Source organism: Paenibacillus polysaccharolyticus (assembly GCF_023714295.1).
Classification (GTDB): domain Bacteria; phylum Bacillota; class Bacilli; order Paenibacillales; family Paenibacillaceae; genus Paenibacillus; species Paenibacillus polysaccharolyticus_A.
Map to the genome: position 1 here is coordinate 346028 of NZ_JAMAUN010000004.1, position 44910 is coordinate 390937.

The 44910-nt window shown below is 46.0% G+C and carries 27 protein-coding genes and 2 pseudogenes (1 of these 29 running past the window's edge); 5 read left to right on the forward strand and 24 right to left on the reverse strand.

Going from position 1 to position 44910, the window contains the following annotated elements; translation table 11 throughout:
* From M3629_RS14225 to M3629_RS14290, 16 genes and pseudogenes are all read right to left on the reverse strand, one after another.
* Positions 1-366 carry the start of an ABC transporter ATP-binding protein gene (locus M3629_RS14225; protein WP_090914977.1) on the reverse strand. It extends 402 nt beyond the left edge of the window, so the window shows 366 of its 768 coding nt (coding positions 1-366); its start codon is at positions 364-366; its stop codon lies beyond the left edge, outside the window.
* Positions 367-381: 15 nt separating this feature from the next.
* Positions 382-2715: an ABC transporter permease gene (locus tag M3629_RS14230; RefSeq protein ID WP_251507386.1), complete on the reverse strand. Its 2334-nt coding sequence runs from the start codon at positions 2713-2715 to the stop codon at positions 382-384.
* 18 nt (positions 2716-2733) lie between these two features.
* On the reverse strand, positions 2734-3498 hold the full coding sequence (locus M3629_RS14235; RefSeq protein ID WP_251507388.1) for a thioesterase II family protein: 765 nt from the start codon (positions 3496-3498) through the stop codon (positions 2734-2736).
* A 25-nt stretch (positions 3499-3523) separates the two neighbouring features.
* A complete protein-coding gene (locus M3629_RS14240; RefSeq protein WP_251507390.1) occupies positions 3524-4408 on the reverse strand; it encodes a hypothetical protein in 885 nt (294 codons plus the stop codon).
* On the reverse strand, positions 4405-4668 hold the full coding sequence (locus M3629_RS14245; protein WP_251507392.1) for an acyl carrier protein: 264 nt from the start codon (positions 4666-4668) through the stop codon (positions 4405-4407). Before M3629_RS14245 ends, M3629_RS14240 begins: the two co-directional genes overlap by 4 nt.
* Positions 4669-4683: 15 nt before the next feature.
* Positions 4684-5733, reverse strand: coding sequence for an HAD-IIIC family phosphatase (locus tag M3629_RS14250; protein ID WP_251507394.1), 1050 nt, complete (start codon positions 5731-5733; stop codon positions 4684-4686).
* A gap of 18 nt (positions 5734-5751) precedes the next feature.
* Entirely contained in the window at positions 5752-6603 is an 852-nt protein-coding gene (locus M3629_RS14255; RefSeq protein ID WP_251507396.1) for a 3-hydroxyacyl-CoA dehydrogenase family protein, read from the reverse strand.
* A gap of 32 nt (positions 6604-6635) precedes the next feature.
* Positions 6636-7958: an aspartate aminotransferase family protein gene (locus M3629_RS14260; protein ID WP_186809609.1), complete on the reverse strand. Its 1323-nt coding sequence runs from the start codon at positions 7956-7958 to the stop codon at positions 6636-6638.
* Entirely contained in the window at positions 7955-8935 is a 981-nt protein-coding gene (locus M3629_RS14265) for an ACP S-malonyltransferase (protein WP_251507398.1), read from the reverse strand. Before M3629_RS14265 ends, M3629_RS14260 begins: the two co-directional genes overlap by 4 nt.
* Complete coding sequence (locus M3629_RS14270) at positions 8932-10089, reverse strand: acyl-CoA dehydrogenase family protein (protein ID WP_251507400.1); 1158 nt, start codon at positions 10087-10089, stop codon at positions 8932-8934. Before M3629_RS14270 ends, M3629_RS14265 begins: the two co-directional genes overlap by 4 nt.
* Positions 10086-10343, reverse strand: coding sequence for an acyl carrier protein (locus M3629_RS14275; protein ID WP_251507402.1), 258 nt, complete (start codon positions 10341-10343; stop codon positions 10086-10088). Before M3629_RS14275 ends, M3629_RS14270 begins: the two co-directional genes overlap by 4 nt.
* Complete coding sequence (locus M3629_RS14280; RefSeq protein WP_251507404.1) at positions 10340-14479, reverse strand: beta-ketoacyl synthase N-terminal-like domain-containing protein; 4140 nt, start codon at positions 14477-14479, stop codon at positions 10340-10342. Before M3629_RS14280 ends, M3629_RS14275 begins: the two co-directional genes overlap by 4 nt.
* Entirely contained in the window at positions 14469-28415 is a 13947-nt protein-coding gene (locus M3629_RS14285) for an amino acid adenylation domain-containing protein (protein ID WP_435368228.1), read from the reverse strand. Before M3629_RS14285 ends, M3629_RS14280 begins: the two co-directional genes overlap by 11 nt.
* Positions 28389-29906, reverse strand: a pseudogene (locus tag M3629_RS28845) (non-ribosomal peptide synthetase); the annotation flags it as partial. The gene M3629_RS14285 and the pseudogene M3629_RS28845, both read right to left, overlap by 27 nt.
* Positions 29892-31202, reverse strand: a pseudogene (locus tag M3629_RS28850) (condensation domain-containing protein); the annotation flags it as partial. The pseudogenes M3629_RS28850 and M3629_RS28845, both read right to left, overlap by 15 nt.
* 62 nt (positions 31203-31264) lie before the next feature.
* Positions 31265-31741 carry a DUF6790 family protein gene (locus M3629_RS14290; RefSeq protein WP_240036616.1) on the reverse strand — a complete coding sequence of 159 codons (477 nt, stop codon included), beginning with the start codon at positions 31739-31741 and terminating at the stop codon, positions 31265-31267.
* Between the two features lie 559 nt (positions 31742-32300).
* Here M3629_RS14290 and M3629_RS14295 point away from each other — a divergent pair.
* Positions 32301-33158, forward strand: a complete 858-nt coding sequence (locus M3629_RS14295) for an SDR family oxidoreductase (protein ID WP_251507406.1) — start codon at positions 32301-32303, stop codon at positions 33156-33158.
* Positions 33159-33307: 149 nt separating this feature from the next.
* Here M3629_RS14295 and M3629_RS14300 read toward each other — a convergent pair whose 3' ends face one another.
* The 7 genes from M3629_RS14300 to rnhA form a co-directional block, all read right to left on the reverse strand.
* The gene (locus M3629_RS14300) at positions 33308-33847 is read right to left on the reverse strand and encodes an RNA 2'-phosphotransferase (protein WP_251507408.1); all 540 of its coding nucleotides are present in this window, start codon (positions 33845-33847) and stop codon (positions 33308-33310) included.
* Between the two features lie 19 nt (positions 33848-33866).
* Positions 33867-34307 carry an Imm48 family immunity protein gene (gene imm48, locus M3629_RS14305; RefSeq protein WP_090915003.1) on the reverse strand — a complete coding sequence of 147 codons (441 nt, stop codon included), beginning with the start codon at positions 34305-34307 and terminating at the stop codon, positions 33867-33869.
* Between the two features lie 16 nt (positions 34308-34323).
* The gene (locus M3629_RS14310; RefSeq protein WP_251507410.1) at positions 34324-35229 is read right to left on the reverse strand and encodes a nucleotidyl transferase AbiEii/AbiGii toxin family protein; all 906 of its coding nucleotides are present in this window, start codon (positions 35227-35229) and stop codon (positions 34324-34326) included.
* Between the two features lie 44 nt (positions 35230-35273).
* The gene (locus M3629_RS14315) at positions 35274-35855 is read right to left on the reverse strand and encodes a hypothetical protein (protein WP_251507412.1); all 582 of its coding nucleotides are present in this window, start codon (positions 35853-35855) and stop codon (positions 35274-35276) included.
* A gap of 182 nt (positions 35856-36037) precedes the next feature.
* The gene (locus M3629_RS14320; protein ID WP_154887929.1) at positions 36038-37027 is read right to left on the reverse strand and encodes a serine/threonine protein kinase; all 990 of its coding nucleotides are present in this window, start codon (positions 37025-37027) and stop codon (positions 36038-36040) included.
* Between the two features lie 296 nt (positions 37028-37323).
* Positions 37324-38193 (reverse strand): alpha/beta fold hydrolase, encoded by an 870-nt coding sequence (locus M3629_RS14325; RefSeq protein ID WP_251507414.1) that lies wholly within the window; start codon positions 38191-38193, stop codon positions 37324-37326.
* Between the two features lie 210 nt (positions 38194-38403).
* On the reverse strand, positions 38404-39057 hold the full coding sequence (gene rnhA, locus M3629_RS14330; protein ID WP_090915011.1) for a ribonuclease H: 654 nt from the start codon (positions 39055-39057) through the stop codon (positions 38404-38406).
* A gap of 192 nt (positions 39058-39249) precedes the next feature.
* Between rnhA and M3629_RS14335 the strand changes: the two genes are divergently transcribed.
* The 3 genes from M3629_RS14335 (at position 39250) to M3629_RS14345 (ending at position 41334) form a co-directional block, all read left to right on the forward strand.
* Positions 39250-39876, forward strand: a complete 627-nt coding sequence (locus M3629_RS14335; protein WP_251507416.1) for a DUF421 domain-containing protein — start codon at positions 39250-39252, stop codon at positions 39874-39876.
* A 109-nt stretch (positions 39877-39985) separates the two neighbouring features.
* A complete protein-coding gene (locus tag M3629_RS14340; RefSeq protein ID WP_251507419.1) occupies positions 39986-40432 on the forward strand; it encodes a MarR family winged helix-turn-helix transcriptional regulator in 447 nt (148 codons plus the stop codon).
* A 53-nt stretch (positions 40433-40485) separates the two neighbouring features.
* Positions 40486-41334 (forward strand): alpha/beta hydrolase, encoded by an 849-nt coding sequence (locus M3629_RS14345; RefSeq protein ID WP_251507421.1) that lies wholly within the window; start codon positions 40486-40488, stop codon positions 41332-41334.
* Between the two features lie 161 nt (positions 41335-41495).
* On the opposite strand, the gene M3629_RS14350 is transcribed toward M3629_RS14345, so the two are convergent.
* Entirely contained in the window at positions 41496-42845 is a 1350-nt protein-coding gene (locus M3629_RS14350) for an amino acid permease (protein ID WP_251507423.1), read from the reverse strand.
* Positions 42846-43550: 705 nt separating this feature from the next.
* Between M3629_RS14350 and M3629_RS14355 the strand changes: the two genes are divergently transcribed.
* Positions 43551-44910 (forward strand): hypothetical protein (locus tag M3629_RS14355; RefSeq protein WP_251507424.1); only part of this gene is annotated, 1360 nt, incomplete at its 3' end.

Consider the following 44910-nt stretch of genomic DNA (forward strand, 5'->3'; position numbering starts at 1 on the left):
CGTGTCCCGGTTGCTGTTTTTGGCCAGATAAGCAGAAAGGATGATGTTGTCGAGCAGATTTAAATTTTTGAGCAGATGAATGTTCTGGAAAATAAAACCCATTTTGGTCAAGCGTAGACTCGCCAAATCTTTCTCCGGGAAAGCCGATATTTGTTTACCGTTGAAAAACACACTGCCTGCACTGATTTGATCCATGCCACTGATGTTATAGAGCAGGGTCGATTTACCCGAACCGGACGGGCCCATAATGGAGACAAACTCTCCTTTTTTGAGTTGCAGATTAATATCTTTCAGAATGCGCTGTTCTTCATTCTCGCCAATCGCTACGGATTTATTCACATCTCTAGCTTCTAGTATTGTTGTCATCTTTGTTATGCCTCCCTATTCCACTATCATTTTCGAAATGCTAGTTTCCCGAATCGACTGAATGCTGATCCAGGCTGTAATAATGATCGTTCCTGCCAGCAGCAATGGACAGAGTACATACGCCTGCACCGGATCAATTACAAATACAATCTTTGAAGCACCAAAAGAGGACATAATGCCACTCACCAGCATTGGACCCAGTGTATTGGATAAGATTGTGCCTGCGGCTACACCTACAATGAGGATGACCAGTGACATCACAACATACTTTAATTTGATCTTGGATAACGCAAAGCCGATGCTTCGCAATACAGCAATATCGTTGTTATCTTTGGCAACCATCATCTGTAGGAACAGTGAGGTAATCAAAATAGAAATGAATACTCCGATGGCCAGTGCAAGTGTTGTCACCAGCTTTAATTGCTGAATCGTACCACCAAGCGTTTGATTCAAGTATCCTTGAAGATCCGTTACACGCGCTGGCGAGAAATCTTTCTCGTATGTTGCAATTTTGGCAGCCATCACACCGCGGTCTTTCAGATCCAAGCTGACTACATACCAGAGCACACTATCTTTGTTGTATGGCAAAAGTGCCTTTGCTGTTTTTCCGCCATTCGTCACATCCTGATAAATGCCGCTGACCGTCATCACTTGGTCTTGACCGCCCACTTGCAAGGTCAGCTGATCCCCCGTTTTAAGTTTGAGATCATTGCTGTTTGCATCCGAGAGAGCAATCTCACGATCTGTTGCTGGGGCATTTCCACTTAGATAAGACAAAGGAAATACACTGAAATCTCCGCTCTCCACGCTCAGATTGTCGTAGCTACCTTCTGCATTACGAATCTTGAACTGGCTTGTTACGAGAGGTGAATATTTTTGAACATCCGCATCGTTTTCAATTTGATTCACCAGACGAGCATAACGCTGCTCTACATCATTCGTATGCTTAAGATCGATTCGAATATCACTTTGCCCTACACCCATATAAGATATGAAGCTTGGAGCCTGAAGTGTGTTCAAAAAGTTAAGCGGTACGATCATAATAAATGAACTGACGATGAATACGAATAATAACAAACGGAACATTTTGACACGTTGCATCACGTCTTTTAACCCAAGGAAAACAGGCACGGAAGACCAGCGATTACGTGACAGGTTTAAACGGTTGCGAACGATCTGTGTATCCCCCAAACTTCCAGTGCGAAGGGCTTCCACAGCAGAGATCGAACGAAAACGGCGAAGCACTGCACGGCAGAACAGAACAACCATGGTGAATATCAAACCTGCTGCGAGCAGGGGCACGGCGAAATGCAGTAATGTAGCCGGTGCTTTCCCCATATACAGCATAATATTAGATACAAATAGCTGGTTTACTCCGAGGGAAGCGATGTAACCCAAGATGGAAGCCAAACCTGCCATAAACACATATTTGACCAAATAGAGCCGCTTGATATCGTTCTCTGAGATACCAATGGCTTTCATGACACTGATCTCGCGGTAATCTTCCTCAATAGTGGCAAGCATGGTAAAACGAATACACAGCATCGCAATCAGAATCAGTACCAGGCTGACCAAAATAATAACGGCTGCAATAATTCCGTCTGTCATCCCATTGAGAATCTGGAACAAACCATAGGTCACCACCGGGCCAGCGTTAGGAAGCCCTGCATTTTGATAGGCTTGGGTGAACTCGCTTGTTTTGGAAGGATCATGCAGTCGGAACTCAATGAGATATTCCATCTCTCCGACCCCTTGCTTCAATTGCTCTATATCACTCGGGCTTACGATAAAACGCTTCGAGTGCACAACAGATGGATTCATCTGTGCATCACGCACAAAATCAACAATGGTGTATGAACGCTCAAAAGTCCCATTATTGATCCGAACCTGGTCACCGATATTTAATTTATTTTGCTGTAAATAATACACAGGTACAGCAATCTCGCCATCACGAACTTGGATAATCTCGCTATTCAGATTCAGTAAATAGTCGAATTGCTGATTTTGTGTAACAAAGTCAATATCCATGACGGTATTTTTCTCGGACTCTGCACCAAGATAAAGGTTGGCTCCATTGATGTTAACCATCTCGACAATCTGATGTTGCTCAACCATTGCATTTCCTTCAGCCCATGTGTTCACTTTGGCCTGATCCAGATCTCCAGAGTGCATTTGCACAAAATGAGGTGTCCTCGATTCAGAGAACAAATACTGAATGGAACTCGTCAGTTCCATGATCATTCGAGAACCGGAAGATACCAGCAAAGCAGCGAGCAGGACAAAAATAAACAGCGCAGCCGTAATTCCTTTTTTCCTCATTAAGTCGTTTCTCAGCATTCTCAGCAGCATAAACTAACATGGCTCCTCTCATCTATCTACTATGTTCAGTCGTTCTACTTCTGGAGTCATAAAGCTTGTCAGATAATGCGCCACTGTTGAAGGGTGGTGCATGATGAACATATGTGTCCCCTCTCGAATGGTCTGAAGCTTCATCGGTACATCAAAATATCGTTCCCATTTGAGTGCTGACTGAAGGGGAACGGCATAGTCCCGTTCTCCCCACAGAAACAGCACTGGCAGTGAAAGAGGCTGACATTCAAGTGTCGCTGCGGATTCCAGCATGCGAAAATCTGCCCGAATTACAGGCATGAAATACTGCAAAAGTTCTTTTTCGTGGATGAGCTCTTTCGGTAGACCGTCATAGGAAAAAAGGTGATCAATCAGATGCTCATCAGACATCTGGTCATAACGGTTCAATCCACATTCAGCAGGCGTATTGCAGGCAGATAACACAAGACGCAATGTCTTTGCTACATCTGGAAGCTCCTGTTGTAACCGCTGAGTAACATAATAAGCTGTAATTCCGCCCAAGCTGTGCCCAAACAAGGTTGCGCCAGATTTAATTATAGGCAACAGTTCGTTCGTATAAAGCTCTACAAGTTGTTGCATATGTTCCAGAGGCTCTTCCGAATTCATCCCGTGACCGGGAGGTGTGAATGCCCATATTTCCGTATCCGGGAGATGAGGTACTAAAGGATAAAAACTCCGAGAGTGTCCACCCAGATAAGGAAAACAGATCACCTGCCTGTTTCCCCTACCCTTCTGCAGTCGTTCAAGATAAGTCTGTGCCATCACTCCATCACCACCGTTAATTGCTTTATTTCGCGTCTAGAACATATGCAGGAAATGTCTGGAGCGTTGTGTCGACTTTCTTGCGCTTAAAGACGATATGAATGATAATTGCCGAGGTTACGAAAAAGAAAAATTGCATGATCTGTACTTGTGGATTGAAGTAATACAGATCAATCTGACTTCCTGTAGCGACAAGCCAGAAGGCCAGAAGATAAAACAACAGCGTACCCTTGGTAGCATTGAAGATGTAGCTCTGAAATACGATGAACGCCATAAGTTGCACCACGTAGTATATGTATGTGGTTGAGGTGCCAAATGATGAAATTAGATAACCTGGAAGCACCCATAGTCCAAACAGGAGTCCTGTAATCAGACCGCTTGTTACATTGTTTTTTAACTTGCCTTGCAGGAACGGAAGTAAGAATCCAATCCAGCCAAATAAACCGCCGATGAGCCCCGTCTCCTTGAACAAGTTCAAAATGCCAAGCCAGATCATTTCCGGTACACTATATGTCAGATCGGGGACCGGTATGCCGAATAGCAGGGAGCCAAAATGCATCGATGAAGCAAATACGATGGAAATACCGATAATTACAGGAATCCAGAACAGATCTTTTTTTCGCGGAACCAGCTTCAAGAACATGCCTTTCAACGCGTCTTTGCCACCCATTAAATAACATGTAATTAATCCGGCAATGGAAGGAGAGTACAGAGCAACGATAGCTAACGGATGCATCAGATGCAGTTCACCAGTGATTGGTACAATAAAATCAGGAAAGAACATGAACAAGCTGGCAATACCATAACAAGTACCGAAGGACATCGCCAGAAACAGGTACATATACTTATTGGAAGGACTGGCTGCCGGGCTAGACACTGGACGAACAGATGACTGATTGGCTGTAATCATTGGGCCACCTCCTTGGCAGCAAGCTTTCTCTCAATGAGATCATGCAAACGGTTAATGGTGCTGAAATTGGCCAAGTCCAGATCATCATTTCCGATCTCAATCTGGAATCTGCGCTCTACAAAATCCACTAAACGCATCGCAAAGAGTGAGTTGACAAATCTCATTTCAAAATAGTTGTCGTTGTCGCTAATTTGAGCGTCCTCATGTTCCATGGTAAGATTGTTTCCGATAAACTCTCGAATTTCCTGACGATAATCCACTGCTCTTCCCCCTTGTTATTGATGTTGTCTTTCAGGCACACAAACTTCAATATAGTCCGGAAACTCCACAACCTGCTTCAGATCATGCGAAAAGACGATCTTTCCGTCAGGGTCTGCAGACAGCTGTGTAAAACCAGCAAAACGATAGCTGATATTCATCATTCGGTTTCTGCCGGTCTCTCTGAAATCAGCAAGCATCTGCTTACCCTGTTGCCTCGCTTCACGCATGATATAAGTGAGCAATACACTTCCTGCCCCCCTTGACATGACGCGGCACGACATCAGCAGCATGTTCAGTCTCCATATATCCGGCTGCTTATGAATAAGCGCGAGCCCAATCTTTCCATATGTTCCGTACTTGTCTTCAAGTTCGCACACCAATAGCAAGTAATCCTGTGAAGTCATCAACTGGTGCAGTTCCTCATAACTGTAAGTGATCCCTGTAGCATTCAACTGATTGGTACGAACCGTGAGCTCTTCCGCTCGTTGAAGATCATCCTCTGTCGCTTCATAGATCGTAAACTTCATGCCAAGTGAAGCCAGAAACTTCTCCGAGGGACCTTCATACTGTTCTTCAGCCTGCTTTCGAAGTGTATCTGCCTGATACATCTGTCTTCTGCGGGAAGAGTCTGCTGTAATAAAGCGAGGCATCAGTCTCGGGTCATCCAGCATCGTCTCATAGTGATCTGCATGAAGAATCTGAACATCCGCATGTACACTTTTCACTTCCTCCAGTTCAAAAGGCTGGTCGTCCACAAACAAGATGGCATCCATTCTGATATTGATGTTCTGCTGAATACGCTGAATGGATATGGACTTCGCATCCCAATGAATCTCGGGGTATAAAAAATACTCGGCAATGCCCAATTCGGTAAGTTTGGCCCAAGCCAGCTCTGGGTCATTTTTACTGGCAATGGAGTGCAGTATTCCGCGGCGGTCTAATTGTTCAATCACCTCCTTTATTCGCGCTTTTAGCTGCACATCCCCGGATTCAAGCAAGACCCCGTTCCAAATCGTGTGATCCATATCCCATACGACACATTTGATATCCTTCAATCGCTCCATGGTCCTGCCTCCCTTTAGTTAATAGGCATAGAACCCTTGCCCCGTCTTGCGTCCCCAGTGTCCAGCATCCACCATTTTCTGTAATAGCGGACAACAGCGAAATTTGGGATCCTGATAACTGTCGTACAGCACTTTAAGCGAATGCACGACGGTATCCAGACCGATCAAATCTGCTGTTTCCAGCGGACCCATCTGATAACTAAATCCCTTTTTCATAATGGTATCGACCTGCTCAGCTGTAGCAATACCGTCCTGAACAATAAAAGCTGCTTCATTCATTAACAAATGCGAGAGTCGGTTCGATACAAAACCCGGCAGATCCTCGATGACGACCGGATTTTTGCCGAGAGACTCCAGAAACGCTATCATCTCTTGCTCTGTCTCAGGTGTTGTATGATGCCCTTTGATCACCTCCACCATCGATTTAACCGGAACCGGATTCATCAGATGTACACCTATGGCACGTCTTGGATCAGGTAAAAAGGAGGCCAGCTTGGTTACTGAAATACAGCTTGTGTTCAACGCGTACAGAGCATCTGGACGGGCCTTTTGACTCAAACGCGCATAAACTTCCTTTTTGGACTCTATATTTTCGGTCACATTTTCAATAATGACGTTAGCCTCTTCCACACCTTCGTCCTGTATTTGGAACGAAATTCGATCCATGATGATATCGAGCGGGACCTCACCGTATCCTTGTTTCAAGAAACAGGCTGAACGGTATTCACGACGTATGACATCAGGTGCCTGAAGGATCACGGACTCTGAATGATCTTGCAAAATGACCCGATACCCCGCTCTGGCAACATCCAGTGCTGTAGCACATCCCATAACGCCTGCGCCAATGATTGCAATGAGCTGATTATGCATACCTAACCTCTCTTCCTGTTGATCTGGCGGCATTAGACAAGTTCATCGTAGAGCTCTTTCATCTCCGCAATCGCCGCAGGGACACGCTCGCTGAACCAGGCCACATCTTTCATGTCCAGCATAATGTTCGGATACATGCGAGAGAGTGTCGATACAAGAATGCCGTGCTCCGCGAGCTTGCCATTCAACAAAATATCAAAGGACATCAATTCAAATGTATAATCGGCTGTACTGCTAAGTTCTTCGGTGCAACAATGATAGGAAGCGCATCCCGCTGGGCCTTGAACAACAAGGGGGAGACCCACCTTCGCCGCTTCCCTTGTGAGAATGTCATGAATCATCTCGGCGTGAAGATTCATACGATTCATGGCTTCTCCTCCATTGCGGCCCAACATTTCGAGCGTTGCTTTCACCGCGGCTGTGCCTAACGGATAACCGTTAAACGTTCCCGCATGAATTACTTTTTTGTCCACCAGCAGCTTCATAATATCGGCTCGTCCAACTAGAGCAGACACGGGAACACCGCCGCCAGCAATCGCTTTGCCCAGCGTAGTCAGGTCGGGCGTAACACCAAACATCTCCTGAGCCCCGCCAAGTCCCATGCGAAACCCTGTAATGATCTCATCAAAAATAAGTACAACCTGATGATGATCACATAGTTGTCTCACCCTTTGCAGATAACCTGGAGCTGGCATGACTCCGCCTCCGTTTACACAAACCGGCTCCATGATTACTGCTGCAATGTCATCACCATGTTCAACAAACAATTCTTCCAAACGGGCAGCATCGTTCCAAGGTAGCAGATAGGATTGGGATTCCATGACATCCCTTGCCCTTCCCTGTGTTCCCTTCATGTCACCAGGATAGTCCGAAGGTACGGGCAAACCTGTTCTGGGCGTTTTACCGCCCATAATGTTATCTGAATTGCCATGATAATGACCTTCAAAACGAACAAAGCGATTTTTGCCTGTCCAGGCGCGGGCAAGGCGCAGTGCATTTTGCACAATTTCTGTACCCGATAACCCAAACCGGATCATCTCAGCCGAAGGTACATATTGGTGGATTAACTCCAATGCCTCAGCGTCCAGATCACAATGGCTTACCGACAGAACACGATCAATCGTATCCTTCAGGCATTCGTTATATTCCTCGTTACCGTGCCCTACAATAAGTGCACCAAAGCGGGCATAGAGATCCAGATACTCACGGCCGTTCATATCGGTTACCCTGCTTCGGGATGCATGGGCAAAGTGTAGCGGTGTCTCCTCCCAGGGAAGATGGAAATTATAGTGCACACCGCCAGGAAGGTGTTGTTTCACTCGCTGGTTATACGCCATCATATTTGTAGTAATCATCGCGCTTCGCCTCCCCGGTATGTTTGAATCCCTGCCGCATACATTGCCAGGAGCTTCGACTGATCCTGCGAATCATCCAGCGAATAGGTAGTGATTGAAGTGTCGTACTCGGCAATCATATTTCTCACACTCTGGCCTGGGCCGACATCCATCCAAATGCTCGCACCCACCCGCCGAATTTGCGCTAAAGCCTGAATCCAGTGAATCGGCTGCAACAGCTGAGCTGTCAGTAACCTTGGGATATCCTCTGCTGCTTGTATGAACTCTCCATTCACTGTGGAACATATCGCAAATGCAGGCTCGGTAAAGGAAAGCTTAGATACCATCGCTTCCATCTCAGGCTGGATAAATTGCATCAGTTCGCTATGATATGGCGCATCTGCTTTCATAGGCATCATGCGGAAGGGAATGAATTCCCCTCCAGCTTGATCCACGAGATCATCCAGCAAACGCAAACCTCCCACCTCACCTGCAACAACGAATTGGTTAGGTGAGTTATACCCAGAGATAGTCACGTAATGAACCTCTCGAATATTGGCAACGATGTTTTCGAGTTCTGCTTGACTCATATCAACGACAATCCCTGCTCTGCCCTTCTGTTCCTGTATTGCACGATGCATCAATGCCCCCCGTGAAGCCGAAAAGCGGACTGCATCTGCAAACTTTAATGCACCAGCAGCCACCAAAGCAGAGATCTCACCTAGGCTGTGACCAATCGCATAATCTGGATTAATTCCAGTCCGGCGAACGAAGGAATCAAACAACGCATAACTTGCTGTAAGTACAGCGGGCTGAGCATATTCGGATTGTGTCAGTTGCTCCAGTGAGCCGGCCAGAATCAAATCTCTGAGATCAAACCCGATAACCTCACTCGCTTCGGCAAAAATCAACCGGACTTCCGTTTCTCTCTCTAAGAGATCACTGCACATCCCGATATATTGGCTACCTTGCCCTGGAAATAATGCGCAGATCGTCATAGCCCACCGCCACGCTTGTAATAGGTTTTCAGCCCATAGTGTGAGATCATCTCCTGCTGCATCTGGGAGGAGCCTTCAATAATCTCCAGGATTTTAGCCTCCTTGTACAGTCTGGATACCGGATACTCACTGCTAATTCCATTGGCTCCATGAACCTGGAGCGCATCATTTGCCACTTCTACTGCAATTTTGGATGTGAAATATTTAGCAATCGTTGTTTCCATGACAGCCTGCGGGTCCTTGGCTTCTCTAAGCTCGGCTGCCCGCAAACATAGCGCTCTTGCTGCATGGACTTTCGTTACTGCATCACCAATCATGCCGCGGATGAGCTGGAAATGACTGAGTTTCTGGTCAAATTGCTTTCGCTTGCGTGAATAGGTCACCATGGAGTCCAAAGCCTCCTGCGCTATAGCGAGTCCTGCCCAAGCGATGCTATATCTGCCCTGATCAAGCGCACCGCTTACGATGTACTCAAAGCCTTCATGCATACGCCCAATCAGATGGCTTTTGGGCACACGAACTTCATGAAGATCAATTTCAGCGATTCCTGTCTCGCCACCAACCATTACACCCTCGATGGCTTGCGTCTGCACACCGTCAAACTGACGTTCAACCCAGAATGCTGTACTCCTCCCTTCTTGGGAGGCAACAATAATGAACACATCCGCTACGTCTCCAAAGGTAATCCACTTTTTCTTTCCATTAAGTACATAACAGTCCGCTTCTTCCCGCCAAGTTGTCTTTACGTTTTTGGCATCCGACCCGATCTCGGGCTCTGTCAATCCAAACGCTCCGATCCATTCTCCACGGACCAACTTGGGCAGCCAGGACGACTTTTGATCTGGCGATCCGAAACGTACCAAGGTTTCGCTCACCAGTGAAGTATGTACCGTCAATAAGCTTCGAACCGCCGGAAGTGCTTTACCAAATACTTCCGTTAACAGTCCGTATGCTTTGGGACCAAGACCCATTCCCCCATACTCATGTGGAATAGATGCAGCTAAATACCCTCTTTCGGCCATAGCACGAATTAACGAGCGGGGGATAGACTGCTGCTCCTGAATTTGCCGGGCATAAGGACGAATCTCACGGGTAGCAAATAACTCGGCTTCATGGAGAATCTCTTGCTCCTGTTTCGAATCCAGTTCAATCATTCGACTGCCTCCCCTTGAAGAAGCGATTCATGAAGATATGATGCGAATTCTGCAATCGTCTTGTATTCAAACAACGCAACAGGACTAATATCCACCTGTAGTTGTTTACGTGTACGATTAATGATCTTGAGTGCCTGAACCGAAGACAAACCTATTTTCAGGAAATTCGTCTCTTCATCAATCTCATCAGGCTCCTGTTTCAGTGCGGCAGCGATTTCGCCTTTAATAAAGCCTTCAATCTCTTCTCTTGTCATATCAAGACCTCCGTCCCTTGATTCACCTCTACCCAATGAGCATGTGGCTCAAATGGATGAGTTGGTAAATGCACGATCTGACCCGTTCCATCGGGATGCAACTGTCCCCAATCCAGTGAAGTACCTCGCACGTAGAGCTGTCCCAGCAACAATGCTAATTGTTTTTCCATAGTAAGCGTTGTCGCCGCAGATAACTGGATATACTTCTCTTTGCCTGTGCTTCCCTCAGGTCTGACCCCTTCACCCGTAGCCAGCATCACAACAATATCTGCACCCACCATGGGGCAGCTTGTGTCCTGAATACTTCCGGATGTTATTTTATTTCTTAGCATCGTTGTCAGCTTATCCGTAGATGTAACGGAATCTGCCATATACTTCAACTTGAGCTGGGACAGTATTTGTTCTCCACCATCGATGCCACGAACCTCCTGGATGGAAGGTACGACTCTCATGAGGGATTCAAGCAGGTTGACCCAATACTCCTGATCAGCCAAATCCAACTTATTTCCTCCAACAACGATGTTGACGCGGGCGGATCTGCTTCTTGTTTTGAAGCCAAATTGCAAGCTTTCCTGACTCCACTCCCCGGTCTCTTTTACTGCGACAGCGGCACGATAACGGTAATGCTTTCGATACCTGTTCCGTGTGAAGCATACGTCCGTTAGTCGGAGATCCGGATGTTCTTCCATATAATGTTTGGTGTTATGAATCAGCTTCTGTAACGCCTGCTCTGACTTGGCTGAGAAGGTTAACAATTGATCCCGTTCCTTGTCCTGTCCCCAACCTGCGGGTGCATTCCACTCTTCCAGCACAATATGAGCATTCGTGCCCCCAAGACCAAATGAACTAATACCGGCTTTACGCGTTTTTCCTTGGGGTACCGTCCAATCTTTATGCTCATTAACGATATAAAAAGGAGACTGTTCCAGTCGAAGAGCTGGATTAGGGTTATTCATATGCAGACTTGGAGCAAGTTCCTTGTGCTGCATACTAAGCAAAACTTTGGCCAGACTGGCTCCACTGGAAGCTGCGAATAAATGTCCAATATTGGTTTTGACTGAGCCTAGGCCGATAGAGGTTCCTTCACCGTATCCTTTCTCTTGAAACAAACGGAGTAACGCATTCACCTCAATGGGATCGCCAATTCTTGTTCCTGATCCATGTGCCTCGATATACGAGATTTCTTTTGGATTCAGGTTGGCATCGTCATAGGCAGCACGCAGCACTTCATACTGTCCCTGAGGATTAGGTGCCATAATGCCCAACGAGTACCCATCGTTATTTACCGCTGTGCCACGGATCACGCCATAGATATGTTTATTCGTGCGAACTGCCTCTGTTAGCGGCTCCAGGTATACAACTACTGCACCCTCACCAATAACCGAACCATCAGCTCCCTGATCAAACACCTTGGTATGTTGCGTAGAAGAGCATATTCCCGCATTACGCGATAACTGGTGCACATGAGGTGTTGCCAAAATGCTTGCTCCGCCTACAACAGCGCCAGAGATACGTTTGTCCTGAATCGTCGCCACCGCTTGCGTCAAGGCTACGAGAAAGGAAGAACAAGCTGTATCGATGGCTAGCGCCGGGCCCGTGAAATTGTATAAGTGTGAGATGGATGCCGCTGCAATATTGGACATATTGCCAACCATCGCATGGGAGTGAACCTCAAATCCTTTGCTACGATTCATGTAGTCCACAACGAGATCAAAGTAGGAGCTGGGATTAATTCCAACATATACACCGACATCTCGTTTCTCCTCTTGATCCACAATCATGCCTGCATCCTCAAGTGCCTCATAAGCAACCTCCAGCAATTTACGGTGCTGAGGATCCATAAATGCAGCTTGTTCCGATGGAATCTCGAAAAATTCATGGTCAAAGGTGTCCGGGTGCTTTAGTTCGCCAATCCAATCATTCCATTCCGGACGCTTGGAGCGAGCAGCCCTTTCCAGACTCACCCGATCAACACTGTCCAATCCTTGAACGAGATTGCTCCAGAATTCCTCTTGTGTATCTGCATCAGGCAGGCGAAGGGACAACCCTGTTATTGCGATCGCTCGATGTACATTCAACTGATGATCTTGGCGTATTTCCTTTTCGAGTGACCTATTCTCTTCGGGAAGTTCTTGAAGATATTCGACCATTTCTTGTACCGTTCTGCCAAAGACGAGTACTTCCTGTCCCAGTTCACGTCCCATGTGTGCAGACAACTTATCGAGTAATTGATAGGCAAGAATGGAGTTTCCACCTAGTGCCAGAAACGGAATATCCACCGCTACTTTCTCCACAGGCAACTGTAGAACTTCAGCCCAAGCCCCACGCACAGTTTGCTCCAAAGATAACGGATGAACGATCTCCGTAATGAATTGTGATTGATTTTGAAGAAGCATGGCGTCAATGGCCTCGATATCCTTGTTAAATGCACCGCCCTCATACTCGTTTCTCAGCATAAAACGCTGAACTTTGCCGCTAGTCGTTTTCGGAATAACCTTAATTGGAAGAACATGGGTAATCTCGATTCCTAGACCAGCTCTCATCCGATCTATTAAGTCCTGCCTTATTTCCAGGAACTGCGGTGTACTCGATTTGAATTTTACAAATACAAGCAGTTCTTCCGTTTGGGTAATGTTATTGAAATGTCCCACGACCGTCAGATTGCCTCTTGGAATACTGCCATTTTGATATAAAATCTCTTCCAAATCATGTGCGTAATGATTTTGTCCACGAATAAAAACGATATCCTTGATTCGTCCACTTACAACTAGGGAGCCTTCCGCCATAAAACCAAGATCCCCCGTCTTCAGCCATCCGTCCACGAACAGCTCCCGATTGACTTCTGGCAGATTGTAATAGCCGGTAGTTACCGATTCCCCGCGAATCTGGATCTCACCCACCGTGCGCTCATCGACAACTTCGCCTTGCTCATTGGCAATTCGAATCTGGATTCCCGTCATGGGATAACCTTCATGCACAAACTCAATCAAATCTGCAGGGTCATGAACAGCAGCATCTACCGGAATCGCTTTTCCTTGTTGCACAAGTGCTTTACGTGACATTTGTTCGATGCGCGGTTCCTCTTTCAACCTCCAGGTACACACACCCACAGTTGCCTCGGCCATGCCGTAAGCAGGAAACATCATATCCGCACGGTAGCCACATGAACTGAATTTTTGAGCAAATCGTTCAATGACTTTGGTCGATATGGGCTCAGCACCGTTTAAGGCCATGCGTAACGAAGACAAATCAAGTGAAGCCAATTTGGAATCCGGGATCTTTTGAACCATCCATTCAAAGCCAAAGTTTGTACAGCAAAACCACTTTCCTTGATGTTCCGCAATTTTGCGCAGGAATAAGTAAGGTGATCGTACAAAGGTATACGGAGACATAACCATTAAATTAGCAGCGCTAAGTACAGTTGTTAGGTGTTGTCCGAACATTCCCATATCATGCGTATGAGGCAACCAGGTAAACACGTTATCTCCTTCTTCAGCACCAAGAAACGTTTTGCATGCAATACTGTTCGCTATAATATTGTGGTTTGTTAACTGTACCCCCTTAGGGATACCTGTGCTTCCCGATGAAAACTGAAGAAATACAACCTCTTCAGGAGCAGTCAGACTTATTTCAGCAAGTGTATGACTTGCCTGAAGCTTGCTAACGCTAATGCAGTTCAATCCCTCAAAAATTGGACTCTCAGCAAGCTGTTCGTATTTTGGCAAAAATGCTTCTTCTACGACTACCACAGGTTTCCCGAGGATTCCCCATATTTTCGTGAATTTCTCCAGACCAGCTGAACCCGGCTCCCAGGAGGCAGGAGGACTGACCGGGGCGACAATAATGCCGCCCAGAATACAAGCCCAAAATGTACGATAAAACTGCTGTGAATGATCAATCTCCAATATAACGACTTGTCCCTTAGTTAACCCGTTCTCAAGCAAGCCTTGAAGATACAGACGTCCTTGCTTCAGCAGCTCAGGATACGATTCAAACTGTTCTTCGCCGGATGAACTGATATAAGTGATTCCCTTATCCGGATGTTTGTCAGCGATATACATAAGAAGTTCAGCAACTGTTGCATAATGCTCCGGCACAATCAACTCCGGCCCTCGTTGTATGGATTTACTGGACATGTTGCACCTCCGCTGCCTCATTATGAACTTTCACTTTTACATTCTCGTAACTGCCGAGTTGCTCCTCAATCTGCTGTTTCAAGAGCTCCGTATCCAGACCTGTATGACACCCCAGGTGCACGTACACAGAATTTTCATCGTATCGAATGACCCATTCCATGTATGCGAGGCTCGGATTAGACCCGGAGTCATCGATCTGTTCGAACTCTGGGATGGTCTCCTCGCTGGAGATAAAGCCCTGGAAGTTGAACAAAATAAGTTTCCTTGGCTCCTGACCCGGCTGTCTGTAGGCTGTAGCCAATTGTCTTTGAATTTTGGAATATGGAGACGTCATGACCGATTCATCTGTCAGCGCCATAAAGTTAATGCTGTGTCGTTTCGTGAAGTCCAAGCGTTCCACCAAATCTTCCTGAGCAAAATCAGCATGCACAAGAATCGGAATCAGATCGAGGAATTCACCTACGTGATCATAATACGTTTCTTGTCCATACTCTCGGCCATAATGCACAAGCGCAACAGGCAACTCTTTCGCATTCAGATAAGAAGCGATAATGCCAGCAAAGGATTTAAAATAGTTCCACCAGGACTCATTAAGATCTTGGTCTGTAATATCTGTACGCGGTATTTCAACCGTCATCGCTGAAGGCGCTGACTCGCCTGTGGTGATTAACAGTTGATTCATAACGCTACTATTGCAATGTTGCCAAGCCTGAATGGAATACCGCTCCTCGAGTTCATGCTCAGTGATGTTAACAGGCCCTCGAGACAGCATGTTTACATAATCCTCATATTTGCGTATCTCCAATGAACCTTCTGCAGCGATCATTCCAGATTGCTGATTACGGGCAATTGCCGACTCAAGTTGCTGCTTAATGATCTCGGCGCTCATGCCATCAAAGGCAAGGTGATCGAAACTCCAAATCAGTTTGTGCTTACTAGCTCCTGTTCGCAGAATACACAGACGCCATGGCAATCCATCGAGTGTATGCGACTTGTGTAATAGCGACTGAATTAGTTTGTGCTCCATTTTTTCCAGCGTAGCAAGGGCGTAGTGACGAACATCAAGATATGGAATGAGTTGTTGCAACATATCTGCTGCTTCGGACAAATCACACTGATGCCACTGTAACGTGTCTTCCTCATATATAATGCTGTGTAGCAACTGATGACGGGCAATCACCCCGAGAATCAGTCTTTTCATAGTAAATTCATTTAAATTACCCTCCAATATGGTTGTAAAACCGCTTGCTCGTGCAGTTGTAGAAGCATGTGCTCTTTGAATTGGAGATAGTGGGAAGCGACCGATAACAGGTGTTCCCGCCATGAAACTTGAAACCTGATTACAATTATTCAAGACATGTGATACCAGGCTGTCTAATTGTTTCTCATGAAGTGATATGTCTTGGGGAACTGCGATAGGGGACTGAATCTGCAGGCTTTCTTCGAATAAACTGGATGGAGAATTCAGCATTTCCAGCGAATTCGCTAACGCTCTAACTGTAGGATATTGGAATAATTCGCTCACACTGATGGCAATTCCTTCTTTTGACAAAATTTGCGTGAGTGCGATACCTTTAAGCGAATGTCCACCATTTTGGAAGAAATGATCGGTTACGCCAAAGTTCGGATTACTCAGCACCTTTCTCATGGCTGCAAGGATTTTTTGCTCTATCTCCGTCAGGACAGAATCTGTCGCTGTAGGAACGAACTGCGCTTCTACCAGATCAGCTAAAGCCTTCCGATCCACCTTGCCGTTAGCATTAATAGGCAGATGATCCATTCGCCAGATCTGTGCAGGTACCATGTATTCAGGCAGTCGCTTGTGCAACTCTGCTCGAACATCGTCAACCGTTCGTGCAACGCTGGATTCACACGTATAAAAGGCAGTGACATATAAACTTCCAGATGCATCTGTCGCTGTCATCACAAAAGCATCCCTGATTCCCGGAAGCTGCTCCAGGCAATTGTGGATCTCCGATAACTCAATTCGGAACCCCCTGATTTTCACTTGAAAATCAGATCGTTCAATAAAGATCAAACGGCCATCATGTAGACGCTTGACGATATCTCCTGTCCGGTACATCCGTTCGCCTTTGCGGAAAGGATCAGCTATAAAATGTTTTAAGGTCAGCTCTTCCCGGTTCAAATATCCAATACCTACCGCATCCCCGCTAATATATAACTCGCCTGGCACATTGGCAGGAACAGGATTCATATCCTCGTCCAGAACATATAGAGCTGTATTGGACAATGGATAACCTATAGGCAGAGAGTCGGTATACGGCTCTGTTTGCTCCAGTAAATAATAGGAGGCAAAGAAAGTCGCTTCTGTTGGTCCGTATCCATTTAACAGTACGCCTGGTCCGACACATGCCATTGCTTTATTTGCGTGGCTCACGGATGCCGCTTCGCCCCCAAACATCACTCTGCGAACATGCTTCAGGCATGCTGCATCCCAATCCACCAGCATATTAAACAACGAGGTTGTAATGAAAAATACTGATATTTGCTGCTGACGAATCACTGCCGCCAGACGTGCCATATCGAGAATGGTCTCTTTTGGAATAAGTACCAGGGTAGCCCCATTAATTAAGGAAGCAAAAATATCAAAGATCGAACCGTCAAACGCATAATTGGAAACTTGTAATACCCGATCCTCAGGCACTACTGTCACAAAATTGCTTTGCTTCATCACTTTAATGACATTGCGGTGACTCATGACCGTGCCTTTTGGCGTTCCGGTCGAGCCTGACGTATAGATGATATATGCCGGATCGACTGCAACAGTCTTTATCTGCTGGACTATAGGCTCTACAGACCCTCCTGAAACAAACGAACCCAGTTCTACAGACGGAATCATGATACGTGGAACCGCTGATTTCCATGCAGAGACATACGATTCTTCGGTCAAGAGTATTGAAGCATTACAATCTTGTAAGATAAACTCAATACGAGCTGGCGGTGAAGCCGGATCAATTGGTACATATTTACAACCTATTGTTAGTGTAGCAAGGATACTGATCATCTGGATCGGTCCGCGGTCCAAGATCAAAGCAATACTTGAGCCTGATTCCACGTCTTGTTCGAGCATACTGGATGCAAGCTTCTGAACTTGTGCATACACATCAGCATAACTCCATTCCTCGTTCCCCCACACCAAGGCTGTCTTCTGTGGATGTAATTGAACTTGTTCCTCAAATAGTTCGGGAATTGTTGCTTCCCGCGGATAGTCCATGTGGTTGTCGTTGACACCGAACAACAGCCATTCATCCTCTTCAGGCACAGTTAGCTTGATCTGACGAACCCGCTCAACCTCTCCTGTGACCATCTGAGTTAAGATATACCGGAACTTGCCCATCATCATTTCCATGGATTGTGCATGAAATAATTCAGAACGATAATCCAGTTCAAGCGTATACAGTTGGTGGTGTTCAACGATCGTCCAGGTCTGATCAAACTTGGCATCGAGCTTGCCATCCATCCAGGGTTCAACTTGTAATGTCCCTGCTTCAAGCTCATTCGTACCCATATTAATGTAATTAAGGACAATATCGAAAAGCGGATTACGGCTCCCATCACCCATCAGATCAAGCTTCTCAACCAACGCTTCATATGGATAGTGCTGATGTTCATAACACGATAACAGCTTGCTACGAACCTCGTTCAGATAAAGCTCAACAGGCTGATCCTTGTCTAACATAGTACGAATGGCGAGCATGTTTACAAACATTCCCATGACGTTATTCAGTTCTGGCTTCTCTCTTCCGGCTACAGCTGTGCCCACGACCAGATCATGCTGTCCCGTGTATTTGGAGATCAACACATTTAAAGCCGCCATGAACAACATGTAGGGAGTCAATCCCTGTTTTGCACAAAAATCATTAATCTGTTCACTTAACTGTTCTCCAAACTCACTGCTAATTCGGCCACCCTGGTTAGAAAGTTCTCCACGTCTCGGGTAATCTGTAAGCAATTCGACAGACGCAGGCACATCCTTGAATTCTTCAAGCCAAAACGCCTCATCTTCGGCAGCATGCCCGTCTGATGTAGATTGATCAATCCATTCAGCATAGTCCTTGTACTGAATCGATAATGGTTCTAAAGATTCCCCACTATATAACCGGGCAAATTCTTGCATAAGAATCGCGATGGAACTCTGATCAGAGATAATATGATGCATATCTATGAACAGAATATGTTCGTCATCGGACAGGCGGGCAAGTTTTACACGAACCAGTGGTGCCTGGGTCAGATCAAATGGTTGCAGCCATTGCATCAATTGCTGCTCCGGCTCTTCTTTTTCAAGTTCCAGCAACTCCACTACACTTGAAACCTGATCCTCAATGACCTGGTATAGTTCACCTTTAAGCATTTCAAAGCGCGTACGAAACGCCTCATGCCGCTGTACGAGAGCATCCATCACCGCTGTAAATTGTGCCGTATCGAGCGCTCCCTTCAACCGGTACGAACTTGCAAGATTGTAGGCTGTGCTCTCGCCTTGCATCCATTCATGTACCACGAACATTCTTCGTTGCGCAGAAGTCGTCTTGTATCGGTCTTTGTATGCTGCTGGGAAAATGCTGTCTCCTGATCCCGAATAATCCAACCCATTGTCTTGTTGCTGATCAATCCATGCCACCATACGGGCAAGGACAGAATGATCGAACACATCCTCTAGTCCCATAGCAACTCCGAATGTTTCCTTGACTCGGGATGCCAGAGTGATAGCTTTGAGAGAATGTCCACCAAGCTGAAAGAAATCATCCTCGGAGTTCACTGATTCACAACCAAGCAACTCTTGCCAGAACTGAGCAGTGGTGTCGTATACATCATCTACATTCAAACGGACTCTACTCTTGCCTGTGTTCGCCTGTTCTGGTAATGAAGTCTGAGAAGCCGCAGTTTGAGGTACACCCGTAAGCAGGTACAGCGGAACATCATGCTTATGAACGATTGGATCGAACGAATAAGTCGGGAGAGATATCTTTTGCCCAGAGCTCTGTCCGTTAATATGTGCCCAATTCAGTTCGATGCCTCTGCACCAGCAATATCCCAGTGTTTTCATGAAATAGATATCGGCTTCAAGCGAGCTGGAACGATCTCCAGTAAGATAGATAACCTGCGCATCCTTCAATATATCGTTGTCTACAAGCTCTCCGTTCTGTAGCGGACAGGCTGATACCCAAAGTATCTTTTCCGCAGATTGCACAAGATTCCTCGATGTGCCGATCGTACTCATTGCCTCAGACAAGGCACCTTCTTGTGTCTGCCAATCTTGACGGCTATATAAGAGACGCACTGCATGAGCCAACTCAAGCGTATTGCTAATGACCTGTCCGACCAGTTCACCGACACCTTCTCCACACATTCCATCCGGTTTAACCCCTGACTCAATCAACGTTGCAAACAGAGCGTACTGCACCACAAAGCAATACATAAATTTCAGGTCTGAATCCCGAATCGGCCTGCCTATACTTTGACGAAGTGCATACTGTTCCTTGGATTCAAAAAAGCTCAGTACTTCTTCAAAGTGCTGCTTGAATCGTTCAGACACTAGACTACGATACCTGGAAGCATAAAGTTCCCGAATCACGTGTGGTTCCCATAAAACATCCCCACGGATGTAGAACATTATTTTAGGCTTATCCCCCTGGTTCACACTCGCTTGTGCTTCATGTTCCTCCACCTGATCTTGCGAAGGGACGTAGCCATCCACAACGACAAGAGCTTTACGGTGATTAAATCGGCTTCTTCCCTCTTGCAATGTCCAAGCAGCGCTCGGCATCTGTTCCGGCATTTTTTCGAGTGCTTGTAAAACCGAATGATACGTTCGATCCAGAGCGGATTCGCTCTTGGCCGAGAACGGGAGTAAGTGTACAGGCTGATACACACTTTGACTCTCTCGTACGGGCGGTTGCTCCAAAATCACGTGAGCATTCGTGCCGCCAATCCCGAAGGAACTTACCGCTGCGCGCAGAACCTGCTGCTGATCTTTGAAGTGTTGCGGCTCCTGATTAATGTAGAAAGGACTGCGTTCCAGTTCCAGCATAGGATTGCTTCTTTCCATATAAATCTGCGGCGGAACTGTTCGGTGATGCAGCGTTAGAACGGTTTTGATAAATCCGGCAACACCAGCTGCAGCGTCCAGATGACCGATGTTTGCTTTGACCGAACCGAGGGCGCAATAATTACGTTTATCCGTTCCCCAGGACTGTCTAAGTGCTTCGATCTCGATGGGATCACCGAGCTTGGTGCCTGTCCCATGTGCCTCCACATAATTGATTTCCTGTGGAGACACCCCCGAGCGGTCAAGTGCGGTTTGAATGACCTTCACCTGTCCGGTAACACTTGGCGCAGTATATCCGATTTTATCCAATCCATCATTGTTAATCGCTGATCCTTTGATCACCGCAAAGACCTGATCCCCATCGCGCAAAGCATCATGAAGCGGCTTCAGCACAACCATGCCGCACCCATTCCCCGAAACCGTACCTGAGGCCTGTTCGTCGAACGCTCTGCAATGCCCGTCCTTGGAATAGATCATGCCTTCATGCCAGTGATACCCTTCTTTGAGCGGATAAGAGATAGACACTCCCCCTGCGAGAGCCACGTCACATTCTCCCCGAATCAGTGATTCTGCTGCCTGATGAATCGCGACGAGCGAGGTCGAGCATGCCGTCTGCACAGCCATACTTGGCCCTCTTAGATTCAGCTTGTGAGATATACGTGTCGTAATATAATCCTTCTCATTCAGCGTCATCGCTTCAAAAGCTTGCAGCAGATCACCTGAACGACCCAGGAATTGAACCATCCATGGTAAACTCAATCCGCTTCCGGCAAATAAACCGATGGAACCGGAGTACCGGTATGGATCACAGCCCGCATGTTCAAGCGCTTCCCAGGAACACTGATGAAGCAGTCTAATCTGCGGGTCCATCATATCGGACTCCTGATACGGGTATTCGAAAAATCCGGAATCAAAATACTCGGTATCTTGCAAAACGCCTTTGGCTCGAACATATTCAGGATGTTTATACTCTTCAGGCCGCACCCCTGCTGCTGCCAATTCTTCTTCAGTCAGTCGGGTAATGCCGTCCTTACCTGCCATCAGATTATCCCAGAACTCCTCGATATTTTTTGATCCTGGAAAACGACCGGCCATACCTATAACAGCGATATCCGATGGGGAAGTGCTTCTGTTCCTGCTGTTCACGTCGGCATCTGTTTTGATGTTTATCACTCTTTCTTGCATCATTGAAGGATCAGGTTTGACCGCAATGCTCGTGCTCGCGATGGATTCCCCGGATACATGTTCTTGCTCATGTTTATTCTGAACAGGGACATCCACCGAAGTTAACATCTGTTCAGACATCAGATGATCAACGAGCGAAGTAATGGAAGAGTGTTCAAACAACTGCACAAGCGGAATATTTTTCCCAAGATAAGCATTTAACCGGTTATTAATCAAGATCAGACCTAGCGAGTTACCCCCAATATCAAAAAAGTGCTCTTGTACTCCGACATGATCCCGGTTCAACATCTCTTTCCATGTTTCAACCAGCATCTGTTCCAGCTCTTTGCGAGCCTGTTCTCTTCCCACTGGAGAAGAAGAACCAGCCATTAAAGATGGAGCTGGCTTCTCATTAGCTTCGATCGCCTCAATCGCTCCAAAGTCAGTCCATTGAAGGGCATTCCGATTCAATTTGCCATTCGGCAGAACTGGCAGCTTGTCTAGACGAATGATGCGTGAAGGCATCATATACTGTGGCAACCTCTGTTTCAGCCAAGACCTGAGCAAAGTATCCTGCTCTTCCATATTCGATACACTTATGTCCGGCTTCAAGCTGTAGTAGAGCACCAGTTGCAACTGCTCAGGCTGGTTTCCTTCGACCTTCACGACGGCTTCTCTCAAACGTTCATAGCTCATAGCCATTTGCTCGATCTCGTTTAATTCGATCCTGTATCCTCTGATCTTCACTTGCTGATCCAAACGTCCCGCTAGTTCGACCTCCCCGTCCTGCAACACACGAGCCAAGTCACCTGTCCGGTACATACGTCCACCCAGAACCTTTGCATTGTCAATGAACTTGGCAGTCGTTTCGGTCAGATTATTCAGGTAACCTCTGGACACCCCGCGGCCTGCAATGCAGAGTTCCCCATAATTTCCGGGAGGCAATAATTCACCCTCTTCATCCACGATATAAAGCTCCGTATTAGCAATAGGTTTGCCAATCGTGATGAGTCCAGATTGTTGCAACTCTTTGGTCGTTGACCAAATCGTCGTTTCGGTAGGGCCATACATATTAAAGACACGGGCAGACGAATATTTTTTAATATCCATCAGAAGTCCTGCCGGAACACTTTCTCCTCCGGTAAGAACACACCGAAGATGAGAAAGTACCTTCGCAAATTCCGAATTTTCAACAAACGCTTTAATCCGGGATACCGTGCTGAGAATATGCGTTACGCCATGCTGCCTTATCTGGCGCGCGGCAAGAACGGGATCAAGCTGTTCCTGCTCGTCTGCCAAATATAGAGAATGCCCTGTACACAAAGGTGCCCACACTTCAAATCCGAAAATATCAAAAGATACCGTTGTTACACTAATCATTCGATCTGTTTCATATTCAAAAATGTTTCGTTGCCTGATGTCTTCCACAAAATTGACCATCGCTTCGTGAGCAATCATCACCCCTTTAGGCCTTCCGGTGGATCCAGAGGTGAAGATGACACAAGACAAGTCAGAAGATAGAACGTCCACATTCGGATTAATAGTTGAACGTTCGTCAGCAAAATCAGGCTCATAAACGATGCGTTCGCCTTCAAAAGCCACGACATTGGCCTCATTAGCAGTGCACAGTAGCAACTTCATCTTGCTATCTTGCATCATGTCCAGAATACGCTGTGGTGGAAATGCTGGATCTATAGGCAGGTAAGCTGCACCCGCTTTGAGTACTGCGATCAACATAATAATGAGAGTTTCATCCCGGCCAGTTAATATGCCTACAGGTTCATCTCTACGTACCCCTCGATCAATTAGCTTCCAAGCCAACGCATTCGCTCGCTCATTAAGCTCAAGGTAGGTAAGTACCTTGCCCGAAGAAACAATAAGTGCAGTCTGGTCTGGTGTACGCTCTGCCTGTAGTTCAAACAAACGATGCAAGCTCAGGGTATGATCATAATGTAAAATGGGTCCCGCCAACCGATGAACCTCAGCTCCCGAAGCACGCTGGACTCGTTCATACAGCTTACCTAGAGGTGCATCCGGTTGTTGCACAACCTGCTCACATAGTTCAATGAATTCCTGAATCATACGCTCAACCGTTTCATCCCGGAACAGGTCTAACGCATATTCAATATACCCTTCAATGACTTGCTGCTCCCTGTTCTCCTGACATGTTAACAACAGGTCATAAGTTGAGACTCCGGTCTCCACAGGAATAGAACTGAATTGAAGTCCATGAAGTTCAAGATCATGCAGTTCCATGTTCTGATAATCAAAACACACATCAAAGATGGCATTACGGTTCAGTTCCCGCTTAAGTCCAAGCTGCGTTACAAGCTCATTAAATGGATACTCCTGATGTGCAAAAGCATCGAGTGTATGCTGTTTCAGCTCTTGTAAAAAAGCGGTATAGGTCCGATCTGATGCTGGATAATTCCGCATGGCAATCATATTCACAAACATTCCGACTGTTTCTTTCCATTCTTCCTGTAACCTACCCGCTACGGGGGTCCCGACTACGATGTCCTGCTGACCTGTTCGACTCGCTAACAGAAGATTCCATACACTCAACATCACCATATACATGGAAACTTCCGTGGATGAAGCCAGCTTGTGCAATCGCTCCGTTAACGAGTGGCTCAACGTGAAATGAACTCGTTCACCTTTCATCTCTCGCTGTAATGGACGATCATGATCAAGTGGAAGCTGCAGTACAGGCGGTGTTGGACTCAACCGTTCCAGCCAGTATGTTTGATGCGGCTGATATGCCTGAGAAGTAAGACGCTCCTGTTGCCAGACCGCATAATCTTTGTAATGTAACCGGACAGTGCGTTCCTCCCCAAAGTACAGTGCATTGAAGTCGCGTGTAATCAACTCAACGGAAGTACCGTCCGCAATAATATGATGGATATCAAAGAACAACAGATGCTTGCGCGCTCCTGTTCTAATCAGGTTCACTCGCATGAGTGGAGCCTGATGAAGCTCAAAAGGACGAATCAGCGTCTGAATCAAAGCAGAAGTCTCTTGTTCATCGGCTAAATACTGCTCGGTAAAGCTGAAATCTAAAGGAACGGATGCATGAACCATCTGCACCACCTGATCTCCGCGTATTGCAAACGTCGTTCGAAGCGCTTCATGACATTGCACCAGCTTTTCCAGTGCAGCCTCTACTCTGGCATGATCCAAATCTCCTTCGATCAGGGTAGCCGACGGCAAATTATACGCCGTGCTATTTGGATCCAGCATGGATTGAGTGAACATACGCATCTGCGCAGATGAGATTGGATAGGCATCCATTATCGGCGCAGCCTCAATCATGTTCTGCTTCTGTACTTGCGGCTCAACCATTGCAAAGAGATGTTCCGCCAGTTGGGCTGGTGTAGCATGGTTAAACACATCCGCAACCTCTGCCTGAATCCCGATGGAAGACCGAATCGATGCGGACAAACTGACTGCTTTGAGCGAGTCTCCACCAACGGCGAAGAAATTAACATGCTCTTCCAGGTCATTTATGCCAAAAATCGTTTCATACGCCTCCAGAACAACCCGTTTCATGGCCTCCAGACTACCTGCATAACCTCCCGCAACGGAAAGGGACGTGTTGCTATATTGTTCACTCGACTGAGGTGTATGTCGACTACTGCTTGTTCCTTCCAACGTCGAACCACCAATAAGCGACTGGCCAATTGGATAATGCTGCTTATCAAAATGATAGGTTGGCAAGGAGCATTTGCGGCGCACGTTCTGTCCCTTGAGTACTTTCCAGTCCGGCTGAAGGCCCTCGCACCATAACTCGGCGATTCTGCGGTTTGTATATAGCACGTCCGGTTCTGTTTCTCTAACGTGACGCAACATATTCAATACGGTTTGTGTTTCCTTGGACTTAATGTGCTGTCTCACAAACGAGCTTAATGTCCGTCCTGCCCCAACCTCAATGAATACAGCTTGTTCTTCCTTTAACATTTCAGCCAAGTTTGCTTCAAACAACACCGGCTCTAAAATATGCCTTGCCCAGTAGTCTGGACTTACGATCTCATCCGGCAAAGCCCATGTTCCGCTCGTATTCGAAAGCAATGGAATCCGCGGGCTGTGTAGCGAATAAGTCGACAGACTGTGTTTGAACTCCATCGCTGCATCCTTCATCATTGGCGTATGGAAGGCATGAGAGGTTTTTACACGAACGCATTTCCAGCCGAGTCTTCCGGCCTTATCTTCCATTCGGTCAATCGCCTCTGCCGTCCCGCCAATGACACTGGAACCTGTTGTGTTGACTAGAGCCAGCCACGTACCTTCTTCCAATTGGGATTTTACCAACGGAGAATCCTCCATGATGACGAGCATGACACCTGGCTGTTGTTGCTGCATCAAACGTCCCCGTAGCCTTACGATCTGTACAGCATCTGCAAGATCAAATACACCTGCAACCACAGCTGCTGTCAGTTCTCCGATGCTATGTCCGATCATGCCATCTGGCCTGATGCCCAGATCAATCAAGGATTGAGCCATGGCATAACTGGTCATGAATAGCGCAAATTGGCTGTACTCCGTCTGGTTAATTCGCTCTGGATGCTGATTACCGTATACAACAGACAGAATCTCTTCTCGCTCTTCTTCAGGAAGCAGATCCACAATCTGCTGTACATGCTTCTTGAACAGTGGTGCAATGCCTGACTGTTCTGTCGATTTGTACAATGCTGCACCCATGCCCTGATACTGACTGCCCTGCCCAGGGAACATAAAATAAACCGGGCGCCGATCTTGCGGCGAATGAACCATTTTTGCCTTCTCCAGCTGACGCATGAATTGCTCGGGATCATCTTTCCAGCTTTTATCCAGAACCAGTGCCTTACGATAAGCAAAATCCGTTCGACCGGTCTGCAATGTCCACGCTGCATCCGAAATGGATAGCTCTGGATGCTGCACGAGATGCTCCATAATTTGTTCAGCAGTGCGGCTCAGCGAGTACTCTGTTTTGGCTGAAAAAAGCAATACATTGACATCATCATCCGGACTGCACTTGTCCATCTTTGGAGCCTCCTCCAACACCATGTGAGCATTCGTGCCTCCCACACCAAATGAATTAATCCCTGCACGCAGAACACCAGCTTCACCTGGTTTCCAGTCCCCCCCCTGCGAGTTGACCTTGAAGGGCGTGTTTGCAAAATCAATCTTCGGATTCGGTTGTTCATAATTGGCGGTACCCGGGATATATCCTTGATCAAGACTAAGTGCAACCTTAATCAAACCAACAACGCCAGCCGCTGTATCCATATGTCCCACGTTGCCTTTTACTGAGCCAAGATAACAGAACTGCTTTTTCTCGGAGGCAAAAGCACGTGTCAACGATTCAACTTCAATCGGATCACCCAGAAGTGTGCCTGTGCCATGCGCCTCAATGTAACTAACCGTTTCGGGATCAACTCCGGCTGCCTGATACGCATCCTGAATGACCTCTGCCTGACCGCTTACACTTGGTGCAAGGAAGCTAAGCTTCTCCTGACCGTCATTATTAATGGCTGAACCTTTAATGACACCGTAAATATGATCTGTATCTCGCAATGCATCACTTAACCGCTTCAACACCACGATCCCCATCCCATTCGAGAACACCGTGCCGCTTGCAGCTGCATCAAATGGACGGCAATGGCCATCCGAGGCAAACATCATGCCATCTTCGTACACGTAGCCACCTTCATTCGGCAGCTCTACTGTAATTCCACCAGCCACAGCGACATCACATTCTCCAACGATTAAAGACTGGCATGCCAGATGTGGAGTGACCAAAGACGTTGAACATCCCGTAAGAGCTGTATAAGCAGGACCTCTAAGGTTCAACTTGTAGGCCATGCGAGTAGCCAAAAAATGATTGGTACTGAGTGTAAATGCTTCATATTTGCTGCTGTATCCCGCATCCCCGAACAGCACTTGTCGATACCACTCAAAGTCATCCGATCCACCGAGGAAAACGCCGACTTTTCCTGCTTCATCAGGTCTGCACCCAGCATCCTCAAATGCTTCCCATATTCCCTGATACATTAGTCTGAACTGAGGGGACATCATTTTAACTTCGCCAGGTGTATAGTCGAAAAAGCCAGCATCAAACTCCTCAATCCCGTTGACTCGCCCTTTGGCTTTGACATAACGAGGAGAACGCAGCAATGCCTCGTCTACACCGAGTGTCCTCAGTTCCTCATCACTGTAAAAATGAATGCTCTCCTCTTGTGCCATCAGATTACGCCAGAATTCATGAATATCCTCTGCTCCGGGTACATTCACGGACATCCCTACAATGGCAATATCATCACGCAGAATACCCGCTTTCCGTACAAAACGTTCTTCTCGCAACATCGGTATCCGTGCTGTCTCCTGTTTCTGTCCCAATGCTGCAAACTGCCGCAGTGTAGGACGCTCAAAAAAGCGGGGCACTGGGAAATCCACATCAGTACGATGCTTTAAACGATTATGAGCCTGAATAACGGAAAATGAATTGCCACCAAGTTCAAAGAAATGATCATCTCTCCCGACTTTCTCGACACCGAGCACTTCTGCCCATACCGCTGCAATCTGCCGCTCTAATTCCGTGGCTGGAGCAACGTAAGACGTGCTTGAAGTGTGAATATGAGTGGTATCTGCAATTAGTGCATTGCGATCAATTTTTCCGCTACTATTAAGTGGGAACTCCGATTTATGTACAAAAACAGATGGAATCATATAGGCTAGCAGAGATTTGGACAAGTGTTCTCTCAGATCAGCCACGGGCAATTCCTGTTCTGACAGATAGTAGGCATACAGTAAACCAACCCCTGTCTCGGATGATTTCATCACAACAACGGTTTGAATGACTCCAGGGTAGGAAGAAAGGGTATTTTCGATCTCACCTGTCTCTAACCGTGCACCCTGAATTTTGACTTGAAAATCAATGCGTCCCAGGTACTCCATCGTTCCGCTTGGCAGGGATCGAACCATGTCCCCAGTGCGATACATCATTCTGTAATGCTCGGGGTCCTTCCCTTCGTCAAAGAAAGGGTTAGGAACAAATTTCTCCCTTGTCATTTCTTCCAGGTTCAAATATCCTCGTGCAAGACCTACACCGCTTAGACATAGTTCCCCCGGAATACCCAAAGGCTGCAATTCATTCCGGCTTCCGACGACATACCATCTGGACTCGTTCAGCGGGGAACCAATGGGGATGTTTCCATGCCCCTCATAGGTACTCAATGGATAATGCGAGATCCATATCGTACATTCCGTAGGACCGTATACATTATCCAGGCTTGCCCGGATATTCAGTCTATTGAATTTTTTAATGATATCGGGTGTGACGGCTTCTCCGCCCACAAATACCCATTTCAGCGTGTCCAGTCCGGAGAGATCAGAACGAAGTTCCATCGTCTCGAGAAAAAGACGGAATAGTGTCGGCACAAAGTTGATATGAGTCACCTGATGTTCAGCTACTGTAGTCAATATCTGGTCCGGGTTCTTCTCCTCGCCTGGCGGCAGAATACTTAATGCTCCCTCACCCATAAACCAACCAAACAATTCTGTACAGGATACATCAAAGGTATACGCTGTTTTTAACATATACACATCACTCGCTTGTACTGGAAAACGACGTTCCAAATCAAGCAATGTATTGACCACACTATGGTTTTCAATCATGACCCCTTTAGGTTTGCCCGTTGATCCTGACGTGTACATAATGTAGGCGAGACTGTAAGGATCTAGAGGCTCTTCGAGATTGGAACTGTCTCCCGTGTATACCATCCCATCTTCTGTGTAGATATAGTGAGCCGGAAGCGAGTCATCCTCTGCTTCTGGCCGGATGGCAATAACGGTGGATATATTCGCATCGGATAAAATGTAGGCTTTTCTGGATACCGGATAGGAAGGGTCTAGGGGAACAAAAGCACATCCAGCCTTCAGAACAGCCAGCAAGGCGATGACCAGATCGGAAGAACGTAGCATTTGTACGCCGACTGCCTCGTTTTCGGTCTTTTTCCGTGCGATGATCTGTTTTGCCAATTGATTGGCCTTTGCATTAACTTGTGCGTAGGTTTGTTTTTCTTTTCCTTCGAGTAGAGCGACTCGTTCTGGGTGCTTTGTTACTTTTGTATGAAAAACATCGATGATATGCTGCGGAGTGTAGGGAAAATATGAAGTTTGGTTAAAATGCTGCAGCAACTGATCCTGCTCATCCTGCATCAGCAGACTGTATTCACCTATGCTCTTCTCTGGTTCTGTTACCAGTTGTTGCATGAGATATACGAAACGCTGACCCATTCGTTCAATCGAGTCTGCACGAAACACAGTCGGTTTATATTGCAATTTCAGTTGTGTACCTTGAGGTGTGCTATTCAATACAACCATCAGATCGCCTGGAAATGTGACCTTATCCTGTTCCACAAGCTTGCTTCCCAGTAGATCCTCCTCATATGAGTCATACACAAAAGAAATATCAAATACCGAAGGCGAACCAGGTTGTACCTGTAACATACTGTCTCTCACGATCAGGTTATTGGGATAGCCAATGTGTTTATACGTATCGATCCAGGCTGCAGTAACTTGCTCAAGCAGAGATCCAAATTTTGTTTCGAGATCCATCTGGAACCTCATGGGCAACATATGTACAAAACAGCCAATCGTTTCTTCCAATTCGAAACCCGGACGATGGGAAAACGGAGAAGCAAAAGTGATATCCTCTTTACCCGCATATTTATTCAAGAGAATGCTGAATGCACCCATGAAAAACATAAATACAGTAACCTCGTGGTCCTTTGACATCTGTGTAATATCCGCCATCAACGGTTCGGGAATATCAAAACGCAGCTCATGCCCCGCACCTGTCTGCGAACCGCCAGCAGGATAGTCATGCTGTAGTGCCAGGGGCTCCGCGCCGTTCATTTTGGATAACCAGAACTCACGCTCTCGGTTATACTTGTTCTCCTGTAACTTCAAGTTTTCTGCTTCAATATAAGAGATAAAACCTTGATCCTGTTTTACTTCCAAAGGGAGATCCTGCAGAATGCAGGTGTACGTATGAAGAAGCTTATTTTTTAAAAGTTCCAGTGACATACCGTCACAGATTAAATGGTGGATACATAAAGTAAGAACATGTCTGTTCTCGTCCATATGTACAAGCATGATTCGAAATAGAGGGCCCTGCTCCAATATGAAGGGAGCCTGAATACATTCTTGAATGTATTCCTCCAGTTGTTGTTCCCTGCCATCCTGATGTGCCTGACTCAGATCCCACAAAATCAGTGAGTACTCCATATCATCATGGATCGCTAGAACCGGTCTGTCCTGTTGTATTTCGATATGCGTGCGAAGCACGACTTGTTCATGCATAAGCAATTCAATGGAACGTCGAAAGGCTTCAAGTTGAAGCCTTTCGAACTGTATCGATGCCGAGATGTTATAAGAAGATGGATCATTTACTTGGCAATCGAAATAGATTCCCTTTTGTGTTTCGGAGAGTTCCACGGTTTTACGTACCATCACGACCACACCTCATTCATTAATTGAGATTCAAGCTGTGTTGTCATAAATCCAGTCCCTGTTTAGCTCATTACCCAGATGCCGCCAGCCCATACGGAAAGAACCGTGATAAACGTTTGATAGACGACATCCATAATCAAATTGCCGATACTGTCCCCATCTGCCTTGCGATTTTTGATCATGACATAAGTATGTGACCACAGACCACTCAAACCATATATGTACATCGTAACCAATACACCAACCCAAAAGTTCCCTTGAAACCAGATTGCCATAATGCCCATAACGCCAAGTCCGACTTGGGAGAATCCATATTTGACCTGAAACGGTCCTCCTGGCCAACCTAGCATTTTGGCTGTCTGTTCTGCTCTAGCAATGTTAACCACGTAACCAATAACACCTACAAGTCCAAATGTAACCACAAACTGATGAAGCAATAACACTCTGCTAATCTCACTCATTTCGCCAGGAAAACCGAGCATCCAAAGATGAATCGTTCCTGAAATAAGCCCAAATAACCATAGAACCAAAAACCACATCGCTGTTTCACTCCTGCCAATTCGTTATTTTGGAATCATTTGTAACTAAATGGATTAATTTGTAGATAACCACATTATATAATCGCTTTTACATTTGTCAATTCGTACATAATTTTCTATTTTGTCGAAGTTTTTACCATTTTTCTTCTCTTATACGCAATGAATCTATCACATCTAGTTCTATTTAACTTGAAATTATCGGGACTTAAATACCATTTTTACACATAATAAACCAATAAATGTTTCTTTTTTAACACTCCAAAAGAACCACCACTCATTTATTTCATGCTCAAAAAAATTAAATAACCATCGGTTGATTCTTTTTACCCATATATTCAGATTACTTTAGTCATCTTTAAAAATAATAAAAATTGACAACACTTATTCATGTAACTATTATAGTTACATAGATAAACACTTTCGTTTCACACATCCACAGCCACTGCTTGGAAGTTGTTTTGCCTTAATACGCCATAGGTGGGCTGTACATACACGATTGTTCGACAATGAAGCTGCTAACGATGCAAATATTACAAACCACATTTTAGGAGGAAACAAAATGAAATTGTTAGTCACAGGCGCTACGGGTCAACTTGGTTCACTGGTTGTTGACGCGTTGTTGAAGACAAACGCTGCAACAGACTTGGCTGTTAGTGTTCGCTCACCAGAAAAAGCAGAAGCATTGCGCTCGCAGGGAGTAGACGTTCGTCATGGGGATTTCGATCAACCGGAAACGTTGGAGAAAGCCTTTGACGGTGTAGACCGCCTGCTACTGATCTCCACAGACGGTGATAACGAGACACGTATCCGTCAGCACCAGACTGCTGTCCAAGCTGCCAAAAAAGCAGGTGTCGGTTATATCGCTTATACAAGTGTAGTCAACGCCGAGCACAACACGCTCTCTCTTGCTGAGGTACACCGCAAGACAGAACAAGCGATTCGTGAGTCTGGCATCCCTTATACGTTCCTGCGTAACAATTGGTACCTTGAAAATGAAGCTGGCAGTGTACAAGCCGTAACACATGGTGCTCCTTGGGTACATGCCACGAATGACAGCCAGGTTGGCTGGGCTACTCGACATGATTATGCTGAAGCTGCTGCTACTGTACTTGCAGGCGAAGGACATGAGAATAAGGTCTATGAATTGTCTGGTAAACTGCGCACACAATCTGAGCTTGCCGCCATTGCTGGTGAAGTGTTGGGGCAGGAGATCAACGTGCAAAATGTCGACGATGCGGCTTATGCGGACATCATGAAAGGTGCAGGTTTGCCTGATTTTGTTGTATCCATGCTGGTTGAAATGCAAAGCGCTATTCGCCAAGGCGCACTGGCTGTAGAGAGCGATACATTGGAGACATTGCTTGGGCGTCCAGCTCAACCGTTAAGCGAAGGTTTTAAAGCTATTTTGGGTAATTAAATTCGTCATGTTGCCCTCACGGTAACATACAGGATATAGAAAAAGGGTTGTTCCATACGTCACATGATGACGGGGGACAACCCTTTTCGTATACATTATTATGGAGCTCTTCGAACAAAACTTACACATTCTTTAACCTAACTAATCGATTAACCTTGCTCAATATAACGCGATGGAATCACATCAGCCAGCCAAATACTCTCGTTGCCATGGTAAAAAAGAACACCCTCACGTGCGGCCTGCCCTGCCTTAACGCGTAGAATAACAGGCTGATCATCTCGCCTTTGTCCAACTTGACGTGCCGTATCCATATCAGCCGATAGATGCACATACTGCCGTTGCCGTGGCTGCAAACCGTGCTCCATGATGGAGGACACAACACGTACGGGTGTACCGTGATACAACCATTCGGGAGGCTGTGTAGCTATTTTGGATATTTTTTGCGGAGTAGAATGACCATAAAGTGCACGAATTCGTCCAGCATTGATCTCGTGCCGCTTTTTATTGGAGACCGCAATCATATGTTGCAGATCATCTTCTGTTACATTACGCCACCCCGGGCTTTCGTGCAAAGCGACGAGCAATTGTGAAATCTCGACCCATCCCTCTTCATCCAGCTCAAGCTCGTATTCCCATGGCGCATGTCTCAATGCATAGGAAAGCTCTTTGCTCAGTTTCATGTAGTCCATGTCTCTCACCTTCCCACATCTATCCTTGTTGCTGTACTGCCGCCAAAATCTCTTGAATATTACTTGCCAGCGCCTCGTGATCCTCCTGCGCAAATTGAACATGTCCGTTAATACCGCGATGAATAATCGTATTCATCACTGGATGAACCTCATCATTGGATGCAACACGAATCAGATCGTCTGCAAAATCAACTGCCTGTTGTTCACTGTAATTAAACGGTTTGATCAACATCCGAATGCTCAGCGCATGAGCCTGGGGTTCGGCCAGCCGATCACGATGAGTAATGCTGTACACCGCACCAAAACCAAAAGCGGCGAGCACTTGACGTTGCAGTTCTGTCGTTTCTGCGAGTGGTGTGCCGATTAACTCACAGACCTGATCCACCATCTGCTCCAGTTCATGGGCTGCTGCTGCCAAAATAACATCATTCTGATCATCCTTGTTCATAAAATCATTCATATCCATACTCTCCGTTCTATCCTTTATTCCATATCGGGGACGGCAGATGTTTGAAAGCCTCTTGATGGATACCCGCACGATTCAGCGCTTTTCGCAAGCGAGTAGCAACTTCCATGAAATAAACTTCAGGTACCCGATCCCCTGCAAACTGCTTCAATAGATAATCGTTTTCCAAACCTTGATACAGTGGATGCAAATCTTCGACTAATATTTTCTTCATATCTTCACTCGTAATACTAGCCGTCATGCTACATTCATTGACGAGTGTCTGCAGCGTATCTTCTGCAGCCTGCTTGTCATAGGACGGGTGAGATACGAGATACTGCAGATCATATAGATCCTTGAACCTCGGTCTCACAATCGTCTGATGCAACTTCCAAGCGACTTGAGTGGACAACGGAACCGTGTAGGGAACTACAAAAAGCTCACCTCTTAACGGTTGGTAGTTTAACTCCACAGGCTCTGCATCCAGCTTCAGATTAAATGAAATATCAAGAAAAAGCTCATCTTCGTACCGATTCCCTTCACTGGACTCACTCTGGATCGCATAGGCGATATCGGTATTCACCGTTGGAAAGTCATCATCCATTGCGTAATCAATTTCACGCCAGAATGCATTCTCACGAAAGCTGCGAAAATGGACTCCATCATTCAGATCAAGTTCGGTCACCTGAATCATCCAATCCGTAAAAATCTGCTTGGCCTGATCCGCATGTTCAATCGTACCTTTATACAAAAAGTCGATATCCTCAGCATAGCGCAGACTTGGATTCTCCAAGTACTGTCTCGTTAACAGGCTACCTTTCAAAATAAAGGATGAATGGACTAGCGTAGCCCGTTTCAATAACGCTTCCAAAACAATAATTAATCTCTCGTCTTCATTGAAGCGATGTATGGGTATTTCATTCCCGTTTCTCGTCACAACTGTTCCTCCAATCTTATCTTAAACACATCAAGCTGGTTCAATCAGATCCAGCCCCGATCCAACTCTTCCCGAGTATCATATATACACAGCTCATATTGTTGCTTGATTAGTTCAATTTGATTGCTTTGCAAAATGTTATGAATTTCCTCGACGCTACGATAAAAATGATCTGCATGCTCATACTCACGCACAGTTACAAACCTTATACTGCCATTCTTATGGAGCGAATTACGGGAGATATGCCCCTCTGTCCCCGCACATATATGCTTCAGCCTATTCACATCTTCGACTTGAACCTTACCATGCCACTCAAAATAAGGTCTGGAATGAGGCACCATCGGTTGCTTGAAAAACCGTTCCTCCTTAGCCGGTATCTCTACTTTTGTACGTACCACAGTGAACCCGTTATTCCTAAATGTTATTGAAATCTCTTCAATGATACGCTGTACATCCTGAAAATCCTCGCTATGGACAATGCCCGTAATCATGGGTTGATGGATGTGCTCTCCCTGATCGAGTTCGATCAGGACCGGTTTTACGTTCTCTTCTTCACAGATACGGATAAAAGTTTGCTTTTCTTGCGGGCTCAGGTCACTCAGGGTAACATGAAATTCAAACTCCATTCGTTCACAACCTTCTTTCCTCCAACGTGCTTATACTAGATTAACTCTACCTTTATTATAGTAAAACCCAAAATAGTAAAAAAACCAAATCTTCTCTGCAGATAGAGTCGATTTGGTCTCCTTTAAACACCACAGCTATACGCAACACAGTCTTACTTCACTTTCATTGAAACTCACCACGGTCAGGCCGTCTCATGTTGGTTCTTCGGCTCTGGCTCATAGACTTGAGTATGCTCGTTTTCCTCATGCATCCACTCCACCATACCTGGTTTGCGAACCTTCCACACCAAGGCCTGAATGCGAAGCGATCTTCTCACCCAAAACAGAGAGGTACAACGCTTCTCCGAACGCACCATAAGTCCCCAATGAATGACCCGGGCAAGCCACGGATTGACATATTCATTGTGCTTGCGGACGGAAGGCAATTCATCTTGGAACAAACGTTGCTTCACATCCATAGGCGGCTGACCACAAGTCCAGTAATGAAGCAAGGCAGACAAACTATAGATATCTGACATGGGTCCCTGAACCGCTTTCTCGGAATAAAATTCAAGCGGCGAATACCCTTTAGAGGTAAAAATCGCCTGTTTTGCTCCGGTCTGCATCGGCCAGCGCACAGCCGCACCAAAGTCCAGCAATTTGGGCGTGCCATCCTCCATCACCATGACATTGGAAGGTTTGACATCCCGGTGGAGAATGCCTTGTTTATGAATGTAATCCAGCGTATCCACGAGCGGCAGTAGCGTATCGGTAATAAACTCGGGTTGCAACGCATGGTTACGCTCCTGTAAATAATCGGTCAAGATCATGCCGGCGCAATATTCTGTGACCAGATATCCCGTATCATTGGCCTCAAAATGATCGACATATGTAATAATGTGAGGATGATTAAGAGATGACAACAACTCACCCTCCTGAAGAAATACAGATAACAGTTCATGGAATTGTCCGCCGTATCCTCGGGATGCACAAAATACACTGCGCTTGTCTGACTGACGTGCAGCAATCCGATGGGGGAAAAATTCCTTTATAGCGACTTTGGCACCTGTATGCCGATTCCGCCCAACATACACAATCGCTAATTCACTACTAGTCAATACCTGTCTTACCTGATATGTATCATTCAAAATGACATTGCGTTGCAAAGCCATATTCCAGTTGTTTTTTCTCATCCCAAACCTCTTTTCAAGCTTGTCGATCGGAAGACTTGCCGCATAACGACGAATTTGATCCTTGAACGCATCGGAAATAAATCCAACCAGACAGTCAAATCATCGCTAACCATCTTTATAAACCATACACCACCGTTTGAAACATTTTTCTCGCGGAAAGTGCATTTTCGTTCAAGCTTCCGTTTCCTAGATCGAAGATGCAAGCACTCTTCTATACATAGTATCGACAAAAGGGGCAGTTTCGTTAATCTGTTCGTAAAAATGCGAACTGCCCCATGTTCCTATGCTAATTGCCTCTAATAATGCTTATTTAAAAATTGCTGAATCTCCTCATTCATCTCTCTTAATACATCCTGAGAAGGGAAGTGGCCTGTATCATATTTGATCGCCTGTACATTCGGAATAATCTTCTGAGCACGGTCAATACACTTATCTCCTGGGAAAAAGACATCCTTCTCACCCACCAGAAGTAATGTAGGCGAGGTATAATTTTCAAGTTCTTCTCTCTCTGCGAGTTTGGGCAAATCCTGCTCCAAGCTGACATATTTGAATATTTTGCCGATCAAGTTTTTATCTGCTTCCTTCATACAATGGCATGACAGGTTATCCGTAATCTTTTGCAAAGAAGCTGGCGAAGAAGTCATACGATACTTAACGAGTGGAAGTGTAATATCATGAGCGGTTTTCATTTTGGAATTGACAGCAAGACCCGCGGGAGCTACCAGTACCGAGCACGCAATACGCTCCGGAATATACGTAGCTAATCTCAAAATGATGCCGCCGCCAAATGAAGGACCAATAAACGCACTTTGTTCAATATTGTAATGATCCAGCAGATCGGATACCCACATCGCCAAGCTGTCAAAACGAGCCGAAATGCTCGTTTCTTCGCTGTACCCGGGATGTCCGATCGTATCCGGCGCAATAATCCGATAGGATTGAAATAATGAAGAGAACCAGGACAGAGTCATTGGATTCACACAATTGCCACCCTGAAGAATAAATAACGGCTTGCCATCTTCCGGCCCAGTCAGCAACACATGTGTTTTCCCAAAACGTGTCTCCACATACTCTCTTGTAAATCCTTCGCCCAGCTCACTCAAATAAATTTCGTATTCTTCCAGAATACTGCTCTTGCCTTCTTCACTTCTATAAATGGAACTCATGTCTGCCTCCTGCAATGTGTACTCATCTCACCTGTTCCAGTGATCAATAGCCGGAATCCCGGCCCAAAAAGATAAAGAGGGCCTGTTAAAATGACAGGCTCCTCCATATGTGCGACTTATCATATGCTGATGATTATAGAATGGAAATTGGAAATTGTAAATATCGTTTCTAATAGACATGCTTATCTTTTTTTAACTCGAGTAGAAGTGTCACTTTCGGCCATAATCCGCCTTGATCTCGCCCCACTGTTTCGTCTGCCATTTGAGCACTTTATTCGTGTACGTATTCGTGCGAAGCCACTGCTCTGCCCGGTCAATCATCAACCAGATTTCTTCCGTTGAGTTGTCACGTGGGAGTGTTGTCGCAACTTTTTTTTGTTTCAGCCATTTCATCGCGTTCACCGAATCGGTGTAGACCGTTTTATTACTACCTTCTTTTTTGAGATAAGCCAGCGCATGCACAATCGCCAGAAATTCTCCCAAATTGTTGGTGCCTTTCGAGATCGGGCCGACGGAAAAAAGCACCTCACCTGTGCGGGTATCCACACCTTTATATTCTACTGGCCCTGGGTTGCCTCGTGTGCCTACGTCAACAGAGATGCTATCATAGTCCACTTCCTCGGATGTCTCCATCCCGGCACTTCTGCCGCTGCTGCCTGACTTCGACTTGGAAGCGCCACCTGCACTTGAACCCCAGTTCCCTTTCCAGCCAGCACGATACGCTGCTTCGGCAGCTGCCTTGGATTCATATGATTTATATTTGGCTCCGGCATATTGATCTGTCTGTGCTTTGCATGCCGCCCAAGTATCATATACACCGGGCTGCTTCCCTTCCCATACCACGTAATATTTCTGTTTTGCCATGCGTAACCGCTCCTTTGTTTACTGCATCAATACCCTATTGTAAACGAAGAGGTGGTTGAAATGAAAGTTCGTTATTCGCCTCAGCGCCAGAACAGAGGTATAACCAGAACGGATGAATTAAGTATACTCCCTCTCATTCCAGAACATTCTAATAAGCAGAGTACACACACCGGAAGAGAAAGGATGCTGTGCATGGATTGGATCTGGAAATCCGTCTTACTTGTTCTCATTGGCATGATCCTGCTGCGAATCGCAGGTCGCAAATCGATCTCACAGATGAGTGTTGCGACAACCGTTATTATGATCTCCATCGGGACCACGATTGTGCAGCCGATTGCCAACCACGAACTGGGGAAAGCAATTGGCTCCGCAGCCGTGTTTATTGCAACCTTGCTCATCGTAGAGCAGCTACAGATGAAATATAATTTTTTTGAACGTATCATGAGCGGGCGCTCCAAGGTTGTTGTGGAAGATGGTAAAGTCATCATTCCGAATCTGAAACGAATGCGTTATACGATGGATCAGCTAGAGATGCATTTAAGACAGGCAGGAATTAAAAGTGTAGAGGATTTGCAGACAGCAACGGTCGAACCCAACGGGCAACTCGGGTATGTCCTGAAACGACACGCTCGCCCAGTGACTATTGGCGATCTGGAAGAGATTTTGCGTAACTACACCATTACAACTAAACCTGATACGGATCTACAACACAAGTTCAGTAAACAAAGGCCCACAGAGACGAGTACGAATTCAACAGACATTTTCGAAGAGGTCATCAACGGAGATCACACTCACCCTGTTAGTCCCAAACTTCAATAAATACACTGCTTACTTTATAAAAAAGCGATAATAGGCCACCCTGGTAGCCGTTTCTCTATTGTTCAAACCAGGGCGATCTATTTCAATGTAGGAGTTACTTGACATTAGTTTGATATCAAATTATATTACAGTTATGAAAACAAGAGATGCTGTTTCACTTATATCCAAAATTAAAGAGAAAACCAGTCGTTTTATTTTGACCGAAATGGCGGCACAGGGCATCCACGATCTGGCTACATCCCATGGAGATATCATCTATGCACTTTACAACCATCAGCGGTTGACCATGGCGGAGATTGCCAAGAACATTCGCAAAGATAAATCGACGGTAACCGCACTTGTGGACAAATTGGTGCGAACCGGATACGTCGCCAAAGAGCGAGATGCAATTGATTCACGCATCGTCCATGTAGCTTTAACCCCCAAAGGCGAAGCATTACAACCGATTTTTGAGAATATTTCACAGCAATTGCTGGACACCTTCTATACGGACGTTACAGACGATGAGAAAAACGAACTGCTTCGCATTCTGATCAAAATACACGATAACTTTTAATTTTTTTTGGATTAATAGTTTGATATCAAACTAAATTTAGAAGGAGGATTTATATGATAGATTACACGCAATATTTACCTGAACATGAGGTAGAGCGAATCGGTAAACATGAACTTCACGTTGAAGTATACAAGGGAAATCAAGGATCAGGCACAACAACGATGAGCACCCATCCTCCGCTGTTATTGGTTCACGGGGCATACACAGGTAGCTGGATGTGGAGTAAGTATATCCCCCATTTTGTCGAGCATGGATGGACTTGTTATGCAATGAATCTCAGAAGCCACTATAGAAGCCGGGTGATGGACATGACTCAAATTACGGTGGAGGATTATTTGGAGGACATTCGTGAGGTGCTATCCCTGCTTGATGAAGCTCCTATACTGGTGGGCTTTAGCATGGGCGGTATACTCAGTCAAAAGATTGCAGAGACCGCTGAGTTGGCAGGTTTAATTATCATCGACACCAGTATTAGCCAAGAAGTTCATGATGCCCTCCCTTACCCCTTGAGTGCTCGAATAGAACCAGGACTGATCATGCCAGCACCTGTACGCGAAGAAAACGAAACGATCGATGAAACCGCAGAGGATATCGCTTTTCAACGACACTATCTGCAAATGGAATCGGCAAAAGCATTTCGAACCTTTTCCGCCCTTTGCGGGGCAAAAGGGATATCCATTGATGGAAGCCTGATTACTTGTCCCGGTCTGGTGATCAAAGCTGTGTTGTCTGAGGACGAGGAACAAAGAGGCCGATTAACCGCGAAGCAACTAGGAGCCAGTTATTTTGGGCTTTGGGGTACAACACATACAGGTCTACTTGTGGGTCAGCGATATAAGGAAGCTGTAGATGTGATTCTGGAGTGGCTTGATTCCAATTATTCGGGTAAAAAAACGGGCTGAAAGAAAAGAGCAACCTCCTTGGAGATTGCTCTTTTCTCTTCTCTCTTTTCACTTTGCTTATTCCCTGCTTATTCCCTTATTCCCTTAATTCTTAATATTTATTTAATTAGTTCCTTACTCCCCAACGGGTGATCTGCTTCAATTAGAATGAACATTCCCCCTTACTGCTTTGCCCTTTTCTTGATCATATAAATAACTGAAACGATCAGGAACCATACGGGTGTTACAAACAATGCCACCCTTGTGTCCTCTGCGAGCGCCAACACAACGATCACAAAGGCCAAGAACGCCAGAATTAACACATTGGAAAATGGATATAGCGGCAGTCTGAACCGACTTTGACGTGCCAGTTCGGGTTGAGTACGCTTATATCGGAGATGGCAAATCACCATGATTCCCCAGACAAATATAAAACATACCGTTGAGACACTGGTAATCAGTGTGAAAACCCCTTCGGGCATGATATAGTTCAGCACAATCGCGATAAAGATCACAATGGTGGAGAAAAAGAGTGCATTGGCTGGAACCTTTCTTTTGTTTACACGTGCAAATGAATTAGGGGCATTTTGGTCTTTGGCCATAGAATAAACCATACGGCTTGTACTGAAAATAGCGCTATTACATGCCGATGCCGCAGACGTCAGCACGACAAAATTAACCACTCCGGCTGCCGCCGCAATCCCTACCGCCGCAAATACCTGTACAAACGGACTTTCGGTTGGCACAATCGCACTCCACGGATAGATACTCATAATAATCAGCAAGGCTCCCACATAGAAAAGCAACACTCGAATGGGAATCTGATTAATGGCTCTCGGAATGACTTTCTCCGGATTTTCCGTTTCTCCTGCGGTCAGCCCCACCAGTTCCATGCCTACAAACGCAAACACGACCATCTGAAATGATATGATGAAACCATGCATCCCATTCGGAAACCAGCCCCCGTGGCTCCAGAGGTTCGTGAAGCTTGCAGCACCCTGATCTGTTGTAAAACCTGTAAAGATCATATACAAACCGACCACGATCAGTGCCAGAATAGCGATAACTTTAATTAAGGCAAACCAAAACTCCATCTCTCCAAACAGCTTGACCGTAGCCAGATTCATGCCCAGCAAAATGACCAAGGCAATCAGTCCCGGCATCCATTGAGGTACGTTCGGAAACCAAAATTGTGTGTACAGACCAACAGCAGTAATATCCGCCATCGCGATAGATATCCAGCAGAACCAATAGGTCCAGCCCGTAATAAACGCCGCCATATTTCCCAGGTAATCACGCACGAAATCCACAAAGGAGTGATACTGCAGATTGCTCAGCAATAACTCTCCAAGCGCTCTCATAATAAGGAATAATACGATACCTGTAATGATATACGCGAATAGGATCGATGGGCCGGTGAGTTGAATCGTTTTGCCCGCTCCAAGAAACAATCCTGTTCCGATCGCCCCTCCAATCGCCATCAACTGCACATGCCTGTTCTTGAGTCCTCTTGTCAACGTTTCTTCCTGCATGGTACACCACCACTCTCTTTCTGCGCATGCTCTCTGTGATGAAAAAATAATATACCATCTAATATATATTATTCTGCAGGCGATACCTATACTTCTTTAGATATATTTATGGAAATTAGTCATAAATAATTTAAAAAACATACAAATTCATTAATAGTTTCTATTAAACCTTTTTATTTACAATCCAAAAATTCTAATCAAAATAGCAACTAATGTCGATATATACAAGATGAATTTTTTTGATTTTGGAGGTCTATAATGAAAAAACGACATAATAAGAGAAATATAAGAAAAAAAACAACAGCTGCCCTATCTTTAGCGATGATATTAACTTCTCAAGTATCTCCATTTGTTCAAATTATGAGAGCTTCTCCTCATCCGGAACCCAAGGAGAATTTACATTCGCTCGCTAACAATAAAGTAGAACTTAAGATGGCCCATAGAAACAACTACATAGTTTCTCATAACAATAGTGATAACACAATTAAAGTTTCAACTGAATCCGGGAACTCTTTAAGTTTAGAACCTTTAAAAAAAGGAAGCCCCTTCTTTAATTTAATCGTTTCTAATATAGATAATACCTTCGTTCAATCCTTTATAGTCAATAACTTAAATACTGGAAATGATGGGGTTTTGGATATAGGGGATATTGTAAATTTCCTAAACATCTCCCCATCTTCTGCTGTCACAAGTGATGTTAAAAATATGTTAATGGGGATCAACTCCCGTGCTTTCTCCAATCCGAGCACCCCCGATTCAAACCTTGCACCTCTGATTGTCAGCTCACCTGTCCTGACCTTTGATCCGAATTCGAATTTGTTCTACCCAGGTTTCTGGAATATTGCAGACTTTTTCCAAGATCCTAACCAGGATTCGCTTTCCTACGCGATTGTCCAACAGCCGGATGATCTGAGCGGGCTCAGTCTCAGCTTAAACTGGGGACAGGAACTGGCTTTCGGCGGGGTGCCGACCATGCCAACCTCCTTCACCGTGCGGGCGACCGATCCAGGAGGATTGTATACAGACCTGACAAGCACACTCCAGTTTGTACCCGAACCTGTCTCGCATGCGATAGTGGATGCGACTGGGACACGGACACAAGTGGATCTCAATGCCTTCTTCCGGGATCGGGATAACGATCCGTTAACGTTTGAATTAAACGGGACCAGTCATGCGGCGAATGTGCGGATTGAGGACGGCCTGTTGACTTATAGTGGCACCATTCTTGCACCGGTTCGCATGGGAGTTACTGCCACCGATCCGCAAGGTTGGTCGGCTTATAATGTAGTGGAAATCCAAGGGGACAATCTGGCACCTCTCACCGTCAGTTCCCCTGTCCTGACGTTTGACCCGAATAAAAATAGATTCTATCCGAATGTTTGGAATATTGCAGACTTTTTCCAAGATCCTAACCAGGATTCGCTTTCCTACGCGATTGTCCAACAGCCGAATGATCTGAGCGGGCTCAGTCTCAGCTTAAACTGGGGACAGGAACTGGCTTTCGGCGGCGTGCCGACCATGCCAACCTCCTTCACCGTGCGGGCGACCGACCCTCGGGGATTGTATGCCGATTTGACCAGTACACTCCAGTTTGCACCTGAACCCGTCTCCCATGCCGTGGTGGATGCGACTGGGACACGGACACAAGTGGATCTCAATGCCTTCTTCCGGGATCGGGACAACGATCCGTTAACGTTTGAACTTTCTGGCACCAGCTATGCTGCGAATGTTTCCATCAAAGACGGCCTGCTAACGTATAGCGGCACCATTCTTGCACCGGTGCGCATGGGAGTCACTGCCACCGATCCGCAAGGTTGGTCGGCTTATAATGTAGTGGAAATTCAAGGGGACAATGTTGCGCCTCTCACCGTCAGTTCCCCTGTCCTGACGTTTGACCCGAAAATAAATAGATTCTACCCCGGGTTCTGGAATGTATCGGACTTTTTCCAAGATCCTAACCAGGATTCGCTTTCCTACGCGATTGTCCAACAGCCGAATGATCTGAGCGGGCTCAGTCTCAGCTTAAACTGGGGACAGGAACTGGCTTTCGGCGGCGTGCCGACCA

Coding starts and splice junctions, on each gene's coding strand:
- M3629_RS14230 (WP_251507386.1), bottom strand. CDS start 2,715: ATGCTGCTGAGAATGCTGAGAAACGACTTAATGAGGAAAAAAGGAATT.
- M3629_RS14235 (WP_251507388.1), bottom strand. CDS start 3,498: ATGGCACAGACTTATCTTGAACGACTGCAGAAGGGTAGGGGAAACAGG.
- M3629_RS14240 (WP_251507390.1), bottom strand. CDS start 4,408: ATGATTACAGCCAATCAGTCATCTGTTCGTCCAGTGTCTAGCCCGGCA.
- M3629_RS14250 (WP_251507394.1), bottom strand. CDS start 5,733: ATGGAGCGATTGAAGGATATCAAATGTGTCGTATGGGATATGGATCAC.
- M3629_RS14255 (WP_251507396.1), bottom strand. CDS start 6,603: ATGCATAATCAGCTCATTGCAATCATTGGCGCAGGCGTTATGGGATGT.
- M3629_RS14260 (WP_186809609.1), bottom strand. CDS start 7,958: ATGATTACTACAAATATGATGGCGTATAACCAGCGAGTGAAACAACAC.
- M3629_RS14265 (WP_251507398.1), bottom strand. CDS start 8,935: ATGACGATCTGCGCATTATTTCCAGGGCAAGGTAGCCAATATATCGGG.
- M3629_RS14270 (WP_251507400.1), bottom strand. CDS start 10,089: ATGATTGAACTGGATTCGAAACAGGAGCAAGAGATTCTCCATGAAGCC.
- M3629_RS14275 (WP_251507402.1), bottom strand. CDS start 10,343: ATGACAAGAGAAGAGATTGAAGGCTTTATTAAAGGCGAAATCGCTGCC.
- M3629_RS14280 (WP_251507404.1), bottom strand. CDS start 14,479: ATGTCCAGTAAATCCATACAACGAGGGCCGGAGTTGATTGTGCCGGAG.
- M3629_RS14285 (WP_435368228.1), bottom strand. CDS start 28,415: ATGATTCCATCTGTTTTTGTACATAAATCGGAGTTCCCACTTAATAGT.
- M3629_RS14290 (WP_240036616.1), bottom strand. CDS start 31,741: ATGTGGTTTTTGGTTCTATGGTTATTTGGGCTTATTTCAGGAACGATT.
- M3629_RS14295 (WP_251507406.1), top strand. CDS start 32,301: ATGAAATTGTTAGTCACAGGCGCTACGGGTCAACTTGGTTCACTGGTT.
- M3629_RS14300 (WP_251507408.1), bottom strand. CDS start 33,847: ATGGACTACATGAAACTGAGCAAAGAGCTTTCCTATGCATTGAGACAT.
- imm48 (WP_090915003.1), bottom strand. CDS start 34,307: ATGAATGATTTTATGAACAAGGATGATCAGAATGATGTTATTTTGGCA.
- M3629_RS14315 (WP_251507412.1), bottom strand. CDS start 35,855: ATGGAGTTTGAATTTCATGTTACCCTGAGTGACCTGAGCCCGCAAGAA.
- M3629_RS14320 (WP_154887929.1), bottom strand. CDS start 37,027: ATGAGAAAAAACAACTGGAATATGGCTTTGCAACGCAATGTCATTTTG.
- M3629_RS14325 (WP_251507414.1), bottom strand. CDS start 38,193: ATGAGTTCCATTTATAGAAGTGAAGAAGGCAAGAGCAGTATTCTGGAA.
- rnhA (WP_090915011.1), bottom strand. CDS start 39,057: ATGGCAAAACAGAAATATTACGTGGTATGGGAAGGGAAGCAGCCCGGT.
- M3629_RS14335 (WP_251507416.1), top strand. CDS start 39,250: ATGGATTGGATCTGGAAATCCGTCTTACTTGTTCTCATTGGCATGATC.
- M3629_RS14345 (WP_251507421.1), top strand. CDS start 40,486: ATGATAGATTACACGCAATATTTACCTGAACATGAGGTAGAGCGAATC.
- M3629_RS14350 (WP_251507423.1), bottom strand. CDS start 42,845: ATGCAGGAAGAAACGTTGACAAGAGGACTCAAGAACAGGCATGTGCAG.